This window comes from Alicyclobacillus acidiphilus NBRC 100859, assembly GCF_001544355.1.
GTDB lineage: Bacteria > Bacillota > Bacilli > Alicyclobacillales > Alicyclobacillaceae > Alicyclobacillus > Alicyclobacillus acidiphilus.
In genome coordinates, this window is record NZ_BCQI01000005.1 from 1 (window position 1) to 56,717 (window position 56,717).

Genomic DNA, 56,717 nt, shown 5'->3' on the forward strand with positions numbered 1-56,717 from the left:
GCCATAGCGGACAAAAGTACCGTTATGGCGGCGGGAACGTGCGCGGGAGGGTGTGGGTGAGTCGGCGTAAGGGACAAAAGTACCGTTATGGCAGCAGGGTCCATCGGGGTCATCGGGGTCATCGGGGTCATCGGGGTCATCGGGGTCATCGGGGTCATCGGGGTCATCGGGGTCATCGGGGTCATCGGGGTCATCGGGGTCATCGGGGTCATCGGGGTCCATCGGGGTCCATCGGGGTCCATCGGGGTCCATCGGGGTCCATCGGGGTCCATCGGGGTCCATCGGGGTCCATCGGGACCGCCCTCGCCTGCGTGGCCTAATGGGGAAGGAGCAAATCGGACGCCTTTCCGATCGTTATTCCGGTGAATGGTCCACAGCGACGGGGAATTGGCCGCTTTGAGAGGCTGTCGATCAATTAAGTACATAACTTCCCGTTGGATTCTTCGGACGGATTTTGAACTGAGGCTACAACAATAAGTGCTGTTTCCGAAGGGATCAGGGTCTTCTCGGGCCCTGAAACTGCCTTACAATCGATCTTTAGAAACGTATTTTTAGAAAATTACTATCAAGGAAAAATTTTCATCACGAGTCAGGATGAATTTGATTCTAGGAATGCGAGCTCTCCTCAAAAAGGCAAACGAATTGGTGGAATCCCGTTGATCGGCAGCTTCTTTGAGATCCTTATGTGCCCCCACTCCATTCGGAATGGGGCGGTTATAGCCGCTTACGCATCTAGCCAATCTTTCATTTGGCGTCGTTCGGCCGATTGGGGCGCGTGAAAGCGCTTGTTTCAAACTGTCCACCGAAGCAGTGTGCTTGCGTAGACGAAACCGCCGCCAAATCCCGCCAGAAGCAAGGTGTCGCCTTGACGGATGGCGCCGCGATCAAGTCCCATTCGAATTGCCAGCGGGATCGACGCCGACGAGGTGTTTCCGTAGTATTCGGCGCTGAACAGCGTTCGCTCAAACGGAAAATGCAGTTTTTCGCAGACTGCTTCGACAATGCGAAGATTGGCGCTGTGGGGAACAAACCAGTCGACGTCGGCGAGCGCGTGCCCCGATGCGTTCAACAAGGCTGGAATCTCTCGCACCAAGGTATTGACAGCGAGTTTAAAGACTTCCTTGCCGTTTTGGACGATATATCCGTTCGCCGCAATGGGTTGATTGGCTATGCGCGGGCTGAGACCGGAACGGTACAAGTGAATGCCAGCCTTGCCGCAGGTGACAGACGACGAACGGATAAAGGCTCCGTCATTCGCGTGTTCAACGAGGACGGCGCCTGCTCCGTCGCCGAAAAGGATGCAGGTCGACCGATCCGAATAGTCCGTCACTTTGGACAGCGTTTCGCCGCCGAGCACCAGTACTTTTTTGTGCATACCCGATGTGATCATGCCGTCGGCGAGTTGCAGTGCGGACACGAATCCCGCGCAGGCGGCCGAAATGTCCAAAGCGGCAGTGGCAGGGATATCGAAGTGATCCTGAATGATGGAAGCGACACTCGGGAACGTGTGATCTGGCGTGATCGATGCGACGAGGATGAGGTCGACGTCATGGAGCGAAATCGGGTAACGGCGAAGCATATCCTCGATTGCCTTGATGCAGAGATCGCTGGTGAACTCGTCGTCGGCTGCAATTCGCCGCTCACGCACACCCGTTCGTTGAACAATCCACTCGTTCGATGTGTCGACCAGCTTCTCCAAATCGTCGTTTGAGAGAACTTTCTGCGGCACGTACGTTCCGAGAGCCGTGATCTTTGCGCGCGATCTCGATGTCCATTGGCCAGTCATTTCACCAGCTCCATTCATGTCCTTTTATGATACGCCCTCGGCGACTTTGCTACAATGGCACGTATATGGCAGGTACGACTTTGGTTACAGGAGAGATTCCAATGCATCCTTCGCCGGGACATCGCATGTATCCGGAACGTATACCATATCTCATCGATATTCCTCAAATCGCGTTGGGTGACCTGTTTGTGCAGGCCGCGGCGCGGTACGGCGACAGGCCGGCTTTGTCCTTTGGCGGGCGCCTCTGGACCTATCGGGCACTTTGCGACGATGCGAAAGCCTTCGCGGCGGCGCTTGGGGATGCCGGTGTGGCATATGGCGATCGCGTCGCCGTCATGCTCCCCAATTGCCCCGCGTTCGTGATCGCCTATTACGGGACGCTGCTGGCTGGCGGAACGGTGGCTCTGTTCAATCCGATGTCGGTCGAACGCGAGGTGGCCGAACTCCTCGCGGATGCTGAACCGAAGGTCGTCGTCACATTGGCGTCGCTGCTGCCACGCGTCGCAGCCAGTCAGCCATCGCAGCCCAAGTTCGCCGTGTTGGTCCAGGATGGCCAAACGGCCGACGGGGCTGGCGCCAGCGATCTCGACGCCGCTCACTCGTCGGGATCGCCAGAAGCGCCGTTTGGGACCATCGAATTCAACATGTTCCTCCACCGTGGACAAACACGAACGTTTGAGCCTGTGGCAATCCAGCCGACGTCGGACGTCGCAACTTTGCAGTACACGGGCGGCACGACGGGCAAGCCAAAGGCGGCCATGCTGACACACTTCAATCTGGTCGCAAACGTGATGCAAAGCGCCACGTTTTATCAAGACCTGTACAGGCCGGGTGAAGACGTCTGTCTCGCGGTGCTTCCGCTGTTCCACGCCTTCGGCATGACGCTGTGCATGAATGTGTCGCTGTATCTCGGCGCGAAGTTGGTCCTTTTGCCCAAGTTCGAGCCGCAGCTCGTCATCCGCGCCCTGCGCGAGGAGCGACCGACGATCTTCCCCGGTGTGCCGACGATGTACACAGCCCTCCTGCACATGCCGGACATTTCGGCCGAAGACCTAGGTTCCATCCGCATGTGTATCAGCGGCGGCGGACCGATGCCAGTCGAAGTGATGCGGGCGTTCGAGGCGAAGGCTGGCTGTACCGTGCTCGAAGGCTACGGTCTGTCCGAGACCTCGCCCATCACGCATTGCAATCCACCCTTCGCGCCGCGCAAGGAAGGGACCGTCGGCATCGCGTTTCCGTCGACAGTGTGCAGACTCGTGAGCTTGGACGGATCGACCGATGAGGTTGCCCCTGGCGGCGTCGGCGAGTTGGCCGTCAAAGGGCCGCAGGTGATGAAGGGCTATTGGCGGGCGCCGGAAGCGACCAGGGAAGTTTTACACGATGGTTGGTTCCGCACAGGCGATGTCGCGCGGATCGATGAGGACGGCTACGTGTCGATCCTGGATCGAAAGAAGGATTTGATCATCGCCAGCGGATATAACGTGTATCCGCGGGAAATTGAGGATGTGTTGTACGGGCATCCACTGATTCAAGAAGCGCTCGTCGTCGGCGTTCCGGACGCGTACAGAGGGGAAACGGTCAAGGCCTGCATCGTTCTCAAAGCAGGTGCGCGACTGACGGACCTTGAGCTGATAGATTACTGTCGATCGCGTCTCGCGCCCTACAAAGTACCGCGGATTGTCGAGTTTCGCATGGAACTCCCGAAGAGCGCGATCGGGAAACTGCTGCGCCGGGCCCTCCGGGAAGAGGAAAGCACGGAGTAAGCGGGGCGTGGGGATGGCTGGGGGGCGAAGGCGCGATCGCGGAGGATGGCCGTGGGCGAACGGTGAGGTGGGAGAACGGTGAGGTGGGCGAACGGTGAGGTGAGCGAACGGTGAGGTGAGCGAATAGGCGGCCCGGAGCCGCTTATTTCGACGAAACGGCGTGATCGAAAGGAAATAGGCTGCCCACAGCCGCTTATCCGCCTCCGATAGCTCCGGGATGGGTTGGTTTCCGCCAAATAAGCGTCTGTCAGCCGCTTATTCGGCGCAAATCGGATGATTCGACACACTTAAGCGGCCTGGGGCCGCTTATCCGCTCCGCGTCGCCCCGCGTCGCCTCTGGTCTCGCCCCCCTGGTCTCGCGTCCCCGTCTGCCTGCCTTCCTAGACTTGACTCCGCAACGAAAACCCAATATATCTTATGTGATTCGCTATGATTCGCTTGTCCGTTCGCTTATCAGTGAATATGGCTCGTTTGTCGTTCCTGCCAAAACGCTCACCTAGGAGGGTTATCGTGGTTCAAATCAAATTTTGTACGATTCCGGTCGCTGACCAAGAGCGCGCACTGAAGTTTTACACCGAGACGTTGGGCTGTGAAGTTCGAACGAATGTGCCATACGGCAATGGCACCCGCTGGATCGAAGTCGCGTGGCCGGGGCGGGAGACCGCGTTCGTGCTGTTTACGCCGCCGGGAATGGAAGGACGGATCGGCGGCTTTACAATGGCGTCGCTTGTCACCGACGATTTGGAACGTACATATCGGGAGTGGTCGAGCAAAGGCGTTGAATTTGTCGAACCACCCACGCAACAACCCTGGGGCCTCCAAGCCATCTTCAAGGACAGCGAAGGAAATTCCTTCGTCATCACGCAGGACTAGGTCCAAAGCGGATTGCGGAAGAGATTTCGAGTCTCGCTGGCGCAGGGTGGACCGGGGTCCATCACCTCAAAAGGGGCTGCGCCGTGAGCAGCCCCTCCTGCTTTGGCGCAGCCCAAGATATTGAAGCTCCAGATACTGCAGTTCCAGATACTTTTCAAAAGCTGCCCGTCAGCGTAAAGCGTAAGTCACCGACCTGCGCGTTACGATCCGCGGCGTTACTTCGATTGAGCCTGCGAGGCGTTGGCGAGGCGGACAAACTCGCGCGCGTCGGCGGCGGCGAGATCGACAGCCTGTTGCCAGAAGTCTGGTTTCGTGAGATCGACACCGAGATGCTTGGCGGCCAAATCCTCCACCTGTGAACGGCCCGTATCCTGTAACAACTTCACGTATTTCTCGGCGAATGTGGGTCCTTCCGAGATGGCTCGGGCATAAATTCCCGAACTGAAGAGGTAGCCAAACGTGTATGGGAAATTGTAAAATGGCGTGCCGGTGATGTAGAAGTGCAGTTTGGACGCCCAGAAGTGCGGATGCGTGCTGGCCAGTGCTCCGGCATACGCCTCTCGCTGCGCCTCCGACATCAGTGCGTTTAACTCGTCGACACTGAGTACACCTTTCTTTCTCGCCTCGTAGAAACGAGTTTCGAACAGGAAACGCGCGTGTATGTTCATCAGCATGGCGATGCTTCGGCCGACTTTGTCCTCCAGCAGGATCAGTCGTTCCGCGTCTGAGGAGGCTTCTTGAATGGAGGCGTCGGACACGATGGCTTCCGCGAACGTCGATGCGGTTTCGGCGACGTTCATTGCGTAGTTGCTCACCAACTGCGGAAGAGGACGCATCACGTGCTGGTGGTAGGCATGGCCCAATTCGTGCGCCAACGTCGCAACATTGCCAGGAGTACCGGAGAAGGTGACGAAAATGCGCGTCTGTTCGCTGACCGGGAAACTTGTGCAGAATCCGCCCGGGCGTTTGCCTGGCCGATCCTCGGCCTCAATCCATCGCTTTTCGAAACATTGGTTCGCGAACTCCGCCATTTCTGGGCTGAATCGGTTGAAGTGGCGAACGATAAAATCGCGCGCTTCTTCGTACGACATCGACGATGTGGTCTCGCCGAGTGGCGCGTCGACGTCTTCCCAGCGAAGCTGCTCTTTGCCCAACATGCGCGCTTTTGCCTGAAGAAATTCGACAAACGGAGCCTTGCTGTTGGAAATCACACCCCACATCGCGTCCAGTGTCGCTTGCGACATGCGGTTGACGTCTAGCGGTTCTTTTAAGACGGATTTCCATCCGCGAGCCTTATACACGGCGAGACGATGCCCTGACAAGTGGTTCAGGGCCTGCGCGCAGAGCTCCGCCTCGTTTGCCCATGAAGTCTCCCATTGGTCGAACAGTTTCGATCTCGACGCGTCATCGGCACTCGCCAATCGATTCGCGAGCTGACCCATCGATACGGTCTCTTTCCGTCCGTTTACCTCGATCTCGGCCGTCATGCGGCCAACGATCACGTTGTACAAATCTCCCCAGGCGACGTAGCCATCGACGGAGAGCGCCGCGATGAGGGATTCTTGCTCGGATGGCAATAGATCTGCCGATCGGCGGATTCGTTCGCGCAGCGCAAATTCGAGTTCTCCAATCTGCGGTTGCTTCAATAGATTCGAGAAGTTCGTTTCATCCAACTTGGACAAGACGTCGTTGTACACGGTCAAGGAAGCTGAAAAGCTGGCACGTATTCCGCTCAGTCGGCTGGACAGCAGCTTTGCGCCCGTATCGTGCACGTCTTGGGCGGTGAGGCAGGATACAAACGCGCCCGCTTCGCGGCTTCTCGATGAAATGTCCTGCATGAATAGGACAGCTTTCGCAATGCCAGAAATGTCGGTGTTGCCTGAATTTTGCGCGGCGCGTAAGTTCTGAACATCGTTTGCAAACGATTCGATGTCCGCTTCCAATTGATCGATAAATGCGGAGAATTCCTTCGATGCGCTGCCACCGGGGAAGATGATGTCGAGATCCCAGGTCATCTGTAGTTTGTTGTTCAATCAAATCCCTCCCAGCCCAATTATATCGAATGGAAGAGTCAAACGGACGAAAGGGAGTTGCACGATTGGGAATATTGGTGCATCATATAGGGAACATACGTTCTCGTGTGGGTTTTCTAGTGGCTTTCCAACTGCTGATCCATGCAGGCGTTCGAGATTTCAACGGAAGTGAGGCATCGCGATGGAACGATGCGGATGGGTGAATCAAGACCCGCTCTACCTTCAATATCATGATTGCGAGTGGGGCGTGCCAGTGTACGATGATTCCACGCTGTTTGAGTTTCTCATCTTGGAAGGCGCGCAGGCTGGTCTGAGTTGGTATACCATACTGAAAAAACGCGAAGGGTATCGATTGGCCTTCGCGAACTTTGATCCACAGGTCGTCGCCGACTTTTCAGACGAAGATGTTGAACGCCTGCTCGGCGGAGAGTATGACATCGTCCGAAACCGTTTGAAAATTCGATCCGCGATTGGAAATGCACGGGCATTTTGCGACATTCAAGTTAAGCACGGCTCATTTTCCAACTATCTCTGGTCGTTTGTCGACGGGCGGCCGCAAATCAATCATTGGACGAGCCTTGACCAGGTACCGGCGGAAACAGAGTTGTCCCAGGCCATCAGCAAGGAACTGCGGCGGACTGGGCTTCGGTTCGTCGGGCCCACCATCCTATATTCGTATTTGCAAGCTGTCGGCGTCGTGATGGATCATCTGACGACTTGCTTTCGCTATCGTGCGTTATCTTGAACTGCTACCTTTCCTGGATTGGCGCCGCGGGGATTTTCGCTTTCGCGGAGGCAATTTTGTCGACGACTTCTCGCTGTCGTCGCCAAGGACGCCTTGGATAAGCTGCAGGACGTATTTGAGCTCGGCTCGAAGTTCGTCTTCCGTCACGCCGCGAATCCTGCCCTCCAATCTTGGATGAATCATTGGGATGGCCTGGCTGACGATGATTCTATCCAGCCCTTTGGCATTCGCGCGAATTCGCTGCTCCATCCAATGAACGGCTTCCATGGTGCGCTCCGCGACTGATTTACCCTGAAATTCCGGTTGATCCGTCATCTCGGCAGCCTCCTGTTTCGGAGAATGTTGCTCACTCTTACTGAACGGGATCCATCCGCGAATAGGAACGGCGAAAGTCTAGATGCGACGCGATTGGCATTGACTGGTTACCATTGTAGTGATACTATAAAAAAGTAATTAAAAAGGTGGAGGTGGTTCACCTTGGCGACAACCAAAGTGACGGATGCGAATTTTCAGGAGACGATTCGTGGAGATAAACCAGTCTTGGTCGATTTTTGGGCCACATGGTGCGGACCTTGCAAGATGATGGCTCCCGTTCTCGAAGAATTGTCGGAAGAGCACGGGGACAAACTGGAGGTCGTGAAGCTGGATGTCGACGAGAATCCGGAGACGACGGCCCAGTTCGGGATCATGAGCATTCCGACCATGATTCTTTTTGTTAACGGAGAACCCGTGAAGCAAATCGTCGGTTATCAACCCAAAGATCAGTTGGAATCGCAACTGACGGAAGTGTTGGCATAACCATTTGTCAACGGATGTACATGGTTTGCATGGCTTGCGTTCGCGCAAGCCTTCTTTTATCTGGTATGATTTGCAGGGTACGTGAAGTTGATATGTCGTCGTGGAAATTCTGGCTGCTAGCCAAGGAGATGTGGTCCATGTCCAAAAACGAACCTGTGGAAACCAACTATGAGTTGGCGACGTTTGCCGGAGGGTGCTTTTGGTGCATGGTCAAGCCGTTTGAAACTTGGCCAGGAATTGTGAAGGTTGTCTCTGGATATACAGGCGGCCATACGGAGAACCCGACCTACGCGGAGGTATGCACGGAAACCACCGGTCACGCGGAAGCGGTCCAAATCACGTTCGATCCGTCGGTGATTTCATACAAGCAGCTTCTTGACGTGTATTGGCGTCAGATCGATCCAACCGACGCAGGCGGGCAATTCTATGATCGGGGTTCATCGTATCGGACCGCTATCTTTTACCACACGGACGAGCAAAGGGAAGCGGCGGAAGAATCGAAGCGCGCACTTGAGGCGAGCGGAAGATTCAGCAAACCGATTGTCACCGAGATCGTTCCGGCTGGTCCTTTTTACGAAGCGGAGACGTATCACCAAGATTACCATCGCAAGAATCCAGAGCATTACGCAAGGTATCGGCAGGCGTCCGGACGAGATCGGTTTATCGCCAGCCACTGGTCTTGACGTGGAGGGCGAAACCGGGTGACAGACAATGAATATTGTTTCGGCTGAACACCTTCAGCACAGCTATGGCGACAAGGTGCTGCTCCGGGATGTGACATTTGGCATCGAAGAGCGGGATCGAATCGGACTGATTGGCGTAAATGGGGCCGGCAAGTCGACGTTGTTGAAAATCGTCGCGGGCCTTGTCCGACCGGATGCAGGAAGTGTCACTGTCGCAGGGAACGTTCGTGTTCACTATTTGCCCCAGGAGCCTTCGTTTGGCCCTGACGATACGGTCATCCAGGCCGTGTTCGCGGGCGAGGCGCCTGTGATGGAGCTTTTGCGGGCATATGAGCGCGCGTTGGACAAGTTGGCGAAAGATCCGCAGGACGAAGTCTGCCAAGGCCAAGTGTTGAATTTGCAAAGTCAGTTGGAAGCTGTCGACGGCTGGGCTGTGGAACATGAGGCAAAGGCCATCCTGACGCGGCTTGGGATCACGAGGTACGACCAGCCCGTGGCGGAACTGTCCGGAGGGTGGAAAAAGCGCGTCGCCTTGGCGCGGGCCCTCATTCAACCGGCCGAATTGCTGATTTTGGATGAACCGACCAACCACATTGACGGCCAAACCGTCGAATGGCTCGAAAACTACTTGCAGGCCAGAACGGGCGCCCTGTTGATGATCACTCATGATCGCCATTTTCTCGATCGCGTGGTCAACCGCATATTTGAGCTGGATCGCGGACGCCTTTACGAATATCGGGGAAAATACGAGCAGTTTCTCGAAGGGAAGCTCGCACGCCAGGCTTCAGAGCAAGCGTCCGTACAGAAGCGGGAAAATTTCTTGCGCAATGAGTTGGAATGGGTCAAGCGTGGACCGCGGGCCCGTGGAACCAAGCAAAAGGCTCGATTGGATCGGTATTACGACGTCCTCGAACAAGAGCCGGAGGCAGCGAACGGAGACTTACAATTGAGTGCGGCGTCCGCGCGCCTTGGCAAATCCATTTTTGAACTGGATCACGTTTCGAAGCGGATCGCGGGCAAGAAGCTGCTCAACGACTTCAGCTATATCGCTGTCGATGGCGATCGAATTGGCGTCGTCGGACCAAACGGAAGCGGCAAAAGCACCTTGCTGCGCCTCATCAAGGGCGAGTTGGAGCCGGACTCGGGAGAAGTGCGGATAGGCGCAACCGTGCGGTACGGCTACTACGGACAGGAGACGACGCCGCCGGGCGATCTCGACACGCGGGTCATCGACGTCGTGCGCGATATTGCGACGGTGGTCGAGACCACGGACGGAGAGCTGGTAACGGCTTCGCAGATGCTCGAGCGATTTTTGTTTCCGCCGGATGTTCAATGGACGCCCGTCGCCAAATTGTCGGGTGGCGAGCGACGCCGTCTCGAATTGCTTCGCATTTTGATGTCCGCGCCAAACGTCCTTTTGCTTGACGAACCGACCAATGATTTGGACATCCCCACGCTGCAGGTGCTTGAATCGTATCTGGATGGCTTTCCTGGTGTCGTGATCGCTGTCTCGCATGATCGGTATTTTTTGGATAGGATCGCGAACAAGATTCTCGCATTCGAGGGCGACGGCATCGTTTCCTTGCATTACGGCAATATGTCTGACTATCTCGCGGTGCAAGCGGCGCGGATGTCTTCCGCTGAAGTGACGGATTCGGGCAACGCGGCGGACGTGCAACTAAAGACGGTGAACACGCGCTCCCGCAGGCGCGACACACTTCGATTTACGTACCAAGAACAACGGGAATACGAGCGCATTGAGGACGACATCGCGGCGGCGGAGCAGGAAGCCAGGCGCATTGAAGCGGAAATGGAACGTTTCTCCCACGATCACGTTCGGCTCGCCGAACTGTTTGAGGAGCAGCGCGCTAATGAACAGCGGTTGGCGTTCCTCATGGAGCGGTGGGCGTATTTGACTGACCTGGCTGAGCGAATCGAGGCGCAGAAGGCGGCCGACAAGCCGGCAGATTAAATTCCTTGTGAAGCAGACGTCCAAGCAGGTCTAGCCGCGCCTGCCTTCGGCCATATTAAGCGTAGCCCGCCAATCCTATGAACGACATTACAACGATATCCCACCGATATGAACGACACGATAAGGAGTTTTGACATGGCGACATTTTCAGAAATGGGACTCAGTCCACAAGTGCAGAAGGCAATTGAGATGATGGGCTTCGAGTCGGCCACCGATATTCAATCTCAGGCAATCCCCGTATCCTTGTCAGGCAGGGACGTGATTGGCCAAGCACAGACAGGCACGGGCAAGACCGTCGCTTTCTCCATTCCGGTGGTCGAAAAGGTCAACCGAGAAGACGGCAATATTCAGGCCATCATCCTGACGCCGACGCGCGAACTGTGCATTCAAGTCGCGGAGGAGATCACCAAAGTCGGAGGCGTCAAAGGCGTGCGCGTCTTGGCGATTTACGGCGGCCAAGATATCAACCGGCAAATCCGCGGACTGCGCAATCGCCCTCATGTGATTGTGGCGACGCCGGGCCGTCTGATGGACCACATGAATCGCAGAACGTTGACACTGGAGCACGTCTCCATCGCGGTTCTCGATGAAGCGGACGAGATGCTCGACATGGGTTTTGTCGAAGATATTGAAACCATTCTCGGCGCGTGTCCAAGTGAACGGCAGACGCTGCTGTTCTCCGCGACCATGAAGCGCGGTGTGACCAGTTTGGCGCGCAAATTCATGAAGGATTTCGTCACTGTCGCCGTGAAGGCCAGCGAAGTCACTGTGCCAACCATTGAGCAGGAATATTACGAGGTCAGCGAAAATCACAAGCTCGACGTGCTCACCCGTCTTCTCGATATTCAGAATCCGGAACTGGCCATTGTCTTCGGTCGCACCAAACGCCGCGTAGACGAACTGACCAGCGCTTTGCAAACAAGAGGATACGTGGCAGACGGACTGCATGGCGATTTAAGTCAGAAGCAGCGCGACACGGTGATGAGCAAATTCCGCGAGGGCAGTCTGGAAGTGTTGGTCGCGACCGACGTGGCGGCTCGCGGACTCGACGTCTCAGGCGTGACACACGTGTACAACTTCGATATTCCGCAGGATATCGATTCCTACGTGCACCGAATTGGCCGTACGGGCCGCGCTGGGAAGAGCGGGATCGCGTCGACGTTTGTGACGCCGCGCGAAATCGATCACCTGCACCAAATTGAGCGAATCACACGCCACCGCATCACGAAGCGCCCGCTGCCGACCTTTTCCGAAGCGAAACAGAGCAAGCAGCGTATGGCGATGGAGCAGTTGCTCACGGAGAGCCAGAGCGAGGATTTGGGCGTGTACCGGGCATTCGCCGAGGAACTGCTGAACCAGCAGGATTCGATCGCGCTCGTCTCGGCGGCGCTCAAGATGCTTACCGGAAGCACCACGGAGGTGCCGATCCAACTGACAGCGGAAGCACCCATTCGAATTCGCCGGCCGCAGAATCAGGGCAGGGGAGATCGGAACCGCCGAAGCGGCGGCGGGGACTACCGTCGCAGCAGTGGCAGCGGCGACTATCGCCGTCCAAAACAAGGTTATGTTCGATCCAATCGGCACGGTTGAACAAGTTTGACCATCATAAGGCGACCCGCCGGGAGATTTTTTCTCCTGCCGGGCCGCCTTGTTTTCGTTTGCAAGTTCTGCCTCGACTTTAACCGACAGACAACCATAATCTGTCCGACTGCCAGGACGTCTTGACCGGCACGTGAAACGCCGAAGACAGGACTGCGTCCGTCAGTACTTCCCGTTTCGGGCCTTGGGCGACGATGTGTCCTTCGTCCAGAATCAGGACATGGCTGATGAACGGCAGGATCTCTTCCACGTGATGTGTCACATAGACGATGGATATGCTGTCGCCGCCATTCGCGTTTGCCTCCTGCGCCTGCGAAAGGCTGTTCAGGAGACCTTCGCGCGCCCGTACGTCCAATCCGGTGCACGGTTCATCCAGTATCAGCAGCGACGGCTGAGCCATGAATGCTCTCGCGATGAGCACCCGTTGCCGTTCGCCTTGAGACAACGTTTGGAATGGCGAGTCCGCAAGATGTTCCGCCGAGAAGCGGCGCAGCATGTCCATCGCTTGCTCGCGATCTCGATGGTCCACCGCTTCCCACAAGCCGATGGACGCATACTTGCCGCTGATCACGACATCCAGGGCCTTCTCCGCAGGCGCGTCCGCCTGAAAACGATTGCTCATCGACGTGCTGACCCAGCCAATTTGTTTGCGCAGATCCCGCAGGTCCACTCTGCCGAACGTCTTTCCAAGTACGGCGATCTCGCCGCGCGTCGGCCATTGATAGCCGTTGATGATTTGCAGCAGCGACGTCTTCCCGCTTCCGTTGAGACCAAGCAAAGCCCAGTGTTCCCCAGGCCGCACAGTCCAATCGATCTCGTTCAAAATCGTCTTTTCACCGCGAATCCACGTCACATTTCGCATGCGAATGATATCCAAGGAGCGCACCTCATTTCTACCCTTGTAACTATACCGGGTGTTGAGGCGGAGAGAAAGGTTTGGGGGCATGTGGGGGGAGCATTAATCGCTCTCGTGGAGCGGTGCGGACAGGATGCTAAGCAACGCCTGCTCAAAACGCTCATCATCCTCGAGCGTCCTCGGGCGCGGGCCTTGGCCCTTCACGCGAACCTTGGGACTGCGCCGAAGCTTGGCGTGGAGTGCGCGTTCAGCCAACAGGAGGTCGATGTTTTCATGCGTGTAGATTCTGCCGATCGGAGAAATGGCCTTCGCGGAACGCGCGAGTGCGAGCGCTGCCAACCCGTAATCCTGCGTGACTACGAGACAAGGTCGATCCCGTCCGATTCTGCGCAGAATTTCGTAGTCCGCTGAATCTGGCGCGTGATCAACGGTGACGTGGTCGTCGCCGCTGTGCTCGTGACGAATGGAACTCACCGTGGTGACACGCGCCCCAAATTGACGAGCGGCGTTGCGCACGATGGCCATAGCCGTTCGCGGCATGGCGTCGGCGTCGACATAAATGTCGTAGGGCTTTTGGTCCAAAGACGATCATCGCCTTTCGGGGCGGATAAAAAAGAAAGCGACGCCAACTGGCGGTCGCTTTCTTGGCCAAGTGGCTTAAGCTTGTTTGCTTGCTTCAATCTCCAATTCAATCTTAACCTGATCGCTGACCAAAACGCCACCGGTTTCGAGCGCGGCGTTCCAGGAGAGGCCCCAGTCTTTGCGGGAAATCGTCGTGGTTGCGCTAAATCCAGCGACTTCAGCGCCCCATGGATTTTTGCCAGCTCCCTCGAACTTCACGTGAAACGTGACAGGTTTCGTGATGCCGCGAATCGTCAAGTCGCCGGTCATGTCGTACTCGTGCTCGCCCGTCTTCTTGGTTTCGATCGCTTTGAACGTGATCTTCGGGTGGTTCTCGACATCGAAGAAGTCGCTTGCGCGCAAGTGGTTGTCGCGGGCTTCGTCGCGGGTGTTGACGCTTGCTGCGTCGATGGAGAAATCGATCTCGGCAGTGGTCAAATCCTCAGGATCTGCGGTGACAGTCGCGTCAAACTTCTCAAACGTACCGCGGACGGTCGAAAACATCATGTGTTTCACAGAGAAGCCGATGGTGCTGTGACTTGCGTCGACATTCCAAGTGCTCTTTGCCATCTTGAGGATTCCTCCAAATGTTCTTGTTATTGTGATTTCGGCTTTTACCTGATAAGTCCTCAGGAACAAAGTCCCACAATTCTTCGTTTCTTATTATTCACAAGTTAGATAGCTTTGATAAGTACGGATATGAATGTGCCATAGTATACTTGATGTAACTAAGGAGCCGAGGTGACCAAATATGGATCGATCCACGTCTGCCGACGAGTGCCTTGTCTCGTCCACATTGGATATTATCAGTGGGAAATGGAAGATGGTCATTCTCTTTCATTTGATGTCCGAGCCCAATCTGCGCTTCACGGAATTGATGCGGCGAATACCTGGTATCACGCAGCGGGTTTTGACGAAGCAGTTGCGTGAACTGGAACAGGACGATATTATCGCGCGCACGATTTATCCTGAAATTCCGCCTCGTGTCGAGTATGCGATGACGGAGTACGGACAAACACTTCGACCGATCCTCGAAATGATGCACCATTGGGGAGCGAATCACTTGCATCGATCCAGGGCTCGCATGGAGTGAGGCGGCAATGTTGAAATGGGAGAGCCGGGATCGGCTGCTAAAGTAGACCATCGAGCTGCCGTCTGAAATTTATTGCAGTCGCAACTGCCCCTGCGCCGTTTGTTGGCATGCGGGGCAACGGCCGTGAAGCACGACCTCCGACTGTTCAATGTGATATCCGCTCGATCGCTCTATCGATTGAAGCCACTCTGCTGGCAACGATGCGGCCGCTTCATCGATCTTTCCGCAATCGTCGCAGATGATGTGAATATGATCTTCTAGGCGGGCATCGTACCGGCTGACTGCGTTGCCCAACTTCAACTCGCGGATCATTCCCATATCGACGAGATATCGCAGTGAGTTGTAGACGGTGCCGTAGGCGAATTGGTAGCCCAGCCCCCGCAGCCTCTCCATCACATCGTTTGCGGTCGGATGATCATGAGCGCTTTGAACGAGATCGAAGATGACACGTCTTTGAGTAGTCCAATTGACTTTTCTGCTCATCGAATTCACCCTTCCATCGCATCAATGCACGACTCAATGCACGATTATACCATGTCCAACCGCTCTGACCAGATACATATGTCGAATCCAAATTCGGTCTTGCTCAATTATAAACCAGAATTTATACTAAGTCTAAATCTTTTATTTCTAGCATCTGATATATCAGAAGTTGAATACGAGGAGGAATATACGTGACAGACAAACGCTTGACGACCGAAACCGGAGCGCCCGTGCTGGACAATCAGAACTCCAAGACGGCAGGTGTTCGCGGCCCTGTACTGATGGAAGATGTCCATTTGGTGGAGAAGCTTGCGCACTTCAATCGCGAACGTATCCCAGAGCGGGTGGTCCATGCAAAGGGCGCCGGCGCCTACGGGTATTTTGAGGTCACGAACGACGTGACCAAGTATACCAAGGCAAAATTCCTGTCCGAAGTTGGCAAGCGTACGGAGGTATTTGTCCGTTTCTCCACCGTCGGAGGCGAAAAAGGGTCGGCTGACACCGAACGCGATCCGCGTGGGTTTGCGGTCAAGTTATACACGGAAGATGGCAACTACGACATCGTCGGGAACAACACGCCGGTCTTTTTCATCCGCGATCCGCTCAAATTCCCAGATTTCATCCATACGCAAAAGCGCAATCCTCAAACGAACCTGAAAGATCCGAACGCCATGTGGGATTTTTGGTCGTTGTCGCCGGAATCGCTGCATCAGGTGATCATCCTGTTCTCCAACCGGGGTACACCGAAGACATACCGCCACATGCACGGATTCAGCTCGCATACGTTCCAGTGGGTAAATGCCGAAGGAGAAGCGGTCTGGGTGAAATACCACTTCAAAACCGAGCAAGGCATCCAAAACTTCCGTCGAGAAGAAGCGGTCGAAATGGCGGGCAAAGATCCAGACTATGCGACGCGCGATCTGTTCAACGCCATTGAAGGCGGCGACTATCCGGCGTGGAAGGTCTATGTGCAGATCATGCCGCTCGAAGATGCGAATACGTACAAATTCGATCCGTTTGATGTCACAAAGGTATGGCATTACAAAGACTATCCGCTGGTTCCGATTGGGCGCATGGTCCTCAATCGCAATCCGCAAAACTATTTCGCCGAGGTCGAACAAGCCGCGTTCTCACCCGGAAATATCGTGCCGGGTATCGGGTTCTCTCCGGACAAAATGCTGCAGGGCCGGCTGTTTGCGTACGCAGACGCGCATCGCTACCGCGTTGGCACCAACTACAATCTGCTGCCTGTCAACCAGCCCCACGCCACGACGGCGCAGAATTATCAACGTGATGGAGCGATGCGCTTCGATGCCAATGGGGGACCCAGCGTGAACTACGAACCCAACTCGTACCACGGACCCGTTCAGTCGAGCGCGGCCAGCGGCTACCAATTGCCAGTCTCTGGCGTAGCTGCGCATGCGCCGTACGATCGCGACGACCACTACACGCAACCGGGCGATCTCTATCGTTTGATGCCAGAGCAGGAAAAGGCGGATTTGGTGGACAATATCGTACAATCCCTGAAACACGCCGAACGCTCGATTCAGCTTCGCCAACTCGAACACTTCCGCAGGGCTGACGCCAACTTGGGTGAGGCTGTCGCAAAAGGTCTCGGACTGAGCACGGAAGTCAACGCGTAACCTGCGCCGGGGCAGGGATGCGGTGAAGGCGGTGAAGGCGGTGAAGGCGGTGAAGGCGGTGAAGGCGGTGAAGGCGGTGAAGGCGGTGAAGGCGGTGAAGGCGGTGAAGGCGGTGAAGGCGGTGAAGGCGGTGAAGGCGGTGAAGGAAGGGGCGAATAGGCGTCCCTGAGCCGCTTATTTCGACGAAATGGCTGGATGAGAAGCAAATAGGCGTCTCTGAGCCGCTTATTTGCTTCCGTCGCTCCCCGATGGCCCGGTTTCAAGCAAATAGGCTCCTGACAGCCGCTTATTTGGCGCAAAGTTGCTGATTCGACACACTTAAGCGGCCCCGGGCCGCTTATTTGCCCTTGCCCTTGCCCTTGCCCTTGCCCTTGCCCTAGCCTTGCCCTAGCCTTGCCCTAGCCTTGCCCTAGCCTTGCCCTAGCCCTAGCCCTAGCCCTAGCCCTAGCCTTGCCTAGCCTTGCCCTTGCAGTGCACCTTGCCTTCCCCTTGCCCCATCCCTCGGCCTCACGCCACGCCCTCTCGCAGCGGCGTGTTTTATCGGCTGTCGACAGCGAGATATTCAAAGGTGGCCTCGCACGTGCCGCCTGGGGCGCTTTCAGCTCCGATACCCACCTGCAGCGAGGGTGGTGCAAAGAATCCGAAGTGGCGGATGTGCTTCCATTCGTTGGCCTTGACGCTGAGGGCGAACGTCACGAGTGTTCCACGGCGTTCGATCCGCAGCACGGGGTCCTTCACGGCGACGGTTTGGGCGTGGCAGATGTCGAGATCGCCGTCGCGGCTCACCGTCGATACGGTCGAGCAAGCGTCCTCGTCCCGAACGATCGCGAATTTGGCCCAGCTTGTGTCGCTGGCGGCAATCATCAGAAAACCGGCGTCGCCAGGTTGTTTGGCGTCGAGTCGAAGTTGCGTCGTCGCCTGAAAATCGCCGTCGATCCGGGCAAACAGATAGGGCGCAACGAAGGCGGCGTCCGTGGAGGCAGCTTCTGGCTGCGGCCCGGGCGCACACAGAAACAGGCTTCTGTCCGAATAGAACCGCCATTCGCCAGGCTCGTTCCGCCATTCCAAGGATGGCGCGGCGAGTGTGTCGAACAAGTTCATCCAGTTCCGTCCCTTCCAATGTGTTTGCTGCTTCACATTTCCACGCCAATGGGCGTATTCCTCTGTCGCTTCGCCAGAATGATTCACGTGACTCGATGGTGGTACAATAGAACCGGTTTCTCTGATTGTCTGCGGCGGCGAAACGTGGGATGATAAGACAATGAGCACTTCGCTTTAGCGCGAAGAAAGAACCGCAGATCTCCTGTGCATAGCAGGGTGCAAAAAAGAAGGAGGCACCACAGTGTCTGTTGTCAAATCTACCAACCGCGCGCTGGTCAACGCGATGGTTTCACCGGAGCGGGAATCCGAGAGGCGTGCGGCTCTGCAAGCAAAGAAACAGGTCGTGCTCGACGAGGTTGGCGTCTCCGATGTTTACCAGTTGGGTATCGGCGCATTCAGCCCGCTGACCGGCTTTCTGTCGGAGGCGGACTATCGGAGTGTTGTTGAGACGATGCGGCTCGAAGACGGATCGATTTGGTCGATTCCCGTCACGCTCCCCATCAGCGAGGAGCAGGCGCAGGAGATTCAATTGGATGACGAGATTGCCCTGGTTCGGGAAGATGGCGTCATCTGCGCGGCGATGCGGGTGGAACACATGTATCGTCCGAATCTGGACCATGAGGCGCAGCTCGTTTATCGGACAACCGAGGACGAACACCCAGGGGTTCGGCGCTTGCACACGCGAGGAAACGTTTATCTCGGTGGACGCGTGGAGGTATTCGCAGACGAGCGGATCGATGAGTTTTCGAACTATTTCTTCACGCCGGCGCAAACGCGTGCCGCGTTCGCCGAACGCGGTTGGAAGACCATCGTGGGGTTTCAAACCCGTAACCCCATCCATCGAGCCCACGAATACATTCAGAAAGCCGCGATGGAAATTGTCGATGGCCTGTTCCTCAATCCGCTTGTCGGACCGACCAAATCGGACGATGTTCCGGCTGACGTTCGCTTGCGTGCCTATCAGACGATTTTGAAGCACTATTACCCTGAACAACGGGTGTTCTTCGGCGTCTACAAGGCGGCGATGCGCTATGCGGGGCCGCGTGAGGCCGTGATGCACGCGTTGGTTCGTCGCAACTTCGGTTGCACGCACTTTATCGTTGGGCGCGATCACGCTGGTGTCGGCAGCTACTACGGCACGTACGACGCACAATATATTTTCAACGAGTTCGATTTCGACGAATTGGGCATCACGCCGCTGTTCTTCGATCACTCGTTCTACTGCAAACGCTGTGAGGGTATGGCAACCACCAAGACTTGTCCGCACGAGGCGGCGGATCACGTGATTCTCTCCGGCACCAAGGTGCGCCAGATGCTTCGCGAAGGCGTCGCGCCGCCGCCGGAATTCAGCCGGCCGGAGGTCGTTCAGGTCCTGATGGAGCACTATTCAAAGCAGCAATAGAGATCGTGAGGGTGATGGGCCCAGACAATCTGGGCCCACAACCTGGTGGTGGAAGCAGCAACGTCCATGCTGGGGGTGGCCAAAGGTGATGGAGCGTGAATGCGAAGTCTTAGAGGCAGCCGTCAGAAAAGCAGGGAAAGAGGTCGTCCGGATCTCCAAGGAAGGTTATGAGACTTCTCGCAAGGCGGACGACGACATTCTCACGACCGCTGATTTGGCAGCCAATCGGATTCTGCTGGACGCGGTTCGCGACGCGTTTCCGGACGACGGATTCTTATCCGAGGAAAGCGTTGACAATGGCACGCGGCTGACCCGCAAACGCGTTTGGATCATCGATCCAATCGATGGCACCAAGGAGTTCGTCCGCGGGCTGCCTGAATACACCATTTCGGTTGCACTCGTCGTGGATGGAGTGCCGGAGTTGGGTGTTGTCTACAATCCGATGACAGACGAGTATTTTTTGGCCCAGCGCGGGTTTGGCTCTTATCTCGACGGCAAGCGGACGCACGTTCGTCAGCTTCACGGACGGCAGCCGCTCGTGCTGTGCAGCAGAACGGAATGGCAACGCGGTTATTTGGCGAGATACGACGGCATCGTGCAAGTTCGACCGATGGGTTCCATCGCGTACAAGCTCGCCTTGGTGTCAGCCGGCCTGGCAGACGCGACATTTTCCATGGGCCGTAAACACGATTGGGATATTGCGGCCGGAATCTTGTTGGTTCAAGAAGCTGGCGGAACGGTCACCGATAAACACGGTCACGAAATCCGGTTTCATCGTGAAACCACGCTCGTCGACGGGATCGTAGCGGCGACTGAAGACAGTGTCGTTCCGCTTCGGGAATTTTTGAGCGTCCTCGAGCGTCAGGGCTTACATGACCCACATTTATAGGAAAAGGTGAAGATATCTATGGCAAACGTCCAGGCGAGACAACTCAAAGACCACTTGTGTTTTGCCATCTACGCTTGTTCGCGAGAAGCGGCCAAGCTGTATCGACCATTCCTGGATCCCTACGGGCTGACCTATCCGCAATACTTGGTGCTCGTCGCGTTGTCGGAGTCGGATGAGTTGACTGTGAAGGAACTTGGGGACAAATTATATCTTGATTCGGGCACGTTGACGCCTTTGTTGAAACGAATGCAGGAATCGGGTTTCGTTCGAAGAGTTCGTTCGAAGGAAGACGAGCGCAAGGTGAAAGTGTCGTTGACGCCAAGAGGCGTGGAAGTTCGCGATGCCTTGGCGACGGTTCCAGATTGTTTGGTGGAACGGGTTGGCGACAGATATCCGTTCGATCTTCGCAACTTGTTGGAAAGAGTCACAAAGCTCCTGGAATCCATTCACGAAGTCAATCACGAGAAGTAACCTGATGCAGCATCCACAACTTCGCATGAACGCATTTCGCATAATGCGCGACGTCTGGTTCATGCCCGCAGTCAAGTGCGAATGGCTTCAGCATCGTTTGGGTCGAGATCGATACCTGGACTTCCTGCAGAGGCCAAGGTTCATGATGAATGTCTCCTTGATACAATTTTCCCTTGTGTGTTGTGAATAAGGCGTATCGATCCGTCAACCAGGACGCGAGTGAACCTGGTATCGATTCGGCTGATGGTTCGACCGATGGAGACGAGAGTTGATACGAACAGTCCAGCGACGCCGCCGGCGCGTGCCTGTGCGTGCGTTTGAGTCGATAACGCCGTCGATTGGAGTCCGTGTCGATCCGGAACGAAGCCCGATAATATGGCAGGTGAAAGACGGTTCGGGCACCCAGAACGGCGATGGAATTCGCAGCGTCCAGACTGAAAAAGTAGACGCCGGGAATGCCGTCCTTGACGACGTAGGTCCGTACGTTGCATTCTGCAAACGCAGATAGTCCAGGTATCGGCGGAAGACCGCGCAGGTGCATGTTGCGGACTTCAAAAGCGAGGATGCTGACCCATGACGTCCCGTTGTACGTGTCGAGATCGAGGGCTCTTGGGAGCACATTGGACAAAGCCGCTCGATCCGCCTGAAAATGCAAGAACAGCACGTTCTGCCAAGTTTGCCGGAGAATCCACGGCGCGTTTGGCAGATCGTAGTTGCGATGGGACGTGTCCCAGGTTGTCATGTTCATCACCTCGACGGAGGGATTGACGTTGGCAGGAAACGAACAACCGGACGAACAGCATGTCGTGGTTCTGTTTGACGGCCTGTGCAACTTGTGCAGCGGGGTTGTCCAATGGCTGATTGCTCGAGACAGGACGGGCGTCTTTCGCTTTGCCTCGTTGCAGTCGGCGTATGCCAAGGCCGTGATCGACGGCGTTTACGGGGACACCGGAACGCCGGACAGCGTTATGGTTCTACATCGCGGAAGGATTTATGAAAAGTCGGACGCGGTGTTGTATATTGCGAAACATCTGGGTACACCGTGGCGATGGGCCTTGTTCGCGAAGTGGATGCCCCGGACGTGGCGCGATGCAATCTACGATGGGGTGGCAAAACATCGGCTCCATCTGTTCGGAAGACGTCAGAGTTGTCTGATGCCAACGATAGAAAACCGTTGGCGCTGGATCGAATAGAGACGACAGCACTCCCCCTGGGTGTATCGTCTCTATTGGTTTATAACGGCTTACGAGGATTGGGAGAAGCTCTTCGGCGCAGCCGCTGGGCTCCACGTTTTCCCGCCGTTGGTCGTCGACAGCAGAGATACTGTTCCATCGGCTTGTGGTTCAATCCCAATGGCAGTTGCAGACGATGTCGGTACGACGAGCGTAAAATCCGAGATTGAAACGCTGGATGGCACCTTGGTCCATGTAGCGCCGCCATCGGACGTTTGAAGGAACGAGTTGGTGACGGGATCGACGGCCCAGCCGACCTTCGGCGAAATAAACACCGCGTCTTCCGCCGTTTTCAGGGAAGCCGTGCCCGAGATCGACCAATTGAGGCCTTCGTCGGCGCTTTCGTAGGTAACAAGGGTGTTTCCTTTGGACGACTCATACAGAACCGGCCAGACGCCGACGCCGTCAAAGAACATTGGCAGACTGTCGATATCCTCGGTCGCTCCCGACGGTATCCCACGTGGAACAGGCAGTTCCGGGATTTGGGTCGTCCACGTGGCGCCTGCGGTCGTTGTGTAACCCGGCGCCCACCCGGTCGATGTCGACATCCACCGATAGCCGACATTGGCCGAGCCGAACGCAACCAACTGGAAAGGATCGTAGAGCAGCGACAACGAACTGGGTTGCCGCGGTGTGCTGGCTTCCTCCCGCGCGCTTGCAGTGTACATATTGGCCCAATGTTGACCGCCGTCGACGGTCTCCCACAAAGAGGTCATCGTCCCCGGGTTCGTGTCGCTCGTGATCGCGGCGTATCCGATGGAGTCGTCGATCATGTCAAGCTGGCGGACATCGCCGGCCAAACTCGTCGGCAGCGAAGATTCTTGCCACGACTGGCCGCCGTCTGCCGATACATAAATGGTCGATTGTCCGGATTGGCGCACCGCGATGAGCCCCTCGTCCGAACTGGGAAAGTCGACCGACGTAATCATGGCATCCGAGTGCACGACATCCTGTGGTGTGACATCGACCCACGTTTTCCCGCCGTCGCTGGTCGCGTACACATAGTTCCCCTTGACCGCCCAGGTTCCTGTGCTGAATGGTCCTGTCGAGAAACCTGCGCCGGAGGAGGCGTTCACTGCGGCAGGGCTATTCGCGGCAGTTGTGCCGAGGGCCGCGGTCGATGACGCGGATTGCCCTTCTGACGCCCCGCTTGGGTTGGAGGCGATGAACTGTGTCGTCGAGTTGGAACCGCCGCTGGCAGCATCATTGTCCGTGCCTACGGAGTTGGAAGTCAGCGATGCACCAGATGCGTTTGCTGTATTGGTCGATCCGGCCGTGTTCGACACCATCGTGGCTGCCTGCGCGTTGGTTGCCGTTGGCGAGTTCGTCGCTGCCTGCGCGTCGGTCGTCGGACTGAGCGATTCGGTCCCCGAAGACGTCGTCTGCGACGAGGCTGAAGCGGGCGACACTGGCGATCCAATGTCGGTTGCCGTCGCCTGAGTTGCCGCCGTCGAAGAGGTCCCCGACTGATTCGTTGACGACTTCGCCTTTTCCTGCGCCGTCGCACTCGGAGCAAGCGCTTGGTTCGATCTCGATGGCCCCATGGTACGATTCGTCGGCCTTGTCGACAGTCCGTTGGCGATGAGCTTCGTGTTGGCGGTATAGCTATTCGCGGTCGCTTCGGTCGGATTGCCCTTTACGGCGTCCGATGCCAGAACCTTCGCCACAGCGTGCTTCGTTGCAGGAACCGGTGCGCTGTCACTCGACGGCCGACCAGGCTGCTGACGAGACGGCTGCCGGGATGGGGCCGTGGTCATGGCGGACCGGGCCTGAGCGGTGGGCGCGTGATGGACAGTCGTGCCATTTGCGCCGCTTGTCTGGTGTGTGCCGAAGGACGAGATCGGCTTCGCAGCGGGCTGCGCCAGCGACTGCGGACTGTGCGAGCCGGGCAACGACCAGGCGACAACACCTGCGATCCCGCTGGCGACCAGCAGCCCGGCGGCACTGTACCCGTAGGGGGCAAATCGCCTTGGTCTGCGCGGCGATGCCGCTGATTGATCGGATTCTCCCAATTCATCGATGAAATCCGTACCGTTGTTTGCGTCGTTCTCCATTTGCGCGATGAGACGATCGCGTAAAGCAGCCTTGCGATCCGAGGACAATCGTGGACGGTGGCCCCGTTGTAACTCCGTCTGCAGTCGTTTTGGGGTCATCTCGAAGTCCTCCTTTGTCCGTGTACTGCCCGTTCCGGGCGAAAGTCTTCCGAGAGAAGCGCGCGAAGTTTTCGAATCGCTCGATGCAGTGTCACGCGTACGTTGACCGACGATGTCTGAACGATTTTCGCAGTCTCGTCGACCGGCATGTCCTCGATCAGCCGAAAAAACACGACTTGACGCTCCAAATCCGTCAACTGCGACAGAACGTCCTCGACCTCCACCAACGTATCCTGCGGGCGGGCTTGCACCGACCATTGGTCGAAATCCGCGACCAAGCCTTCCCGATGGCGGGATCGTCGGCGATACGCGTCGCGGACGAGGTTTCTGGCTATCGTCCAGATCCATGCGCCAGGACTGTCCAACTCCCGGCTGCCCCAAGTTCGATACACGCGCACGAAAACCTCTTGCACGAGATCCTCTGCGTCTTCGCAGTTCCCGAGGGAATATCGCGCAAATTCGTAGATCTTGTCGGCGTATTCGTCAAATAGGGCTAGAGTTGCGTCTTGGGCGCTCGGGTCGACCATTCTTTAACCTCGTTTCACAAGGACTACTAACTATCATAGACGTCCAGGATGCCGACTCTGTTAGCTACACGTTGAAATTTCGCTTGGATTCATAAGATCTGCGGGTTTTGTTCACCGGGTTATGTTCATTGTATCTCAATTTATGCGCACGCGAGTCGTGGATACACAACATGTGTCCCGCTCCGAGGCGGTGTATCGCCGTATGCCTGTATCGACACACTAGAATGGCGAAGAGAGCGAAAGGGAGACGATGTCAGGCATGGACAATCCGACGGAGTCAATGGATCACAACCTGTCGATGGAGCACAACCTATCGAATCAGACGGTCGCAGACGAGGACGTTTTGCCCGACGTGACCTACGTTCAGAGCCGAATCGCCAACGTCGTGTTCATTGGTCCTCCGCACGCCGGCGATGGGGAGTGGGTCATGATTGACGCTGGCATGGCAGGTACGGAACAACAGTTGCTGCGGCGGATCGAAGAACGGTTTGAGCGAAGTCGGCCCGGGTGCATCATCCTGACGCATGGACATTTCGATCACGTCGGCACGCTGATTCCTCTCGCGCACCGATTTGACGTACCCGTCTACGCGCATCCGCTGGAACTACCATACCTCACGGGACGAAAAGATTATCGTCCGCCAGATCCGACCGTGGGCGGCGGCATGGTCAGCTATCTGTCGGTCTTCTTTCCGCGGCGTGGACTCGATTTGGGCGACGCCGTCCGCGCTTTGCCACCAAACGGAGAGGTTCCGCACTTGCCGGAATGGCGGTGGATTCACACGCCGGGGCACACGGAGGGGCATATCTCCTTGTTTCGCGAGCGGGATCGGGCCCTGGTGGCAGGGGACGCGTTCACCACCGTCAAACAGGAGTCGCTGTACGCAGTCCTGTCGCAAAAGCGAGAGATTCACGGTCCACCGGCGTATTTCACGACAGACTGGCAACAGGCGAAAGCTTCGGTGCGGACGCTTCAAGCGCTGAAACCGGCCTGGGCCGTCACGGGTCACGGCCGTCCGATGTTCGGAACCGAACTGGACGAATCGTTGGAGCGGCTGGCCGCGGACTTCGACTGGATGGCCAAGCCGGACGCGGGAAAGTATGTTCATTGAATTTTTGGTACGATAGACAAAAGCGTGGATTGGCATCTCCCAGTCGAAGAATGGTTATGGAACCAGGAGTGAGAACATGCGCCGAGGACGCTTTGCGCCGACGCCGAGTGGACAACTTCATCTCGGCAACGCCTTGACGGCTCTGCTCGCTTGGCTGCACATGCGGGCGGTCGGTGGACAGCTCATTCTGCGTGTGGAAGATATCGATGTGGCTCGATGCCGCACGGAATACGCCTTGCAGATGATGGATGAGCTGCGTTGGCTCGGTCTGGATTGGGACGAGGGCCCGGATGTCGGTGGGCCTTGCGGACCATACGAACAGAGTCGCAGGACATCGCTGTATGAGGAGGCCATACGGATTCTCGAACAGGCTGGTCGGCTGTATCCGTGTTTCTGCAGCCGCGCGGAACTGCTGCAGGTCGCGTCGGCGCCGCACAATGTGCTCGGTGAACCGCGCTATCCCGGCACTTGCCGCGCATTGACAGACGTCGAGCGGATGGCGCGCAGGCGGGCGAAGGAACCCTCTCTGCGGTTTCGCGTGGACGACCAGGCTGTCGCCAGTTTCGTCGATCTCGTGTATGGCCAGCAGCGAGTTCCTCTCTCGGACGTCGGCGACTTCGTCGTGCGGCGGGCGGATGGCCTGTTCGCCTATCAGCTCGCCGTCGTGGTGGACGATGCGGCGATGGGGGTGACCGACGTGCTTCGCGGAGCCGATCTGCTGTCGTCGACCCCGCGCCAACTGACCATCTACCAGGCATTCGGCTGGCCGGAACCTACATTTGTACATGTGCCGCTCGTGGTCGATCGCGACGGACAAAAGTTGAGCAAACGGGATCGGTCCATCACGCTCGCATACCTTCGCAGTTCCGGTGTGCCGGCGTCGCGCGTGGTTGGTGTGCTGGCCTTTCTAGCGGGTCTATGCGACAAACCGGTAGAGCTTTCGCCTGGCGAGTTGATCTCCCGCTTTGACGTGAAGCGGCTGCCGAATCAACCCATCCGTTTGACGGAAGAATGCGAATCGATGCTCGCGATGAGGTGATTTCATTGGCACCACAAGATCACGCAGTCCGCATGGGGCTGCACGGATACGGATACATCGGGCGAATTCACGTGTTGGCCAGTCAACTTTGCGTCGCAGCGGCTGTGCCAGCGCCAAGGGCCGAGTGGGATACCGTGGTCGTCCGCGATCCGGAGTCGGCGTCCGGTCGACTCGCGGCGCAGACGTTCCGCCATGTGACGAGCGACGTGCAAGAGATCGGCAGGGCCAGTCTTGACGCTGTGTCGATCGCGACGCCCAACCACCTCCATATGGCCGCTTTTGAGGCCGCAGCGGAAGCGGGACTCGCCGTGTATTGCGAGAAGCCCATCAGTCACCATTTGAGCGAGGCGCAAGCGATGGCGAGATTGGCGAAGGAGCGGGGGATGGTCGAGCAAGTGGCTCTCATCTATCGTTTCCACCCCGCCGTGATGGAAGCGCGCCGCATCCTCATGACAGGCGCGCTCGGCCGCGTGTTGACATTTCGCGCCGAGTTGCTGCATGGCGGCTATTTGGATCCGGATCGACAGATGGCCTGGCGGTTGCGCGAAGCGAGTGCGGGCGGCGGGGCGTCGATGGACCTTGGGATCCATTTGATTGACGCGCTTCACCTCCTGCTCGGTCCTGTGTCAGCCGTCGCGGCCACGGCTCGTACGTTTGTTCCGGCTCGGTCGGGAGCGGGCGGAACCGAATCTGTCACGGTCGACGACTGGACGACTTGCCTCCTCGAGATGGCGAACGGCTCGGTCGGAACGCTTGAGGTGTCGCGTGTTCACGTCGGCCGGGAGCGGGATGTGATCGATCTCGTCTGTGAGCGAGGCGTCCTGCACGTGCCGCTTGACGCATACGCCGGAGCGAGCGTTGCGCTGGCGGCCGGAGGGTCTTTGCCGCGAGCCGAGATCGAAGAAGGGTATCAGGAAGTGCACGCTTGTATTCGGCCCATCGGACCGAAATACGCTCAGAGCGCCCATCTCAACCTGCACGCGACCGCCTTGGCGGCGTTTCTCGCACGCGTGCGAGGGGAGGAGATTGGTTATCCGGTGCCTCGATGCCTGGACGCCGTGTACGCGCAGGCGGTCGTGCGCGCGATGCTCGATTCGAGCCGTCAAGGCGGCCGCAAACTCGATGTTCCCAGACTCGATATGCCAAGGTAGGGCCGACCGACACGCCAATGTGTGCGCATTGACGGTGTCTGGCAAGGGCAATCTGAAGGATGGAGGGATTTCCATGGGAGCAGAGACGCATGTGTGGATCGATGGCGATTGGGAAGAGGCGAGCCGCCTCGTGCCGCTCATGTCGCCGTACAGCAATGACGAAATTGCCAAAATTGGCTACGCGTCGCCGGAACAGGTGGAGCGCGCAATCCGTGTCGCTGCGCGAGCGTTCAAATCGTTTCGCGAAGTACCGGCTTGGCGGCGCGCTGAGATCTTGCGCAAGGCAGCCCAGTTGATCGATGAACGGAAAGACGAACTGGCGGACACCATTGTGCGCGAGGCGGGAAAGCCGCTGAAGGCGGCTCGCGTTGAGCTGGAGCGCACAGTCGAAACGTACCGGTTTGCCGCCGAAGCCGCGCGCAATCTGCGCGGGGAGTCGATCCCGCTGGACGCGGCCCCTCGCGGCGAACATTACCACGCCTACACGGTGTATCGACCGGTGGGGGTTGTGGCGGCCATTACGCCGTTCAATTTTCCGATGAACCTCGTTGCGCACAAGGTTGGGCCAGCTATTGCCGCAGGCAACACCATCGTCCTGAAACCGGCCGAACAGACGCCGCTGTCCGCGTTGGTTCTCGGGCACATTTTCCAGGACGCAGGACTGCCGAACGGCGTGCTCAACATCGTGCCGGGCGACGGCCGCGAGTTGAGCGACGTCTTGACCACCCATCCAGATGTGGCGTATGTGACATTCACGGGCAGTCCCGAAGTGGGCAAGTTGATTCGGGCGAAGGCTGGACTGCGCAAGGTTACCCTGGAATTGGGATCAAACTCGCCGCTTTTGATCGACGACGGCTTGACGGACAAACAGTTGGAACGCGTCGCTGCCGAGACCGTGGCGGGCGCGTTTTCGTACAGCGGCCAAGTATGTATCTCCATCCAGCGCGTATACGTCCATCGACATGTGTTCGACGCTTTCGCACAGTTGGTGGTGAACAAGGCCAAGAGTTTGCGCATTGGCGATCCGCTGGACGCGGACACCGATGTCTCGGCGCTGATCAACGATAAAGCTGCACAGCGGCTCGCGGCGTGGGTTGACGAAGCGAAGGCGGCTGGCGCGAAGGTCCTCGCAGGCGGCACGGTGTCGCAGCGTGTGATGGAGCCGACGGTGTTGACGAACGTCCCGAGCGACGCCAAGCTGCTTACGGAAGAGGCGTTTGGGCCGGTCGTCGTAATCGAGCCGGTTGCAGCGTGGGACGAAGCCGTGACGAAGGCGAATCAGTCGAAATTTGGGCTGAACGCAGGGGTCTTCACCAATTCAGTCGAGCACGCGTTGCAGGCGGCCGACGAGATTGAGAGCGGCGCGGTGCTCATCAATCAGGTTCCGACCTTCCGGGTCGATCACATGCCGTACGGCGGCGTCAAGGAGAGCGGCGTGGGGCGCGAAGGCGTTTCCTACGCGATGTACGAGATGATGGAGCCAAAGTTGATTGCGTTTCGCCGCGGGTTGCTGGACTGACCTTTCCGCGTCTTGGCAGCCAAGGATTGGTCGATCAGCGCGGCGGCCGCGCCAGCAAGTAGTAGATGGGTTGTCCATTTGCCCGGAATTTGGCCTCGTATTCGGTTTGCACGTATTGGCTGGAAAGATTGGACGGAAGCGGCTCGCCTACGGCGAAGCCGCGCTCTACCCGTTCCACGTTCCAGCCATTGTTTGAGAACGACGATATCGACCACTCAAACAGGTCGCGGTTGTCCGTTTTCTGCTCGACCACGCCGTGCTCCGACAGCAGATCTTGGTACAGCGCGAGTTTCGAGGCGTGCGTCAGCCGCCGCTCGTGATGCCGCCGCCTCGGCCATGGATCGGAAAAGTTCAGAAAGATTCGATCCACGCCGCCCTGCGGCAGTTTCGGCGCAATATACACAATGTCGCCCGCGATGAACAGGACGTTTGGCAAATTGCGCTCGACGGCTCCGGCAGCGCCTTTGGCCAAAACGGCCAGCATTTTGTCGATGCCGATAAACATCCAGTCCGGATACAAGGCGGCCATTTGCTGCAAAAATCCACCTTTGCCGCAGCCGATTTCCAGGCAGATCGATCCATGGACGTCGCGCAGGGCAGCTTCTACGTCGTCTTTTCGATTGTCCAGGAGAATAGGCGCGCCCGTCTCCAACCATTGCGGCAGTTTATGTGCACCACGATATCGCATGTACAATCTCCTCGCTTCATTTCGTCATGGTATCTGGTTGACGTTGTGGGCGCAAGTGTGCGGCGGACTGGGGGACGGATTGAATTGTCGCGCGACTCAACCTATTGAGTAAAGGAGATCGTTTCGATGCCGCAGGAAGCTTTGTTGATCATCGACATGTCGAATGATTTCGTGCACGAGCGCGGAAGCCTCACGGCTGGCGATCCCGCCCGTGCGATCGTCCCGTATATCGCAGACCTGGCTGAACGCATGCGAGAAGCTGGCAGCATCGTCGCCATCTGTATGGACACGCACCACGAGGGAGATCGACATTTCCAGGAATGGCCGCCTCACAATGTCGAAGGCACGTGGGGACACGAATTGTACGGACGACTGCGCGACTGGTACGAATCCGCGAAGCGCGCGTCCAACGTTTGGTGGATTCCGAAGGCGAGCTACAATGCGTTTTATGGGACGGGACTCGCTGAGCGATTGAGGGCGGAAGGCGTGGGAACGGTCCACATTACCGGAGTGTGCACAGACATTTGCGACTTTCTCACCGCGGCAGGGGCATACGATGAAGGCTTCGCGACGGTCGTCCACCGCCATGGATGCGCGACGTTCACGGATGGCCACGAGCGGTTTCTGAAGCAAATGGAACTTTGCTTTCACAGTCGAATCGTCTGATGCGATTCGACACGGAATCCACAGCCGCCGCTACAGTTGCGACCAGTGGTTCCCGGCGTCCGGACTCTTGAACAAGCTCGGAGTCAGCCGATCGTCTTCGGCGAGGATGAACCACGTCGCGGGATCGGCGATGTCAAACGAGATCAAGTGCTCGCCGACGATGGTGCTCGGCAGCGGCGTCGCGGCGGTGTACCACGTGATGCCGCCGTCGATGGTACGCATGATCCACTCGCGGCGGTTGTTTCGTTCCAGCACCACCAAGGAGTCTGGCGTGATGCTTGCGACCGCCTGGACCTGTCCAACGACGACAGAGTTCGATATCCATTTGCCGCCATCGAACTGGCTTTGAATCAACAGGCGATTGCCCGACGCGGTCGGAAGGGAACTTTCAATCAAGAATTCGTGCGGGCTGATGGCGCGGGCCATCAGCAAGGTCGGAATTTCGGAGCCGGTCGTCGGCGCATCCAAGGTCGTCAGGTGCCAGTGCAGGCCCGAATCGTACGTTTCGTCCACCACGATCGACTGGGTTGTCGGATCCACCGTCGCGATCACGCCCATCTTTCCATTGGCCCCAAAGTCCATCATCGTCGAGGTTCCGTTGTGCGGGAGTCCGCGCGTCGAGTCGTTGACGAGCGTCCAGGATTTCCCCGACGTCTGCGTGTGAAACAGATACTTCGAGACAGCATCGGCATTGCCGCCTCCGAAGCACAGGATCCAGCCGTCCTTCGGGCTGACAAATTGCGCGCCGCCGATCTGTCGAACATCATCCGGCACAGCGAACGACGAGATCGACCACGAATCTCCACTGTCGTTGGTGGAGAGCACGTGCGCCTTGCCACCGTCGATCCACGTGAACCACCAAATCTTCGAATTGAGGATGACTGGGTATACAAAATCCGGTCCACCTGGGCCGTTGGCGGAAACTTGGTCAGTCGGCAAATCGGGAACCCGTTTCTCGGCCCAGGTCAGGCCGCCGTTGTTCGTCTCGTACAAATGAAACGCGCCGCCGCGATACCCCCACGATATTCCGTCATTCGCGTCAAACATGCGGATGTTCGACGCGATGGTGTGGACCGAGTTGGTGAAGGACTTGGGTACGGACGTCTGCGAATGTGTATCTGTACTGCTGCCGTGCGAAATGGTTTTGGTCGAGTCCGCATGGCGCGCCGTATTGGACTGTGCAGTCCGTTCGATGGACTGTGCCGCAGGCTTCGCCGCACAGCCAGTGAGAATCAGGCAGACTGCGGCCATCATTCCAACCATTGTCCAGCCTTTCGTTCTGCGCGTCGCCATGTCGCCCCAACCTCCCTACGCCTATAGAATACCAAATACTCCCCGATCTTGCTTCTTGTAACTCCATCCATCCTCTATGAGGGCCGGCGTATCAAAAGTATAATGGCAGTGGAATTGTCATGTCGTCTGTGCAGGAGAGATTTTACGTATTTTCATGCTTCGAGTGATCGTCGCCCGTGGCGAAAGGGAGAGATCGATTTATGCAGTTTACAAGTTATCTTGGCAAGGCGATGCTCGCACTGACGTCCATCGGCACGTTGTTGATGCCAGCTGTTGCGCGGGCTGGCGTTGCACAGCATCCACAATCGGCGCGCGTCGAAGCGCTGTCCGGAAAATCGTCCATTCACACTGCGGCGGCCAAGCAGGCGTCGCTGGTGGCACTCGGCGACTCCATCAGCTATGGCTACAACCTTGGCAACAACCGGGCTCCGTCCAAAAAGGCCTTCCCGTACTTGATTGGCCAGAAGGTGCACGACAGCGTCACCGATTTGGCTGTGCCTGGCTGGACGACGGCAGATTTGCTCAACGCTTTGAACACCGATCAAACGACGATTGCGGCGGTCCAGAACGCTTCTGTCATCACCATCGACATCGGCAGCAACGATTTGCTGAAACCCGCCCTGCCGCTGCTGACTTCGTCGTCGCCGACGACCGTGACCAGCAATCAGGCACAGACACTCGCGACACAATTGACCGCGGCAGTAGGGACGATTGGACAGAATTTGACGCAGATTGTTCAACGAGTACAAGCGCTCAATCCCAAGGCGACCATTGTACTCTATGATCTCTACGATCCGATTCCATCCAGCGCCAAAGCGTTGTACCTCTTGGCGGAATCGGCGATCACGGCGGCAAACCTGCAGATAGCCCAAATCGCGCTGCAAGACGGCATTGCGGTCGCGGACGCGTACGACGCGTTCCACGGACATCATGCCTACATCTTGAAAAACGACGTCCATCCGACGGCACAGGGGCAGCAGGTTTTGGCGCAGCAGGGCGAGTTGGCCCTGAAGCTGGCGCCGGTGATGAAGACCATCGATACGCCCCAAGGTTGGCAATCCATCAGCTGGTGGCTGGGACAGCAGATTGTCAATCTCAATTCGAATTGACTGTCGCGGCCACCTCGTTGCAACCGGATTTACCTCTCGAAAAATTGAGAAACATAAGCTATGCGTGACAGGAGTTTTGGTTTCATGAATCATCAATACATGACTGCCGCACCGACCAGCGCGCTCGGACGGTTGCGTATGGCCGCGATTCTTGGCACGTTGACAGCCATCGCGCCGTTGTCCATCGATATGTATCTGCCCGCGCTGCCGACGATGGCCCATGAATTGCACGCGACGACGTCCGATGCGCAACTGAGCCTGACGGCGTGCCTGTTGGGCTTGGCGATCGGCCAATTGTTCGCGGGGCCGCTCAGCGATGCGCGCGGACGCAAGAGACCCTTGCTGTTGGGTTTGGCTCTATATGCCGTGGTCTCCTTCGCCTGTGCTTTGGCGCCTTCCATTTGGATGTTGGTCGCAGTTCGTTTGTTGCAAGGCATCTGCGGTGCGGCAGGGATTGTCATCGCCCGGGCCGTGGTCCGCGATCTCTACGAAGGTACGGCGCTGACGCGTTTCTACTCGCTGCTCATGCTGATCAACGGAGCTGCACCCGTGTTGGCGCCCGTCATCGGCGGGCAGTTGCTTCGTTTCACGTCCTGGCGAGGCGTCTTTCTGATCTTGGCCGCTGTGGGCGTTTTGCTCACCTTGATGGTTGCCGTGTTTTTGCCTGAAACGTTGGCGGATGATCGAAGAACAGTCGGCGGTTTGCGAGGGACGTTGCGGGGATTCGGGGAACTGCTGACGGATCGCGTGTTCGTCGCCTACGCTCTGTCCCAAGGCCTTGTCATGGCGGCGATGTTTGGCTACATATCGGGCTCTCCGTTCGTCCTGCAGGAGATTTTTGGACTCTCGCCGCAATGGTTCAGCGTCTGTTTTGCGGCCAACGGCGTTGGCATCGTCGTCGCTTCCCAGGTGACGGGGGCCCTGGCGGGAAAGCTGAACAACAATCGAATTTTCGTCACCGGACTGTCTACGGCTGCTGCGGGCGGCGTGGCATTGTTCGCGAGCCTGCTGTTCGGCCTGGGGCTGCCGTTGGTCCTGCCTTCGCTGTTCGTCCTCGTGTCCAGCGTTGGAATTGTCTCGACGGTCGGGCTGTCGCTGGCTCTGCAAAACCATCCGCGCGTCGCGGGCAGCGCGGCAGGCTTGGTTGGCGTGGCGCAATTGTTTCTGGGCGCCATCGCGTCTCCGCTCGCTGGCTTGGGCGGACAGAGCTCGGGAGGCCTGTCGATGGGTATCGTCATTGCCGTCGCCGACGTCGGCGCGCTCGTCTGGTACAGCGTGACCGCCGTACGAAATCGGAGATTGGTATCGCCTTCGACTTGATCTTCGCGAATGGACCTCATACCTTTGTAGGTAGTGTGTAAGTCATCGCAAGGAGATGAGCCAAATGATCAAGACCTACTTTTATCGCCACAGTGACACGTCGATGCACCACGACGTGGATTTGACTCAACTCCAAACCCTCCTTGCGGATGAGAACAATCTCCTGTGGGTGGATCTGTTTGATTGGCAGCCGCGCGATCTGCAGTGGTTGGGTGGATTGTTCTCGTTTCACGCCTTGGCGATTGAGGACTGTATTTACGACTCTCCCCGCTCCAAGGTCGACCGTTACGAAGGATACGACTTCTTCGAACTGCACGCTCTTCGCTACAACGAGGACAGCGATCCCGAAATTGCGAGCGAAGAGCTGAACGTGTTTCTCGGCAAAAATTATGTGGTGACTGTACATAAAAAGCCCATCATTTCGATTGGCCGCATCGCCGACGTGTCGCGGCAATCACCGCACTATATGACCAAGGGCCCGGATTATCTGCTGTACGCCATCGTCGACGGGATCACGGACACCTATTTTCCCATCATCGAGCGCATCTCGGCCCGTATCGACGAACTCGAGGTCGAGATCTATGAGCATCCCGCCTTGGCCATCACCGAAGAATTTCTTTCGCTCAAGCGGACCATTGTCATGATGAGGCGCGCGATCGATCCGCAGCGAAGGATTTTTTCCAATTTGGGCACGCGGTACACGTTTGAGGTGCGCAAGGAAAATCTGCCGTACTACATGGACCTGACGGACCATCTGGAACGAATTTCAGACTCTATTGAAGTATTCCGCGATTTGGTCAGCAGTGCCATGGACACGTATTCTTCGTACGGAACGGCGCAGACGAACGAAGCGATTCGCGTCTTGACCATCATCACCACGCTGACGGCGACACTCACGCTCATCACTGGGGTGTGGGGAATGAACGTTCCTTTGCCGTTTCAACACACGTGGTGGTGCACAGCCGCGATTGTCGTATTCATGGTCGGCCTTGGGTTCTGGATGATCCGGGTATTTCGCAAGCGAAACTGGATTTAGCCGCATGTGGTCGATTTGTCGAACCTGTGTTATGATGAAACTTCATGACACTTGAGCGATGGAGGAACAGGCATGTCGGATACCAATGTGAATCATCATGCTGCATCCGATCCGATGGAGGAAGAACGCGGACGCCTTGCTTTTGTGCTTGACAGAATTGCGGAGCAGTTGGGAAAAGAAGGCCTCACCGTGTTTGAAGCGGACGACGACGAAGACGCTGACGAGGCCTTGACCGCCGACGAGGTGGCGGACGCGGCCGTGGAAGCCCTTCAACGCGAGCGGCGCCGCAGCCTTCGGATGGCGGCTCGCGAACCGTACTTCGGGCGATTGGACTTCGCGCAATCCGGGGCGAATCAATTCGAAGCGTTGTATATCGGAAAGCGCGGTATCGATGATCCGAACACAGCGGAGCGGCTCGTGTTGGACTGGAGAGCACCCGCGGCCAGCATGTTCTACTCGTTCAACGGCCAAGGAAACGAAGCGGAATACGACGCTCCGGACGGACGGGTGAGAGGCGTCGTCCGACTCAAACGAAACATCGTCGTCCGCGACAGCGAACTGCAGCGGGTGGTCGACAGTTACGTGGACGGACAGCATCAAGACGCCATCACCGACGAATTCCTTCTGTATCGATTGGGCGAAAACAAGGACAGCCGGCTCCGCGACATCGTTTCAACCATCCAGGCGGAGCAAAACGAAATTATCCGGGCGGATCGAAATCTACCTATCGTCATTCAAGGCGTCGCGGGAAGTGGAAAGACCACGGTCGCACTTCACCGCTTGGCTTATTTGCTGTATCAGCATCAAGACCGAATCCGCGCGGACAAGATGGTGATTTTCGCGCCAACCGCGATGTTTGTCGATTACATATCAGAAGTGCTGCCTGAACTGGGCGTCGGAGGGATCCAGCAAACGACGTTTGCGGCGTGGGCTCTGAGGCTGCTCGACTTCCAGGTGGGTTTGCAAGATCAGGGCAAACGGCTGCGGGAATGGTTCGGACTGCAGACGAGCACGGCGAAGCAGGCCGTCTATGACGAGGTGCGGCGAAAAGGCAGATTGGACACGCTGCGCGAGCTCGAAACGTTCTTGCGCGAACTGGAGTGCGATGTCGTTCCTGATGTTGACTTTTCCGCATGGGATGGGCACTTGCTTCGTTCGGAAACCGTCGCGGCGTGGTTCCATCAGGAATACGCGAATTACCCAGTCGCCATTCGCATGGAGCGGACGCTGGCGCGGGTGAAGCGTTCCATCGAGATTGCGCTGAAGGATGTCGAACCGACGGCGAAGAAGGAGCGTAGGAAACTGGCGACGAGCGCATTTCGTCAATACGAGCGCCTGTGGCCCGATTTGAACGCCTTGACCGTCTACCGTCAATTTCTCGATGCGTCGCAGGGGCTGTCTTCCGAAAGTATCCGCGTTCCTCGCAAGCACGGCGCGCGTCCGGAAGTTCAGTTGGAGGATCTGGCGCTTCTGCTGTTCATTCACCAGACTTTCTACGGCATTGATCCTCGGGATCGGTTTGATCACGTCGTCATCGACGAAGCCCAGGACTTTTCTCCTGTTCAGCTCCACGTGCTTCGGGCGTACTGCCAAAGCCAGTCGTTCACCATTCTTGGCGATTTGTCGCAAAGCATCCATACGTATCACGGGATCGACGACTGGAACGATTTTTTGACGCAATTTCCGGATGGAGCGGCATATTATCAGCTTGATGTGTCGTACCGATCCACATTGGAAATCATCGAATTCGCCAACCACATTATCCGTCCGTTTGCGGGCTTCATCGAAGCGAAGCCTGTGTTCAGAAGCGGCGAGCCTGTGACGGTACGCCAGGTGTCGTGGCGGGATCGACTGGAAGCCGCAGTCGACCAAGTCAACGATTTGCGAAAGACGGCAAATACCGTCGCGTTGTTGACGCGAACGGAGGAGTCGGCGCACATCTACCACCACGCGTGCCTGGAAGCGGGATTGGACGCGCATTTGATTGACGCGTCGCAGACAGAATATCGCGGCGGCGTCTCCGTGGTTCCCATCTACTTGGCGAAGGGCTTGGAATTTGACAGCGTCCTGTTGGTGGACGTCGACGAAAAGAACTACGACGCGTCTCCTCTTTCCGCCAAGCTGCTGTATGTGGGATGTACGCGCGCACTGCATCGACTTCGAATCCTTCATGCAGATGCGAAATCGTCTTTAATCCAAGATGCGCCCGTTTTGTCCAAGTAGCGGTTGGACATAACGGCGCAATTGGGCCATCCCTCTATGTTGTTTCGCAAACCAGACTATATAAAAACAATAATTATGCAAAAAAAGGCTCCCTCTTTTTGCCGTTCTTCTTTATAATAGGAGTCAAGAAACCGTTTTCATAGCCTGGTATGTCCCTTTTTGAGAGGAGGGATATGGTGAACTTGCGTGTACCGAAACGAACTCGCAGCAACGTGATAGGGGATTCACCAGGGCCATTTGAGGGAACTTGGCCGACGTCCTCATGGGATCCGCTGCAGTTGAAACCCATCGAGGTGAATTATTCTGAAGTATCGAAAGTGTTGAATAGGGTTCATGAGCGGAAGGAACTGCTGCTTTGCACGATACGAAGCTCGCAGGTGATTCCAATCTACCCATTTTTGACACAGATGCAATCCGTAGGTTTGGATTGCGCACATGTGCTCACCTGCGATTCGAACACGTACGTGATCACCTTCTCCACGTTTTCCGCGGAACGCGCGATGGCTTCATTTGAAGCCGGTTTATCGCGGCTGTCTTCTGCCCGCGCATTGGTGGGGGTCAGCTATCCATTTGTGGAAACCGATTTGTCTCATTGGTGGACGGGTGTGATCCAGTCGACCGAGGCAAGTCATTTGAATATGTACCGCGACGAGTCGTTTTCCTACCCGACGGCGGAACTCACGCCGCTGTCCGACGAGGAGCGAACGCGTTTTCTCGGAAGATTCATCACGGCCCTCGACGACAGGGGTTACGAAGGCGCGAGTTCTGTGGTGGACCAGATGTTCTGCCACATTGCGGAGGTTGGTCTTCGCCTCGAAGACGTGGCTGAACTATCGTCCCAAATCTTGTTGACGGCCGTTGGCTTGAAAGCCGGAGCTGGTCGGGACAGGCTTTTGCATATGCCACTGTCGACGCGCCAGTGGCTTCAATATGCTGCCAAGACATGCCCCAAATGGTGGGACTGGCGGGATCACGTCAAACATTCGCTGCTCATCGTCTTAGGGCGCGAGGAGGCTGTGACCTCGGCGCACAGTCTGCAAATTGGCCAGGTGATCAACGTGATCGAGTCGAATTTCGATTCGGATCTCGACGTGACCTCATTGGCAGCCCGCGTATTTTTGAGCCCGAGTTACCTGAGCAAGCGATTCAAGAGTGAGACTGGCATGACGATTCGCGAATTCATCGTGCAGACGCGGCTCAACAAGGCGAAAGATATGCTGCTGCACGATTTTCATTTGAAAGCCTACGAAGTGGGGGCGCACGTGGGGTATCCGGATCCAACGTATTTCAACAAGTTGTTCAAGCGACAGGTAGGATTGACGCCAAAGGCCTTCCGTGACAGAGCGGTTCGCCAGTCGCTCGGGTCGCAAGAGACAGAATAAGTGGTGGAGGCTGCCCGCCAAGGTTCCTGGAGAACCGGCGGGCAGCTCTTTTGTAGCGTATGCAATCGCCTCAGCGCCGGCTGAAATACTGTCGATTGCGTTCAATCAGCGACATTCTCGCTTCCACGCTCTTTGCCGAGCGGAGTCCGTCCTCAGGAGTGTTTTTCACGTAGTCCAGCAACTGTTCGACGGTCGACGTCGCGACGTGCATCCTTGTGTCGGACGAAGCGTAATAGATGAACACTTCGCCGTTTTTCCGGTCCACCCAGCCATTGCTGAATGTCACATTCGACACGTCGCCGACGCGTTCTTCTCCGACCGGGGCGATGAAATAGCCGCCGGGGCGGGCAATCACCTTGGCGGGATCGTCGAGATCGGCCAGGAAGAGGTAGAGCACATAGCGCAAGCCGGACGCTGTGTTGCGAGCGCCGTGTGCAAGGTGCAGCCAGCCGTCCTTGGTCCGGATGGGCGCGGGGCCGAGGCCGTTTTTTGACTCTTTGATGGTGTGGTAGATCCGGTCGTCGACGATGACTTCGTGATCGATCACTGCGCCGTCCATCGTGGCTGCCAGGCCAAATCCGATACCGCCGCCGCTCCCGGTATCGATGAAACCGTCCTGCGGCCGCGTGTAGAACGCGTATTTGCCGTTGACGAAGGTTGGGTGCAGCACAACGTTGCGCTGTTGCGGGGACTTCGTGACGAGATCCGGCAGCCGTTCCCACGAGATAAAATCTTTCGTCCGAACGATGCCGCACTGGGCAATCGCCGCAGATTGATCGCTTGGGGGAGCTGCGGGATCGCGCCGTTCCGTGCAGAACAGTCCGTAGATGAAGCCGTCTTCGTGTTTGACGAGGCGCATGTCGTACACGTTCGTGTCGGGATCGTCGGTCTCCGGGAGTACGATGGGCGTGTCCCAAAAGCGAAAGCCGTCAATGCCGGTTTCGCTTTCCGCGATGGCGAAGAACGACTTTCGATCCACGCCTTCCACCCGCGCGACCATCTGGATCTTGCCGTCGTGCTCGATGGCGCCGGCATTAAACGCGGCATTGACGCCAAGCCGTTCCATGAAAAAGGGGTTGGTTGACGGATTGAAATCGAAGCGCCATGTGAGTGGCACGTGATCGGCTGTGAGGACCGGATGCTCATATCGCGTGTACCACCCATGCGTTTGAAACACGGGGACATTGGGGCGCTCGATGAGCGTTTGATATTCGCCTTCGATGCGTCGGCGTCTGGTTTCGTATATCGAGTTCATCGACTGTATCCCTCCATGTTGGGCGGACCTCAAACGTGCTCGAGCCGCTTCCATACTTCCATGCAGGCCCTTGTGTTGTGATAGGGGCCCTTCCACGGTTCAACCTTGTACTTGGTCAAATCCGGATTGCCGTCGCGATCCACTTTCCAGAACCATTCTCCATGTGCCTTGTCCAGGATCTTTGCGTCGATAAAGTTCCACACTTCGGCAGCCCGTTGCAAATACGCTTCATTTCGGGAGAGTTGGTAGGCGTTGACGAGACCCACGACGGCCTCGGCCTGCGGCCACCAATGCTTGTCGCTGTCGATGATTTGCGTTCCTCGCCCTTCGTTGAACACGCCGCTGTCCGTGTCGATTCCGTCGGCCAGAGTCGCGTCGACCATCTTCATGGCCAGTTGGCGCACGCGCTCGATCACGGCTTTGTCGTCCAAGGCCTCCGCCGCCTCGTACAGCAGCCAGGAGCCTTCGATATCGTGCCCATAGGAGACGATGTCGCTCTTCGGCGTCCAGTCGGCATCGAAGAATAGGATGAAATGACCGGATTCGGGATCGACAATTCGATCCAGGACAACGTTCAACAGATGATGAAACCGGGTTCTCAGACGATGGTTGGGCCAGACCTGGTAAAGTCGGGTATACGCTTCCAGGAGGTGCAGGTGTGTATTCATGGATTTCGCTTCGTTCAAATCCTCCGAACCAAGACGCAAGTCGGTGTCAGGTTCCCAACTCTGTGTAAATGATTCATAATAGCCGCCGTGCAGCGGATCCGCCGCGTATTGTTCGACGAGATGGTAGGTAAGTTGGGCCGTGGTCAACGCTTCGACGTTGCCGGAAGCCACGTAGTATTCGGACAAGGCGTAGATGGCGAAGGACTGCCCGTAGATATGTTTGCGAGGGTTGATTGGGTGATTGTCACCGTCGAGCAGCCAATAGAATCCAAGGTTCTCTTCGTCCCAAAAATACTCGCGAAGAAAACTGTACGCGAGGTCGGCAACGACACGATTTGCGTCAATCGGCTGAAATCCCGTCGTGATGGCCCGCGAAAACGTCCACAGGATGCGTGTCGCCAAGATCACGCCGCGATCCGCGGCGGGGTGAGGCGTTCCATCGTTCTCGACGACGCCGTGGAATTGTCCGTCGTCGTTCATGACGCGTTTGCGCCACCAATCGAGAATCCGTTCTCCTTCCGTCGTCATTCGGGAACGAAGAAGTTCACCTTCGCGTTCTGCTTGCACTGCGTCACCTTCCCTATAGTGTTAGGATAACTACGAATAATCATAAGCTAACAGACCCTTGGGCACAATTGGCCTTTTCATCCGAATCGCAGCGATGATGGCTGATTTGAAAAAAACGTATTGGGGCTGGTATGTGCGAGGACGTCGAGCATGAGTAGACGTACTTCCGTGTGTTTGTTAGGCTAACAAGTAGATGAGATCTGTTTTCGGATAGGGGAGCGACCACGTGGCCAAAAAAGTGACCATGCAACAGATTGCGATGCAAGCCGGGGTGTCTAAGTACGCAGTTTCGAAGGCCTTGTCTGGACAGTCTGGTGTGAGTGAAGAAACGCGCGAGAGAATTGTCAAAATTGCTACGCAACTTGGCTATTTTCTGCAGGAGAAAACCCATTCGACGCCGCGCGCGCCGATGGTCAAAGGACAACGAAGGGCGAACACCATCATTGTGCTGCTGCCCAACGTGCGGATGCAAAACCGCGCGTCTTCATTTTGGGGGAGGATTGTCGATGGCGTCACAGGTGCCGTCGCGGAACGCGGGCTCGGAACCATTCTCGTCACGGAGCACTCGCCTGAAAACTTCCTCAACGTGCTGAATCCTGCAGGTGTGCTCGGCATCGTCGGCGTAGGTTTGGTTGGGACCTCGCTTCTGTTGGAGATTCGGAAGCTCGGCATCCCGTTCGTCTTGGTTGATCACGAAGACGAGTCCGTGCCTTGTGACACGATCTTTTTCAACAATTATGATGCTACGCGGCAAATGACCAACTATTTGATTGGCCAGGGCCATCGGTCGATCCAGTTCGTCGGAGATCAATCGTATTCGGAGTCGTTTCGCCAACGCTGGCTCGGTTTTCGCACGGCGGTCGAGGATCATGGGATACCGCTTCGCCAACGCGCGGACTTGCTCGCGAACCTCGGGATCTCCAGGGACGAGCACGTCGCGCACTTGTCGCGCATTGGCAGCCAGATGATGCGCGACGCGGAACTTCCGACGGCCTTCGTATGCGCGAACGATTCCATTGCCATCGCGCTCTTGAGCGCTTTGCAGACCATTGGCGTTCGCGTTCCAGACGATGTCTCCGTGACTGGTTTCGACGACATCGACGACGCGCTGGAAGTGACGCCGGCGTTGACGACGGTGCACGTGGACAAAAAAAGGATGGGCTCCCGCGCGGTCGATCTGCTTCTCCACCGCATTGAAAATGGGGATGCGCCACAGGAAAAACTCCTGCTCTGCGGACACGTCGTCCTGCGCAATTCGGTATCGTCTGTCACGCCCTGATCAAGCCCGTTTTGGCAGACGCAAGCTCATCACAAGGACGATGACGCCGAGACAAGCCAACACGATGGCCAATTTGTGCAATTCAGATGTGCTGATATGCGCTCCAAACGCGAGGCCGAGCACGATGGTCGATAGGATGGTGCCCATGTACCGAGCCATTTGAAACAGACCGGACGCCGTCGAGATGACGTCTTTCGGAGATACGCGAAACAGCGCAGTCTGCAGTCCCACGTTGTTGAACCCGTTGGACAAGCCGAGCACCGACAGCACGACAATCAGCCAACCGACAGGTGAATGCGTACGAATGGTCAGGTACAACACACTGCCAACCACCATGCAAACCGCAGCCAGCAGCAGCGGCGGACGAGAGCCGCTTCGGTTGACCCAGCGGCCTGTGATGGGCGATGTGATGAGGCTGAACCCGGCGATGCAAAGCATGAGCAGTCCCGTTTGCTGCGTGTCAAAATGCCGAACTTCCTCGAGGTAGGTGGGCATGCCGAAGAACACCGAGTAAAAGATCACGTTGACCACCGTGAATTGCGCGAGCACCCAGGTCAATGGGCGGTTTGCCCGGAAGAAGCGCAGGCTGAGGAACGGCTCGCGCGCACGGCTTTCCCGCCAGGCGAAGAGCCCGAACGAGACCATCGCCACCGGCAAAGGCCACCAACGAATGACATCGCTCAAGGACAACAGAAAGAACAGGCTCGTGACGATCCCGATTGTGAACAGCGCGATGCCAGGCACATCCATGCGATCGACCAAGCCAGCCCACCGCGGCCGTCCGCCGTCTGGTTGCTCGCGACCGGTATGATCGGACCGATCGGATGGGAGCAGCCACCACCCCAACAGCAAACTCGCGACGATGAAGGGAAAATTCACCCAAAAAATTCCTTGCCAATCGGTGTATCGCATGATCAAGCCGCCGACGGAGGGACCGAACGCGGCAGCCCCGGATGAAAACACGGCGAGCAGCGCGAGGGCCTGCGACTGGCGCTCCGTGATGACATTGCGCACGATGCCCATGCCTGCCGGATAAATCGCGCCGCTGCCAAACGATTGGATCAGGCGGAAGACAATCAACCAGGCGAAGCTTGGGGAAAACGGCGCCAGGGCGCAGGACAGCGCGACGATCGACAAGCCCATGAGAAATAAAGCCTTTCGTCCTACGAGGTCCGCCAATTTTCCCATGATGGGCTGCGCGACTGCGCTGGCCAAATAATAGGACGAGATCAGCCAAGAAGCTGTGGTAAAATTCACCGAGAACACGTGTTGAAACTTGGTCATCGCGACCGAGATCATCGACGAGTTGAGTGGATTGAGGAGAACTCCAAGAGCAATGGTGAGCAAAAATAAACCGCGGCGGCGCCCACTGATTTGAGACGCCTGCGCGGGGGTCGTCGTTGACATACCAGCGCCTCCTTGCATCACCACATTATACCCCCGTGCCATGAAGATGTGGAGGTTACAGCATGAGAGTGGTTCATGTCCGTACTCAAGAGGATTTGGACGTTTGTTTGAGGATTCGAAAAGAGGTGTTTGTCGACGAACAGAACGTGCCGATCGCCGAGGAAATCGACGATCAAGACGTGGTTGGCGTCGGAAACCACCTGTACCTGGTCGACGATGCCGACACCCCTGTCGCGACCGCCCGCTTCAAGCCGTACGACCATCAAACGGCGAAAATTCAGCGCGTCGCGGTCCGTGCCGATTACCGTGGACAAGGGTTCGGCCGCAAAGTGATGGAGGCTGTCGAAGCGATGGCGGCCGATCGCGGTTATGCCTACGCGGTTCTCGACGCGCAATGTCACGCGGAAGGCTTCTACCAGGGCTTGGGCTACCAGACCATCAGCTCGGAGCCTTTTTACGACGCTGGCATTCTGCACGTGAAGATGAGGAAGCGCCTCAAGGAAGCGTAAGGCGCCGGATGATCTGTTCCTGGTTGGGATAGAGTTCGAGCAACTGGTCCTGCTGGAACAGTTCGAAATCTCGAAAGTCAAACCCCGGAGTGACCATGCAACTGACGAGTGAATACCCCTCGCAAGGAGCGGTCGACGCCTGCGGACTGGAGCCGAAGATGTGACCTTTCGGGACGAGCAGTTGCGGTTCTTGGCCGGCGGATTGACACAAGCCGAGGCCGAGTCGACGGTAGTTGCCAGCGGGATCGATGGTATGCACGTCCAGCGGATCGCCCGCGTGAAAATACCAGAGCTCGTCCGATTTCAGTCGATGGAAGTGTGAAACGTCGCCTGACCTCAGGAGGAAGTAGATGGACGTCGCGCTTCTGCGCCTGTCGCCGTATCGCTGGACGGTCGCGTCGTCTTCCATCCAGGACGCGGAATGATACGTTTCCCGGTAGAAGCCGCCTTCCGGATGTGGTTCGAGTTGAAGCGTTTCAATCCAGTAGTTTGCGTCCACGTGCGGTCCTCCATGTCATGCAGGATGATTGCCGGCGCTCGGTATTTGCATTTCAGTAGTCAAGTTTGGCACGATAGAGTTTGAAATCGGGTCGTTTTATTATCGCACAATTTGTCTGGAGGCGTGACACGTGACTCTGATGCCATATCGCAACGAACCGACCATTCAGTTCACCGCTTCGCCGCACAAGGAGCGGCTGCAGGAAGCGCTGAACCAGGTCAAGAGCCAGTTTGGCAAGACGTACCCGTTGTATATTGGCGGGCAAGAAATTTTTACGGATGAGACGCTTGCGTCCGTCAACCCAGCGAAGCACGCGGAAGTCGTGGGCTATGTGTCACAAGCTGACGAGAACCATATCGAGCAAGCCATCAAAGCCGCGAAGCAAGCGTTCACGACTTGGCGCGCAACAACGTTTGAAGAGCGCGCGATGTACTTGCTGCGGGCCGCCGCAATCATGCGCCGCCGCAAAGAAGAACTGATGGCCTGGCAGATCTTCGAATCCGGCAAGAACTGGGCCGAGGCGGACGGCGATGTCAACGAAGCGATCGATTTTCTTGAGTACTACGCTCGGCAGGCGATTGAACTCGGCAAAGGCCGGGAGGTCGTTCCATATCCAGGCGAGGACAATCGGTACATGTACCTGCCGCTGGGCGTGGGCGTTGTCATTCCACCCTGGAACTTCCCGTTGGCCATCCTGACGGGCACCGCTGCGGCGGCCATCGTTACGGGCAACACGATTTTGTTGAAGCCGTCGCCGCTCTCGTCCGTCATGGCCACCAAGTTTGTCGACATCATGCGCGAGCTTCAGCTGCCGCCCGGTGTCCTCAACTTCGTCCCGGGTCCGCCGGAGAAGATTGGCGATCTCATGGTCGCGCATCGCGACGTGCGTTTCATTTCGTTCACGGGATCGAAAAAGACGGGGCTTCACATTGACGAAACAGCGCACCGTCTGTCGGAGGGACAGCGGTGGATCAAGCGGGTTGTCGCGGAAATGGGCGGCAAAGATGGCATCGTGGTCGATGAAACCGCGAATCTCGAACAGGCGGCAGCCGCCATCGTCGCATCGGCTTTTGGTTTCCAAGGGCAGAAGTGTTCGGCTGGATCGAGGGCCATCATTCACAAGGACGTCTACGACACGGTCGTCGATCGCGTCCTCGAACTGGCTCGCAAGCTCAAGGTCGGGCCTGCTGCGGACAACTGCGATGTCGGCCCAGTCATCGACGCCGCGGCGTTCAACAAGATCACGGGATATATCGAGATCGGCAAACAGGAAGGCAAGTTGCTGCTTGGCGGCACGTACGACGACTCGGTGGGGTACTTCGTCCATCCGACCATCTTTGGCGATGTCGCGCCGACGGCCCGAATCATGCAGGAAGAGATCTTTGGCCCAGTGTTGGCGATTTGCAAGGTCGATTCGTTCGAAGAAGGCATTGAAGTGTTTAACAACACAGAGTACGGGCTGACGGGGTCTGTGTTCTCGCAGTTGCGATCGCGCTTGGAGTACGCAAGATACAACATGGAGTGCGGCAATTTGTATCTCAATCGCAAGTGCACGGGCTCGCTGGTGGGGATTCAGCCGTTTGGCGGCTTCGACATGTCAGGCACCGACGCCAAGGCGGGCGGCCCGGATTATCTGTTGAACTTCGTGCAGCCGAAGACGGTCACAGAAGCGTTGTAATCGGACGGACCGGCGGATGGATGGCGTCATGTCCGCCGGGCGCTGCACGGTTGACCGAAGCACTTTCAAGGTGAAAGCAGGGACATGTATGCAACCCATTCGTATCGAAGAGGTTCAAGCCGCATTGGACAAGTTTCTTGGACAAGAGGTCTATCTGCACCTGGAAACGACCAACGGCGCATACGCTGCCCATCGGTTTGGTCAACCGATGGCTGTGTGCGCCTATATCCGCAACGGCAAAGTGACGTTTGAACGAGCTCAGGTGACGGGATCGAAACCGTATCGCGTCGGCTTGAAGATGGACATTGGTTGGATCTACGCGGAAGGGCTCACGGATTATGAAATCGATGGACAAGGGCGTCTGCTGATGGCTGGCCACGACGAGGAAGGGCGGCTCGCGGTCGCCTTGCAGTTGTCGCGCACGCCTTGGCCGATGAGCGCCCTTGAGGAGGAGTGAGTCGATGAGCGGAGTGGAAAAGACGCGTCATTTGCTGCTCGTGTTTCCGCACCCGGACGACGAATCATTCGGCAAGGCGGGAACCGTTCTGTTGTTTACGAAGGCCGGTACGCCAGCGACCTTGATCTGCGGCACGCTCGGGGAACTCGGCAGAAACATGGGCAATCCGCCGTTTGCCAATCGCGAGACGCTGCCAAAGATCCGCAAGAAGGAACTGGAGGATGCCTGCAAGGCCCTGGGTGTTGGCGATTTGCGGTTGTTGGGCCTGCGGGATAAGACCGTCGAGTTCGAGGACCCGGAATACGTGGCGGATCGGATTGAAGAAGTGATTCGCGAAGTCAACCCATCCATCATCATGACCTACTACCCGAAGTACGGCGTCCATCCCGATCACGACGCACTCTCACACGCAACCGTCCTTGCGGTGAAGCGGCTGCCGAAGGAAGAGCGGCCCGTCGTCTGGGGCTCTGTCGTCGTGCGCAACGCAGAAGAGGTTGTCGGCAAGCCGGATTTCGTCATTGATGTATCGTCGGTGTTCGAAGAAAAAATGGCTGCGATGAAGGCGCACAAGTCGCAGTATCAAGGTCTGTTCGCCAGGATGGAGGAACAGATGGCGAGCAGTCCGGAAGCTCGCGCGGAGGTCATTGCGAGCTTGAGCACGGAGCGGTACTGGGTGGTTCCTATTGAAGACTGAATTGCGGATTGGATAAGCCGCTTTGTACGCTGGAGCCGGGGTGAATCAGATGGTGCGGGTGTTGTTTATTTGTCTGGGGAATATCTGCAGATCTCCCATGGCGGAGGCTGTCTTTCGCAAAATGGTCGCCGACAAAGGCTTGTTGGACGTGATCGACGTGGATTCGGCAGGCATCGGCGATTGGCACGTTGGAGAGAAGCCGCATCGCGGCACGCAGAAAGTGTTGACTGAGAAGGGCATCGAGTGGGAAACCATCCGCAGCCGTCAGGTCACGCGTCAGGAGCTGCAGGAAGCGGATTATGTTGTCGCGATGGATGACGACAACATGCGCGCGTTGGAACGGCTCGGCGCTCCCGCTTCGGACAAGGTATTTCGCCTGCTCGATCTCGTCGACGACGCCCCTGTCAAGGAGGTGCCCGACCCTTACTACGACGGCCGCTTCGATCACGTCTATGAGCTTGTCACGGCGGGTTGCGAGGCTTTGTTGCGCCGGATCGAACGCGATCTCGCCGAACGCGCGTAGGTTTGCAGGTTAGGTTCGCAAGTTCCGCCGAGTGACGTTTGCGCCCGCGATGGCATATACATGGGCGAACGTCACCCTGTGGAGGCATCAATTGTGATGGAACTGCAACGTCACGCAAAGTGGCATCCGAATCGCGTCCACGTAGCTTTTTTGGATGGTGCTACACCTGCAGGACCACTTGAGGATCGCAAATACACGGTTACCAAATCGGTCCGCACTGGACATTGGTATGTCAGCGTCGGATCGCGGTACAACGAGCAGCAAATCTCTGGCAGATACACCCGCTGGATGCGCGATGAAATCGTTGGCGAGTGGCTGTCTGAACATGAACTGAGATTTCACGTCCACGTCAGCGGCGGCCGCGTCTATGGCCGGCCAGCGATGCGCTACCGAAAGTTTCTGCGGGATCTTCCGTCAGCTCTGTACGCCGTTCGCTACGCGGACGCCTGCTTGGCGCAGACGATGCCGATCCTGGACGACGCCGAGGTCACGGTCGAATTTCACAGCGACACCGACAAGTGGAACCAGGTGCAGTCGTTCGGGCGTTGGCGCGACTATAACAGAGCCGACCTTTGGAAATCTGTGTTTCGGAAGTAGCGCTACGGCGAGCGGGACGAATCGGGCGGAGCGGATCACCTGGAGTTCTGGCTGGCGCCCGCTCGCTTCGACTCAATGGACGCCGTCGCTGTCGTAGATTTGATCGAGCATGGCGGCCTGATCGAAGTCCAGCACGGTCAGGCCTCCCGCATGCCAGGAGGTCAATCTGATACTGACCACTTTATAGTCAATGGATATAAACGGGTGGTGGTTCATGTGTTCCGCCAATTCGGCGACGCGATTGACGAATTGGATCGCGTCGAAAAACGAACCAAAGCGATACCGTTTCTCCAGCATCTTGCCGTTTTTTGTCCACGTCGGCAGTGAGGTCAGCTTGGATGCAATCTCTTCTTCAGAAAGTCGGTCCATCATACTCCTCCTTTCCCGTGTATTCACGCATATTCACAAAGCATAATGTCAGTGTAACGCCGCGGTGAGATTTGACCAAATGGGCATCTTCCGCCTTGCCCGGTCTGCCCGGTCGTCGCGACATCTCCGAATTCAACCCAAATCGAATGGAACTCAGTACTTACCCAATTGAGAAAGGGACATGCAATCGAAAATGCAAATAAGTTAACATGTCGAATTTTATTCTTTTTGGCTATGTTAGTTTTTGTTACATATTCGATTGACGGATCGCGTACAGCTTCGTATTCTTTACATATCGGATGGATCAACGCAGTTTCAGCATCGGTTGTGGATTGGGAGGCAGATGAGCATGGAGCCTCCGTTCGAAACGGTGATTTTTACGCAAACGGATGAAGCGAAAAACCTTTTGATGATGAGTGAATTGAAGGACGCTGTTGAGAGGAAGGAAATTGAGATCGTCGATATACGGCGTTATCGGGATCAATTGATCTTGACATTTCGCCGGCTCTCGCCCTGAGACGGGCGGGAGCCGACCTGCGGCACTCCTAGCCGCTTGCTGCTGCATTGGCTGTCCACGCCACTCCTACTTAGACGGACGTTTGTCCGTCCATTTTTTTTTTGCAGAACGCGTGCGGGTCGATCACGGTTCAACGGTTGGATCGATACCAATTGTTCGTTGGGGGTTGAAATAAGCCCCGGCGTTTTGCACCTGTGTGAGCCATCTTGACAAGTTCGCGGACTTTCTCGTCTCGGGCCACGTTGAATGCCAGTGAACCCAGCTTGATGAACGTATTCACTTTCACCAGGAACACCTCCTCGGTTTCGACACTCTCTTCGATCATATGGATTTTCGAGACAGCATGTTCGACGAGTGGATTGGACATTCGCCAAAATTGGAAACTTCCCGAGATGTTTTCGATACGGCCCAGAGAGCTTGGTTTTTCCGAGCCAGACTTCGCGGTATAATAGGCGCAAGAGGGGGCGGAGAAGCATGTTGCATTTGAAGTCGAACGACGAATATCGCAACGCGACGAAAGAAGGTCGCGTGATGGTTGAATTTTACGCGGGCTGGTGCCCGGATTGCAGCCGAATTGAGCCTTATTTCGACGAATGGGAGCAAAAATACGCGTCGGAGTTTACGCTGGCGCGGGCGAATCGCGACGAACTGCCTGATTTAGGGGAAGAGTTGCAAATTCTCGGCATACCCACCTTTATCGCGTATGAAAACGGTCAGGAAGTGGCGCGGCTGTTCAGTCGCGACGCGAAGTCCAAGGAACAGGTGGAAGCGTTCCTCGATTCAGCGTATCAAAAGTGAATCGGTTTCAGTGGTCGCCCTGTATCCGGGGCGGCCTTTTTGCAGCATCGCCATGAAAGGGGACATACAAGTGTCATCGTTGGACGGATTTTTTCACCCGAAGACCGTCGCGGTCGTTGGCGCGTCACGCGGATCGGATAGGCTGGGGCACGTTCTCTTTCGACATATTCTCAACAGCGATTTTCGGGGCACCGTGTACCCTGTGAATCCGTCGGCGCAGTCCGTGGCGTCCGTCAAGGCGTACCCGAGCTTGCGCGACGTGCCCGAACCTGTCGATCTCGCCGTGATCGTCGTACCTGCCGTCCAGATTCTCGATGTGGCCAAAGATGTCATCGAAGCAGGCGTCAAGCACGTGATGATTGTTTCGTCCGGGTTCTCCGACATGGATCCGCCTGGCTTGGAACTCGAGCGCGAATTGCTGGAGTTGCTTCGTTCGGCAGGCTGCAGACTCATCGGTCCAAACAGCCTGGGTCTCATTCAAATGGATGAAGAGACGCGCCTGAACGCCAGCTTCGCACCGAAAGTGCCAGAGTATGGGCGGGTCGCCATCGCCTCGCACTCTGGCGCGTTGGGCATCACCATCCTTGACTATGCCGCATACATACAGGTCGGTATTTCCTCGTTTGTCAGCCTTGGCAATCGAGCCGATGTGTCAGGCAACGATTTGTTGGAGCATTGGGAGTCCGATCCCGGTGTCGACATGATTTTGCTCTACCTGGAGTCGTTCGGCAATCCGCGGAATTTTTCCAGAATCACCCGCCGGATCACGCGAACGAAACCCGTTTTGGCGGTGAAGAGCGCGAGAACCCCGGTCGGGCTTGACGTGGCGGCGACCCGGACCATCGCCGTTGCTGCCGAGGACGCAACCGTGGAAGCGATGTTCCGCCAGGCAGGCGTCATCCGCGTCGATACGTTGCAGGAACTGTTCGATGTCGCTGTGCTCTTGGGCGCCGGCCCCATTCGCGCAGGTCGCCGCGTCGCCGTCGTCACGAATACGGCAGGGGGTGCGGTGATGACGGTGGATCGGCTGGTGCGCGAAGGGCTGCACTTCGTCTCGCCGGTGTTGAACATCGGCTTCGAGTCGTTGGCGGAAAGCTATCGGGTGATACTGCCGCAAGTCCTGCGCGATCCGTCGATTGACGCGGTGATCGTCCTGTTTACGCCGGTTGGGCCGACGAACGAAGAAGCGGTGCGCGTGGCCATTTCCGCGGCGCTTTGCGAGGTCGCGAACGATCCCCACGTGCCTGGCGAGAAACACCCATACGAAAAGCCCGTCGTCGCGAACTTCCTAACGACAGGCGACTATCGGGTGCGATTCCTCGAAGTCGATTCGGAACGCGAAATCCCGATTTATCCTTTTCCGGAACAAGCGGTCCGTGCGCTCGCGAAAGTGACTGCGTACCATGAATATCGCGAGAAAGACCCTGGCATCATTCCTGAACTGTCCGATATCGACACTGCGCGGGCGCGCGATGTGATCGATGCGGTATCCGGCGCTGATGGACGGCGCATCGAGTGGCCGACGGTTCGGGAGGCCTTGGGTGCCATCGGGATCGCGTCGGTCCCGGAGGAATTGCCTGGTGTCGACATGCGGGCCTTGTTCAATGTCGCCATCGAAACCGATCCTCTGTTTGGGCCGCTGCTCCGTCTGCGCCTGGCCACGAATGCGAGCGGCGGCGGCGTGATCAAGCGAACCACGACGTCCATTCCAGCCGTCCGGCTGCTCCCATTGACCGATGCCGACGCGCGGGGACTCTGGGGCGAAGCCTGCCTCAACAGTCCGGATTCTGGATTGGAGGGGCACGAGCAAACTGTGATCGATACGATGTTGAGACTGTCGCAATGGGTGGAGGACGTGGACGAGGTCGCGAAAGCGGACTTGCTCTTCACCCTGGAAGAGGGTCGAGCGATTTGCATCGGCGGTGAAGTGGAGGCCGTCCGCAAGACAGTGTAAAATACCAGGAAGAGGAGAGTGGTACCTATGGAGCATCGGAAAGTCATCATTCTAGGAACTGGACCTGCTGGGTACACCGCAGCGATATATAGCGCCCGCGCCGACTTGGAGCCGTTGGTCTTCGAGGGTGACGAACCGGGCGGACAGTTGACGTTGACGACCGAGATTGAGAATTTCCCTGGCTTTGTCGACGGCATCATGGGCCCGGAATTGATGGAGACCATGAAGAAACAGGCGCAGCGTTTTGGCGCGACGTTCGAACGGGGCCGCGCCACGTCCGTCGATTTGAGCAAGCGTCCGTTCCGAGTCACGGTGGACAAGGAGCGCGAATACACCGCGGACGCGTTGATCCTCGCCACCGGGGCGTCGGCGAAGATGCTCGGCATCGAAGGCGAAAACGAGTTGATCGGTCGCGGAGTGTCCACATGTGCCACCTGCGACGGGTTCTTCTTCCGCAACAAGCGCGTCATCGTCGTCGGCGGCGGCGATTCGGCGATGGAAGAGGCGACGTTCTTAACGAAATTTGCATCCGAGGTCGTGATTGTCCACCGCCGCGAAGAATTGCGCGCCTCGAAAGTCATGCAGGCTCGCGCCCGCTCCAATGACAAGATTCGCTGGGAATTGAACGTGACCACGCAGAAGGTCCTGTCCGACGGCACCAAGGTCACCGGGCTGCGCGTGGTCGACAACGCGACCGGCGAGACGCGGGACATTCCGGCGGATGGTGTGTTTGTCGCGATCGGCCATCGCCCGAACACCGACTTTTTGAACGGGCAGGTCGAAGTCGACGAACTGGGTTACATCGTCACCAAAGGAAACACCACTGCCACGTCAGTCGAAGGTGTATTCGCCGCAGGAGACGTGATGGATTCCCGGTATCGTCAGGCGATCACGGCAGCGGGATCGGGATGCAAAGCCGCGATGGACGTCGAAAAATACCTGGAAGGCGAAATGGCGCACGATTGGTCCGTGACCATGAACGCGTAACATCGCTGGAACGGTTGTTGCGTGTTTTGTGTGTTTTGAGTGTTCTTGTGATGAACGGGGCTGTTCTCGGCCTGCCGCCATGTGCTGGCAGGGCACGCGACGGCCCCGTTTGCGTTTTGAAAAGGACGACGAATGGCGGCGGTGCACCCGATCTCGAAGGATAGAAATGGATGGAGCAATTTCTGGATCAGGGTGCATGGCGCAATCGAGACAGACAAATACTTGTATCCGAAAGACCTACCAACATCCAAGGGAGTTGACGTTCGGACATGTATGGAAACCAGATGTTTGGCGGCCAGCCTGGCACACAAGGGTACAACACGCTTCGCCAGTTTGGCAGCAATCCGCAAGAAGTGAGATCCCACATCGCGAACGAGTTGTCTCCTTCCGCCACCAGCTTTGCCGGTTCGCCCATGCACGCAGGTGGGACCGACCCACGCGTCGTTCAGCAGCAGATCGCGCAGGATTTGGGCTACCACGGCGGTCAATCCAACTATTATGGTACGAATTCATTCTCCGGCGGCGGCTTATTGAGCCAATTCGGCACACATCCACAGATGGTTCAACAGCATATTCAGCAAGACCTCTCTGGATACAACAACCAAGCAGGTTATGCAACCGGGCAGTTTGGCCAGGGCTCTGTCCAACAAGTCATGCAAAGCGTTCCGGCGCAAATTCAGGCGCATTACGGAAACGCCTCAGTCGGAACCCAGCATTACGGCACGCCGCAGTACGCTACGGCTCAGTACAGCACGCCTCAGTACGGTACGTCGCAGCACTATGGCGCGGGGACGCTCGCTCAGTTTGGCACGCATCCTCAAGTCGTTCAGCAACATATCCAAAACGATTTGCAAAACCAGGTCGGGACCATCACGTCGCAGCAGGCCGGTGGTTATCAAGGCCAAGGTGGCGGCTACTACGCGACCCAGAATACCCCAAATGGAGCATTTGGCCAATTTGGAACGAATCCACAGGTGGTCCGTCAGCATATTCAACAGGACCTCGGCTATTACCAATAAGCCAATAGTGTGAAGCTAGCGTGAAGTGACCGCTTGCGCCGCCGTAGAGGCGGCCAGGCGGTTTTTTTGTCGCCCCGCGCGGTCGGAAGCGCGCTGACGCAGGCATGCCAGGGGTGGGGGAAGAGGGGAAGAGGGGAAGAGGGGAAGAGGGGAAGAGGGGAAGAGGGGAAGAGGGGAAGAGGGGAAGAGGGGAAGAGGGGAAGAGGGGAAGAGGGGAAGAGGGGAATAAGCGGTCCTGAGCCGCTTAAGTGTGTCGAAACAGAAGATTTGCGCTGAATAAGCGGCGGTGAGCCGCTTAACCTGCTGAAACCGCCCAGATTCGGGCGGCGGGAGAACAAATAGGCGGTCTGAGGCCGCCTATTTGCTTTCCATTTGGTCATTTCGGAAAAATAAGCGTCTGAGAGACGCTTATTTGACCACTCATTTTCGCCAACCTTCGTTGGCGGTCGGCCAGGTGTCTCGGCTCCGCTGCGATCGCGCTGCCGTAAGGGAAATTATCTATCTTATTGCGGCCCAGGCGGCTCGGTTTTGCCGCGATCTCGGGCAGACGTGGGGAATAAGCGGTCCTGAGCCGCTTAAGTGTGTCGAAACAGAAGATTTGCGCTGAATAAGCGGCGGTGAGCCGCTTAACCTGCTGAAACCGCCCAGATTCGGGCGGCGGGAGAACAAATAGGCGGTCTGAGGCCGCCTATTTGCTTTCCATTTGGTCATTTCGGAAAAATAAGCCTCTGAGAGACGCTTATTTGACCACTCATTTTCGTCAACCTTCGTTGGCGGTGGGCCAGGTGTCCCGGCTCCGCTGCGATCGCGCTGCCTACACCACCCGCCCGCGCCACTCCGTTCACCTCCGCCCTCCAAAGAAAATTTCGCGCTGGACCTGTGTTATGGCACAATAGCGGACAAGAGGAGGGTTTCTTTTGAGCACATGTCTGGAATGGACTATCCAGGAAATGGTGGAGAAACAACGGAGCGGAGAAGTATCGTCTGTCGAACTCGTGTCCGCTTGTTTGGAACAAATCGGCCGGCACAATGTGGCAGGGGCTGAGTTGCGGGCGGTGATCGAAGTCAATCCTGAGGCCTTGCTGATTGCGGAAGGACTGGATCGAGATGCTCGGGCAGGCGTTTGGCGGGGGCCGCTGCACGGTATTCCGATTCTCGTGAAAGACAACTTGGACACTGCAGACATGATGCAGACGACTGCCGGGTCTGTGGCGCTTGAGGGACATTACGCGGCGAAGGATGCGACGGTTGTGCGCAAACTTCGTGAGCAGGGCGCTGTGATGATCGGCAAGGCGAATTTGACGGAGTGGGCCAACTTCATCAGCGATCACATGCCGAACGGCTACTCGTCTCGGGGAGGACAGACGCGGAATCCGTACGGTCCTGGGACCTTGGATGTGGGGGGATCCAGCGCTGGATCGGGCGCAGGTGTGGCTGCCGGTTTTGCTGTCGCGGCCATTGGGACGGAGACGAGCGGCTCGATTCTCAGCCCGGCAAGCAGCAATTCCCTGGTGGGAATCAAGCCGACGGTGGGGCTGGTGAGCCGGACGGGGATTATTCCGATTGCGGTGAGCCAGGATACGGCCGGGCCGATGACGCGCACTGTGGCGGACGCGGCGATTTTGTTGCAGGCGATGGTCGGCGAGGACCCGACGGATGCAGCGACTATGGCAACCAGGC

At 57.1% G+C, this 56,717-nt stretch carries 55 protein-coding genes and 1 pseudogene (1 of these 56 running past the window's edge); 37 read left to right on the forward strand and 19 right to left on the reverse strand.

Going from position 1 to position 56,717, the window contains the following annotated elements:
- Positions 1 to 790: 790 nt before the first annotated feature.
- Positions 791 to 1,786: a ketoacyl-ACP synthase III gene (locus tag AAC01S_RS03045; protein WP_067618619.1), complete on the reverse strand. Its 996-nt coding sequence runs from the start codon at positions 1,784 to 1,786 to the stop codon at positions 791 to 793.
- 101 nt (positions 1,787 to 1,887) lie between these two features.
- Here AAC01S_RS03045 and AAC01S_RS03050 point away from each other — a divergent pair, with 101 nt between their 5' ends.
- Positions 1,888 to 3,549, forward strand: a complete 1,662-nt coding sequence (locus AAC01S_RS03050; protein ID WP_067618621.1) for a long-chain-fatty-acid--CoA ligase — start codon at positions 1,888 to 1,890, stop codon at positions 3,547 to 3,549.
- A gap of 510 nt (positions 3,550 to 4,059) precedes the next feature.
- Positions 4,060 to 4,422 carry a VOC family protein gene (locus AAC01S_RS03055; RefSeq protein WP_217997811.1) on the forward strand — a complete coding sequence of 121 codons (363 nt, stop codon included), beginning with the start codon at positions 4,060 to 4,062 and terminating at the stop codon, positions 4,420 to 4,422.
- A 215-nt stretch (positions 4,423 to 4,637) separates the two neighbouring features.
- On the opposite strand, the gene AAC01S_RS03060 is transcribed toward AAC01S_RS03055, so the two are convergent.
- Positions 4,638 to 6,455, reverse strand: a complete 1,818-nt coding sequence (locus AAC01S_RS03060; protein WP_370670802.1) for a M3 family oligoendopeptidase — start codon at positions 6,453 to 6,455, stop codon at positions 4,638 to 4,640.
- A 181-nt stretch (positions 6,456 to 6,636) separates the two neighbouring features.
- Between AAC01S_RS03060 and AAC01S_RS03065 the strand changes: the two genes are divergently transcribed.
- Positions 6,637 to 7,200, forward strand: a complete 564-nt coding sequence (locus AAC01S_RS03065) for a DNA-3-methyladenine glycosylase I (protein ID WP_067618624.1) — start codon at positions 6,637 to 6,639, stop codon at positions 7,198 to 7,200.
- On the opposite strand, the gene AAC01S_RS03070 is transcribed toward AAC01S_RS03065, so the two are convergent.
- Positions 7,192 to 7,515, reverse strand: a complete 324-nt coding sequence (locus AAC01S_RS03070) for a hypothetical protein (RefSeq protein ID WP_067618627.1) — start codon at positions 7,513 to 7,515, stop codon at positions 7,192 to 7,194. The genes AAC01S_RS03065 and AAC01S_RS03070 overlap by 9 nt on opposite strands.
- A gap of 162 nt (positions 7,516 to 7,677) precedes the next feature.
- On the opposite strand from AAC01S_RS03070, the gene trxA reads away from it, so the two are divergent.
- The 4 genes and pseudogenes from trxA to cshA all read left to right on the forward strand — a co-directional run bounded on the left by trxA (position 7,678) and on the right by cshA (position 12,243).
- Positions 7,678 to 7,998, forward strand: a complete 321-nt coding sequence (gene trxA, locus AAC01S_RS03075) for a thioredoxin (RefSeq protein WP_067618630.1) — start codon at positions 7,678 to 7,680, stop codon at positions 7,996 to 7,998.
- 137 nt (positions 7,999 to 8,135) lie between these two features.
- Positions 8,136 to 8,678, forward strand: a pseudogene (msrA, locus tag AAC01S_RS03080) (peptide-methionine (S)-S-oxide reductase MsrA); the annotation flags it as partial.
- Positions 8,679 to 8,709: 31 nt separating this feature from the next.
- Positions 8,710 to 10,653, forward strand: coding sequence for an ABC-F family ATP-binding cassette domain-containing protein (locus AAC01S_RS03085; RefSeq protein ID WP_067618636.1), 1,944 nt, complete (start codon positions 8,710 to 8,712; stop codon positions 10,651 to 10,653).
- 135 nt (positions 10,654 to 10,788) lie between these two features.
- Positions 10,789 to 12,243, forward strand: coding sequence for a degradosome RNA helicase CshA (gene cshA, locus AAC01S_RS03090; RefSeq protein ID WP_067618639.1), 1,455 nt, complete (start codon positions 10,789 to 10,791; stop codon positions 12,241 to 12,243).
- 88 nt (positions 12,244 to 12,331) lie between these two features.
- Here the strand turns inward: cshA and AAC01S_RS03095 are convergent, their stop codons facing one another.
- From AAC01S_RS03095 to AAC01S_RS03105, 3 genes are all read right to left on the reverse strand, one after another.
- Positions 12,332 to 13,138, reverse strand: a complete 807-nt coding sequence (locus AAC01S_RS03095) for an ABC transporter ATP-binding protein (RefSeq protein ID WP_306307165.1) — start codon at positions 13,136 to 13,138, stop codon at positions 12,332 to 12,334.
- A gap of 72 nt (positions 13,139 to 13,210) precedes the next feature.
- Positions 13,211 to 13,690, reverse strand: a complete 480-nt coding sequence (locus AAC01S_RS03100; protein ID WP_067618642.1) for a DUF188 domain-containing protein — start codon at positions 13,688 to 13,690, stop codon at positions 13,211 to 13,213.
- 75 nt (positions 13,691 to 13,765) lie between these two features.
- Positions 13,766 to 14,299 carry a YceI family protein gene (locus AAC01S_RS03105; RefSeq protein ID WP_067618645.1) on the reverse strand — a complete coding sequence of 178 codons (534 nt, stop codon included), beginning with the start codon at positions 14,297 to 14,299 and terminating at the stop codon, positions 13,766 to 13,768.
- 181 nt (positions 14,300 to 14,480) lie between these two features.
- Here AAC01S_RS03105 and AAC01S_RS03110 point away from each other — a divergent pair, with 181 nt between their 5' ends.
- Positions 14,481 to 14,822 (forward strand): winged helix-turn-helix transcriptional regulator, encoded by a 342-nt coding sequence (locus AAC01S_RS03110; protein ID WP_067618648.1) that lies wholly within the window; start codon positions 14,481 to 14,483, stop codon positions 14,820 to 14,822.
- Between the two features lie 69 nt (positions 14,823 to 14,891).
- On the opposite strand, the gene AAC01S_RS03115 is transcribed toward AAC01S_RS03110, so the two are convergent.
- Positions 14,892 to 15,305 (reverse strand): Fur family transcriptional regulator, encoded by a 414-nt coding sequence (locus tag AAC01S_RS03115; RefSeq protein ID WP_067618651.1) that lies wholly within the window; start codon positions 15,303 to 15,305, stop codon positions 14,892 to 14,894.
- A 191-nt stretch (positions 15,306 to 15,496) separates the two neighbouring features.
- Between AAC01S_RS03115 and AAC01S_RS03120 the strand changes: the two genes are divergently transcribed.
- Together AAC01S_RS03120 and AAC01S_RS18600 are read left to right on the forward strand one after the other, a co-directional pair.
- Entirely contained in the window at positions 15,497 to 16,948 is a 1,452-nt protein-coding gene (locus tag AAC01S_RS03120; protein WP_067618653.1) for a catalase, read from the forward strand.
- A gap of 22 nt (positions 16,949 to 16,970) precedes the next feature.
- Entirely contained in the window at positions 16,971 to 17,117 is a 147-nt protein-coding gene (locus tag AAC01S_RS18600) for a hypothetical protein (protein ID WP_157071025.1), read from the forward strand.
- A 368-nt stretch (positions 17,118 to 17,485) separates the two neighbouring features.
- Here the strand turns inward: AAC01S_RS18600 and AAC01S_RS03125 are convergent, their stop codons facing one another.
- On the reverse strand, positions 17,486 to 18,049 hold the full coding sequence (locus AAC01S_RS03125; RefSeq protein WP_157071026.1) for a DUF1349 domain-containing protein: 564 nt from the start codon (positions 18,047 to 18,049) through the stop codon (positions 17,486 to 17,488).
- Between the two features lie 241 nt (positions 18,050 to 18,290).
- Between AAC01S_RS03125 and sat the strand changes: the two genes are divergently transcribed.
- From sat to AAC01S_RS03140, 3 genes are all read left to right on the forward strand, one after another.
- On the forward strand, positions 18,291 to 19,451 hold the full coding sequence (gene sat / locus AAC01S_RS03130; protein ID WP_067618658.1) for a sulfate adenylyltransferase: 1,161 nt from the start codon (positions 18,291 to 18,293) through the stop codon (positions 19,449 to 19,451).
- An 88-nt stretch (positions 19,452 to 19,539) separates the two neighbouring features.
- On the forward strand, positions 19,540 to 20,340 hold the full coding sequence (locus tag AAC01S_RS03135; RefSeq protein ID WP_067618661.1) for a 3'(2'),5'-bisphosphate nucleotidase CysQ family protein: 801 nt from the start codon (positions 19,540 to 19,542) through the stop codon (positions 20,338 to 20,340).
- Positions 20,341 to 20,358: 18 nt separating this feature from the next.
- Positions 20,359 to 20,811 (forward strand): MarR family winged helix-turn-helix transcriptional regulator, encoded by a 453-nt coding sequence (locus AAC01S_RS03140; RefSeq protein ID WP_067618664.1) that lies wholly within the window; start codon positions 20,359 to 20,361, stop codon positions 20,809 to 20,811.
- Here the strand turns inward: AAC01S_RS03140 and AAC01S_RS03145 are convergent.
- Positions 20,795 to 21,553, reverse strand: a complete 759-nt coding sequence (locus AAC01S_RS03145; protein WP_067618667.1) for a YqjF family protein — start codon at positions 21,551 to 21,553, stop codon at positions 20,795 to 20,797. The genes AAC01S_RS03140 and AAC01S_RS03145 overlap by 17 nt on opposite strands.
- A 28-nt stretch (positions 21,554 to 21,581) precedes the next feature.
- On the opposite strand from AAC01S_RS03145, the gene AAC01S_RS03150 reads away from it, so the two are divergent.
- Positions 21,582 to 22,004, forward strand: coding sequence for a thiol-disulfide oxidoreductase DCC family protein (locus AAC01S_RS03150; RefSeq protein WP_169793997.1), 423 nt, complete (start codon positions 21,582 to 21,584; stop codon positions 22,002 to 22,004).
- 50 nt (positions 22,005 to 22,054) lie between these two features.
- Here AAC01S_RS03150 and AAC01S_RS03155 read toward each other — a convergent pair whose 3' ends face one another.
- Together AAC01S_RS03155 and AAC01S_RS03160 are read right to left on the reverse strand one after the other, a co-directional pair.
- Complete coding sequence (locus tag AAC01S_RS03155) at positions 22,055 to 24,196, reverse strand: YCF48-related protein (RefSeq protein ID WP_067618672.1); 2,142 nt, start codon at positions 24,194 to 24,196, stop codon at positions 22,055 to 22,057.
- Positions 24,193 to 24,723 carry an RNA polymerase sigma factor gene (locus tag AAC01S_RS03160; RefSeq protein ID WP_067618675.1) on the reverse strand — a complete coding sequence of 177 codons (531 nt, stop codon included), beginning with the start codon at positions 24,721 to 24,723 and terminating at the stop codon, positions 24,193 to 24,195. The genes AAC01S_RS03155 and AAC01S_RS03160 overlap by 4 nt, the downstream gene beginning before the upstream one ends.
- Positions 24,724 to 24,982: 259 nt before the next feature.
- Between AAC01S_RS03160 and AAC01S_RS03165 the strand changes: the two genes are divergently transcribed.
- From AAC01S_RS03165 to AAC01S_RS03180, 4 genes are all read left to right on the forward strand, one after another.
- On the forward strand, positions 24,983 to 25,834 hold the full coding sequence (locus tag AAC01S_RS03165) for an MBL fold metallo-hydrolase (protein ID WP_245630049.1): 852 nt from the start codon (positions 24,983 to 24,985) through the stop codon (positions 25,832 to 25,834).
- A gap of 76 nt (positions 25,835 to 25,910) precedes the next feature.
- The gene (gene gluQRS, locus AAC01S_RS03170) at positions 25,911 to 26,873 is read left to right on the forward strand and encodes a tRNA glutamyl-Q(34) synthetase GluQRS (protein WP_067618678.1); all 963 of its coding nucleotides are present in this window, start codon (positions 25,911 to 25,913) and stop codon (positions 26,871 to 26,873) included.
- Between the two features lie 5 nt (positions 26,874 to 26,878).
- Positions 26,879 to 28,024 carry a Gfo/Idh/MocA family protein gene (locus tag AAC01S_RS03175; RefSeq protein WP_067618681.1) on the forward strand — a complete coding sequence of 382 codons (1,146 nt, stop codon included), beginning with the start codon at positions 26,879 to 26,881 and terminating at the stop codon, positions 28,022 to 28,024.
- Positions 28,025 to 28,097: 73 nt separating this feature from the next.
- Positions 28,098 to 29,543 (forward strand): aldehyde dehydrogenase family protein, encoded by a 1,446-nt coding sequence (locus AAC01S_RS03180; protein ID WP_157071028.1) that lies wholly within the window; start codon positions 28,098 to 28,100, stop codon positions 29,541 to 29,543.
- A gap of 34 nt (positions 29,544 to 29,577) precedes the next feature.
- Here AAC01S_RS03180 and trmB read toward each other — a convergent pair whose 3' ends face one another.
- Positions 29,578 to 30,231 (reverse strand): tRNA (guanosine(46)-N7)-methyltransferase TrmB, encoded by a 654-nt coding sequence (gene trmB, locus AAC01S_RS03185; RefSeq protein ID WP_083511472.1) that lies wholly within the window; start codon positions 30,229 to 30,231, stop codon positions 29,578 to 29,580.
- A 126-nt stretch (positions 30,232 to 30,357) separates the two neighbouring features.
- On the opposite strand from trmB, the gene AAC01S_RS03190 reads away from it, so the two are divergent.
- Positions 30,358 to 30,897 (forward strand): cysteine hydrolase family protein, encoded by a 540-nt coding sequence (locus AAC01S_RS03190; RefSeq protein WP_067618684.1) that lies wholly within the window; start codon positions 30,358 to 30,360, stop codon positions 30,895 to 30,897.
- A gap of 30 nt (positions 30,898 to 30,927) precedes the next feature.
- Here AAC01S_RS03190 and AAC01S_RS03195 read toward each other — a convergent pair whose 3' ends face one another.
- Positions 30,928 to 32,190 (reverse strand): beta propeller repeat protein, encoded by a 1,263-nt coding sequence (locus AAC01S_RS03195; RefSeq protein ID WP_067618687.1) that lies wholly within the window; start codon positions 32,188 to 32,190, stop codon positions 30,928 to 30,930.
- Between the two features lie 200 nt (positions 32,191 to 32,390).
- On the opposite strand from AAC01S_RS03195, the gene AAC01S_RS03200 reads away from it, so the two are divergent.
- The 5 genes from AAC01S_RS03200 to AAC01S_RS03220 all read left to right on the forward strand — a co-directional run bounded on the left by AAC01S_RS03200 (position 32,391) and on the right by AAC01S_RS03220 (position 39,260).
- Positions 32,391 to 33,299, forward strand: coding sequence for an SGNH/GDSL hydrolase family protein (locus AAC01S_RS03200; protein ID WP_245630050.1), 909 nt, complete (start codon positions 32,391 to 32,393; stop codon positions 33,297 to 33,299).
- A gap of 84 nt (positions 33,300 to 33,383) precedes the next feature.
- Positions 33,384 to 34,619 carry a multidrug effflux MFS transporter gene (locus tag AAC01S_RS03205; protein WP_067618690.1) on the forward strand — a complete coding sequence of 412 codons (1,236 nt, stop codon included), beginning with the start codon at positions 33,384 to 33,386 and terminating at the stop codon, positions 34,617 to 34,619.
- A 64-nt stretch (positions 34,620 to 34,683) separates the two neighbouring features.
- Positions 34,684 to 35,655 carry a magnesium/cobalt transporter CorA gene (gene corA, locus AAC01S_RS03210; RefSeq protein ID WP_067618692.1) on the forward strand — a complete coding sequence of 324 codons (972 nt, stop codon included), beginning with the start codon at positions 34,684 to 34,686 and terminating at the stop codon, positions 35,653 to 35,655.
- A 72-nt stretch (positions 35,656 to 35,727) separates the two neighbouring features.
- Positions 35,728 to 37,878, forward strand: a complete 2,151-nt coding sequence (locus AAC01S_RS03215; RefSeq protein ID WP_067618694.1) for a HelD family protein — start codon at positions 35,728 to 35,730, stop codon at positions 37,876 to 37,878.
- Positions 37,879 to 38,051: 173 nt separating this feature from the next.
- Complete coding sequence (locus AAC01S_RS03220) at positions 38,052 to 39,260, forward strand: helix-turn-helix transcriptional regulator (RefSeq protein ID WP_083511473.1); 1,209 nt, start codon at positions 38,052 to 38,054, stop codon at positions 39,258 to 39,260.
- Positions 39,261 to 39,330: 70 nt separating this feature from the next.
- On the opposite strand, the gene AAC01S_RS03225 is transcribed toward AAC01S_RS03220, so the two are convergent.
- Positions 39,331 to 40,515 carry a glycoside hydrolase family 130 protein gene (locus tag AAC01S_RS03225; RefSeq protein ID WP_067618696.1) on the reverse strand — a complete coding sequence of 395 codons (1,185 nt, stop codon included), beginning with the start codon at positions 40,513 to 40,515 and terminating at the stop codon, positions 39,331 to 39,333.
- Positions 40,516 to 40,544: 29 nt separating this feature from the next.
- Positions 40,545 to 41,750, reverse strand: coding sequence for an AGE family epimerase/isomerase (locus tag AAC01S_RS03230; protein ID WP_067618697.1), 1,206 nt, complete (start codon positions 41,748 to 41,750; stop codon positions 40,545 to 40,547).
- Between the two features lie 226 nt (positions 41,751 to 41,976).
- Here AAC01S_RS03230 and AAC01S_RS03235 point away from each other — a divergent pair, with 226 nt between their 5' ends.
- The gene (locus tag AAC01S_RS03235) at positions 41,977 to 43,029 is read left to right on the forward strand and encodes a LacI family DNA-binding transcriptional regulator (protein WP_067618700.1); all 1,053 of its coding nucleotides are present in this window, start codon (positions 41,977 to 41,979) and stop codon (positions 43,027 to 43,029) included.
- On the opposite strand, the gene AAC01S_RS03240 is transcribed toward AAC01S_RS03235, so the two are convergent.
- Positions 43,030 to 44,436, reverse strand: a complete 1,407-nt coding sequence (locus AAC01S_RS03240) for an MFS transporter (protein WP_067618703.1) — start codon at positions 44,434 to 44,436, stop codon at positions 43,030 to 43,032.
- A gap of 62 nt (positions 44,437 to 44,498) precedes the next feature.
- Between AAC01S_RS03240 and AAC01S_RS03245 the strand changes: the two genes are divergently transcribed.
- Entirely contained in the window at positions 44,499 to 44,945 is a 447-nt protein-coding gene (locus AAC01S_RS03245) for a GNAT family N-acetyltransferase (RefSeq protein WP_067618705.1), read from the forward strand.
- Here AAC01S_RS03245 and AAC01S_RS03250 read toward each other — a convergent pair.
- Positions 44,932 to 45,444, reverse strand: a complete 513-nt coding sequence (locus tag AAC01S_RS03250) for a cupin domain-containing protein (RefSeq protein WP_067618708.1) — start codon at positions 45,442 to 45,444, stop codon at positions 44,932 to 44,934. The two genes, AAC01S_RS03245 and AAC01S_RS03250, sit on opposite strands and share 14 nt — an antisense overlap.
- A 139-nt stretch (positions 45,445 to 45,583) precedes the next feature.
- Between AAC01S_RS03250 and pruA the strand changes: the two genes are divergently transcribed.
- From pruA to AAC01S_RS03275, 5 genes are all read left to right on the forward strand, one after another.
- A complete protein-coding gene (gene pruA / locus AAC01S_RS03255; RefSeq protein WP_174520818.1) occupies positions 45,584 to 47,122 on the forward strand; it encodes an L-glutamate gamma-semialdehyde dehydrogenase in 1,539 nt (512 codons plus the stop codon).
- Positions 47,123 to 47,210: 88 nt separating this feature from the next.
- Entirely contained in the window at positions 47,211 to 47,579 is a 369-nt protein-coding gene (locus AAC01S_RS03260; RefSeq protein ID WP_067618713.1) for a YojF family protein, read from the forward strand.
- Between the two features lie 4 nt (positions 47,580 to 47,583).
- The gene (gene bshB2 / locus AAC01S_RS03265) at positions 47,584 to 48,273 is read left to right on the forward strand and encodes a bacillithiol biosynthesis deacetylase BshB2 (RefSeq protein ID WP_067618720.1); all 690 of its coding nucleotides are present in this window, start codon (positions 47,584 to 47,586) and stop codon (positions 48,271 to 48,273) included.
- Positions 48,274 to 48,322: 49 nt separating this feature from the next.
- Positions 48,323 to 48,796, forward strand: a complete 474-nt coding sequence (locus AAC01S_RS03270) for a low molecular weight protein-tyrosine-phosphatase (protein WP_067618902.1) — start codon at positions 48,323 to 48,325, stop codon at positions 48,794 to 48,796.
- A gap of 96 nt (positions 48,797 to 48,892) precedes the next feature.
- Positions 48,893 to 49,393 carry a staygreen family protein gene (locus AAC01S_RS03275; RefSeq protein ID WP_245630057.1) on the forward strand — a complete coding sequence of 167 codons (501 nt, stop codon included), beginning with the start codon at positions 48,893 to 48,895 and terminating at the stop codon, positions 49,391 to 49,393.
- 72 nt (positions 49,394 to 49,465) lie between these two features.
- Here AAC01S_RS03275 and AAC01S_RS03280 read toward each other — a convergent pair whose 3' ends face one another.
- Positions 49,466 to 49,762, reverse strand: a complete 297-nt coding sequence (locus AAC01S_RS03280; protein WP_067618727.1) for a 4a-hydroxytetrahydrobiopterin dehydratase — start codon at positions 49,760 to 49,762, stop codon at positions 49,466 to 49,468.
- A 349-nt stretch (positions 49,763 to 50,111) separates the two neighbouring features.
- Between AAC01S_RS03280 and AAC01S_RS19530 the strand changes: the two genes are divergently transcribed.
- Positions 50,112 to 50,279, forward strand: a complete 168-nt coding sequence (locus tag AAC01S_RS19530) for a hypothetical protein (RefSeq protein WP_169793998.1) — start codon at positions 50,112 to 50,114, stop codon at positions 50,277 to 50,279.
- Between the two features lie 130 nt (positions 50,280 to 50,409).
- Here AAC01S_RS19530 and AAC01S_RS03285 read toward each other — a convergent pair whose 3' ends face one another.
- Positions 50,410 to 50,565 carry a hypothetical protein gene (locus AAC01S_RS03285; RefSeq protein WP_157071029.1) on the reverse strand — a complete coding sequence of 52 codons (156 nt, stop codon included), beginning with the start codon at positions 50,563 to 50,565 and terminating at the stop codon, positions 50,410 to 50,412.
- A 188-nt stretch (positions 50,566 to 50,753) separates the two neighbouring features.
- Here AAC01S_RS03285 and AAC01S_RS03290 point away from each other — a divergent pair, with 188 nt between their 5' ends.
- The 5 genes from AAC01S_RS03290 to AAC01S_RS03310 all read left to right on the forward strand — a co-directional run.
- Positions 50,754 to 51,077, forward strand: a complete 324-nt coding sequence (locus AAC01S_RS03290; protein ID WP_067618733.1) for a thioredoxin family protein — start codon at positions 50,754 to 50,756, stop codon at positions 51,075 to 51,077.
- A 70-nt stretch (positions 51,078 to 51,147) separates the two neighbouring features.
- The gene (locus AAC01S_RS03295; RefSeq protein ID WP_067618736.1) at positions 51,148 to 53,031 is read left to right on the forward strand and encodes a CoA-binding protein; all 1,884 of its coding nucleotides are present in this window, start codon (positions 51,148 to 51,150) and stop codon (positions 53,029 to 53,031) included.
- A 27-nt stretch (positions 53,032 to 53,058) separates the two neighbouring features.
- Positions 53,059 to 54,018 (forward strand): thioredoxin-disulfide reductase, encoded by a 960-nt coding sequence (trxB, locus tag AAC01S_RS03300; RefSeq protein ID WP_067618739.1) that lies wholly within the window; start codon positions 53,059 to 53,061, stop codon positions 54,016 to 54,018.
- A 269-nt stretch (positions 54,019 to 54,287) separates the two neighbouring features.
- The gene (locus tag AAC01S_RS03305) at positions 54,288 to 55,037 is read left to right on the forward strand and encodes a hypothetical protein (protein WP_067618741.1); all 750 of its coding nucleotides are present in this window, start codon (positions 54,288 to 54,290) and stop codon (positions 55,035 to 55,037) included.
- Positions 55,038 to 55,954: 917 nt separating this feature from the next.
- A protein-coding gene (locus AAC01S_RS03310; RefSeq protein ID WP_067618743.1) for an amidase family protein crosses the window boundary here: on the forward strand, positions 55,955 to 56,717 show its 5' portion. Its footprint extends 671 nt past the window's final position; only the first 763 of its 1,434 coding nucleotides appear in the window; it begins with the start codon at positions 55,955 to 55,957; its stop codon lies off the right edge, out of view.

Excerpts from the sequence above, each read along its gene's own strand:
- AAC01S_RS03045 (WP_067618619.1), bottom strand. The coding sequence starts at position 1,786 with ATGACTGGCCAATGGACATCGAGATCGCGCGCAAAGATCACGGCTCTC.
- AAC01S_RS03245 (WP_067618705.1), top strand. The coding sequence starts at position 44,499 with ATGAGAGTGGTTCATGTCCGTACTCAAGAGGATTTGGACGTTTGTTTG.
- AAC01S_RS03180 (WP_157071028.1), top strand. The coding sequence starts at position 28,098 with ATGGGAGCAGAGACGCATGTGTGGATCGATGGCGATTGGGAAGAGGCG.
- AAC01S_RS03160 (WP_067618675.1), bottom strand. The coding sequence starts at position 24,723 with ATGGTCGACCCGAGCGCCCAAGACGCAACTCTAGCCCTATTTGACGAA.
- AAC01S_RS03050 (WP_067618621.1), top strand. The coding sequence starts at position 1,888 with ATGCATCCTTCGCCGGGACATCGCATGTATCCGGAACGTATACCATAT.
- AAC01S_RS03115 (WP_067618651.1), bottom strand. The coding sequence starts at position 15,305 with ATGAGCAGAAAAGTCAATTGGACTACTCAAAGACGTGTCATCTTCGAT.
- AAC01S_RS03240 (WP_067618703.1), bottom strand. The coding sequence starts at position 44,436 with ATGTCAACGACGACCCCCGCGCAGGCGTCTCAAATCAGTGGGCGCCGC.
- AAC01S_RS03205 (WP_067618690.1), top strand. The coding sequence starts at position 33,384 with ATGAATCATCAATACATGACTGCCGCACCGACCAGCGCGCTCGGACGG.
- corA (WP_067618692.1), top strand. The coding sequence starts at position 34,684 with ATGATCAAGACCTACTTTTATCGCCACAGTGACACGTCGATGCACCAC.
- AAC01S_RS03275 (WP_245630057.1), top strand. The coding sequence starts at position 48,893 with ATGGAACTGCAACGTCACGCAAAGTGGCATCCGAATCGCGTCCACGTA.
- AAC01S_RS03140 (WP_067618664.1), top strand. The coding sequence starts at position 20,359 with ATGGCAAACGTCCAGGCGAGACAACTCAAAGACCACTTGTGTTTTGCC.
- trmB (WP_083511472.1), bottom strand. The coding sequence starts at position 30,231 with ATGCGATATCGTGGTGCACATAAACTGCCGCAATGGTTGGAGACGGGC.
- bshB2 (WP_067618720.1), top strand. The coding sequence starts at position 47,584 with ATGAGCGGAGTGGAAAAGACGCGTCATTTGCTGCTCGTGTTTCCGCAC.
- gluQRS (WP_067618678.1), top strand. The coding sequence starts at position 25,911 with ATGCGCCGAGGACGCTTTGCGCCGACGCCGAGTGGACAACTTCATCTC.
- AAC01S_RS03260 (WP_067618713.1), top strand. The coding sequence starts at position 47,211 with ATGCAACCCATTCGTATCGAAGAGGTTCAAGCCGCATTGGACAAGTTT.
- AAC01S_RS03145 (WP_067618667.1), bottom strand. The coding sequence starts at position 21,553 with ATGACAACCTGGGACACGTCCCATCGCAACTACGATCTGCCAAACGCG.
- AAC01S_RS03110 (WP_067618648.1), top strand. The coding sequence starts at position 14,481 with ATGGATCGATCCACGTCTGCCGACGAGTGCCTTGTCTCGTCCACATTG.
- AAC01S_RS03070 (WP_067618627.1), bottom strand. The coding sequence starts at position 7,515 with ATGACGGATCAACCGGAATTTCAGGGTAAATCAGTCGCGGAGCGCACC.
- AAC01S_RS03305 (WP_067618741.1), top strand. The coding sequence starts at position 54,288 with ATGTATGGAAACCAGATGTTTGGCGGCCAGCCTGGCACACAAGGGTAC.
- AAC01S_RS03085 (WP_067618636.1), top strand. The coding sequence starts at position 8,710 with ATGAATATTGTTTCGGCTGAACACCTTCAGCACAGCTATGGCGACAAG.
- AAC01S_RS03195 (WP_067618687.1), bottom strand. The coding sequence starts at position 32,190 with ATGGCGACGCGCAGAACGAAAGGCTGGACAATGGTTGGAATGATGGCC.
- AAC01S_RS03105 (WP_067618645.1), bottom strand. The coding sequence starts at position 14,299 with ATGGCAAAGAGCACTTGGAATGTCGACGCAAGTCACAGCACCATCGGC.
- AAC01S_RS03165 (WP_245630049.1), top strand. The coding sequence starts at position 24,983 with ATGGACAATCCGACGGAGTCAATGGATCACAACCTGTCGATGGAGCAC.
- AAC01S_RS03270 (WP_067618902.1), top strand. The coding sequence starts at position 48,323 with ATGGTGCGGGTGTTGTTTATTTGTCTGGGGAATATCTGCAGATCTCCC.
- AAC01S_RS03155 (WP_067618672.1), bottom strand. The coding sequence starts at position 24,196 with ATGACCCCAAAACGACTGCAGACGGAGTTACAACGGGGCCACCGTCCA.
- AAC01S_RS03280 (WP_067618727.1), bottom strand. The coding sequence starts at position 49,762 with ATGGACCGACTTTCTGAAGAAGAGATTGCATCCAAGCTGACCTCACTG.
- AAC01S_RS03290 (WP_067618733.1), top strand. The coding sequence starts at position 50,754 with ATGTTGCATTTGAAGTCGAACGACGAATATCGCAACGCGACGAAAGAA.
- AAC01S_RS03135 (WP_067618661.1), top strand. The coding sequence starts at position 19,540 with ATGGAGCGTGAATGCGAAGTCTTAGAGGCAGCCGTCAGAAAAGCAGGG.
- AAC01S_RS03200 (WP_245630050.1), top strand. The coding sequence starts at position 32,391 with ATGCAGTTTACAAGTTATCTTGGCAAGGCGATGCTCGCACTGACGTCC.
- pruA (WP_174520818.1), top strand. The coding sequence starts at position 45,584 with ATGCCATATCGCAACGAACCGACCATTCAGTTCACCGCTTCGCCGCAC.
- AAC01S_RS03225 (WP_067618696.1), bottom strand. The coding sequence starts at position 40,515 with ATGAACTCGATATACGAAACCAGACGCCGACGCATCGAAGGCGAATAT.
- AAC01S_RS03190 (WP_067618684.1), top strand. The coding sequence starts at position 30,358 with ATGCCGCAGGAAGCTTTGTTGATCATCGACATGTCGAATGATTTCGTG.
- AAC01S_RS19530 (WP_169793998.1), top strand. The coding sequence starts at position 50,112 with ATGGAGCCTCCGTTCGAAACGGTGATTTTTACGCAAACGGATGAAGCG.
- cshA (WP_067618639.1), top strand. The coding sequence starts at position 10,789 with ATGGCGACATTTTCAGAAATGGGACTCAGTCCACAAGTGCAGAAGGCA.
- AAC01S_RS03220 (WP_083511473.1), top strand. The coding sequence starts at position 38,052 with ATGGTGAACTTGCGTGTACCGAAACGAACTCGCAGCAACGTGATAGGG.
- trxB (WP_067618739.1), top strand. The coding sequence starts at position 53,059 with ATGGAGCATCGGAAAGTCATCATTCTAGGAACTGGACCTGCTGGGTAC.
- AAC01S_RS03125 (WP_157071026.1), bottom strand. The coding sequence starts at position 18,049 with ATGAACTTGTTCGACACACTCGCCGCGCCATCCTTGGAATGGCGGAAC.
- AAC01S_RS03065 (WP_067618624.1), top strand. The coding sequence starts at position 6,637 with ATGGAACGATGCGGATGGGTGAATCAAGACCCGCTCTACCTTCAATAT.
- AAC01S_RS03215 (WP_067618694.1), top strand. The coding sequence starts at position 35,728 with ATGTCGGATACCAATGTGAATCATCATGCTGCATCCGATCCGATGGAG.